This window comes from Kitasatospora sp. NPDC101108 (assembly GCF_055584725.1).
In genome coordinates this window covers 111,204-153,574 of the sequence record NZ_JBVJLM010000006.1, presented here as the reverse complement: position 1 = coordinate 153,574, position 42,371 = coordinate 111,204, and the positions used below count along the sequence as shown (strand labels likewise).

36 protein-coding genes (1 of these 36 only partly in view) are annotated in these 42,371 nt (G+C 74.6%); 19 read left to right on the top strand and 17 right to left on the bottom strand.

The window, feature by feature from the left end:
- Positions 1–927, bottom strand: a 927-nt coding sequence (locus tag ACZ6Z8_RS16010; protein WP_465610094.1) for an ATP-binding cassette domain-containing protein, incomplete at its 3' end; no start/stop codon positions are given.
- A 190-nt stretch (positions 928–1,117) separates the two neighbouring features.
- On the opposite strand from ACZ6Z8_RS16010, the gene ACZ6Z8_RS16005 reads away from it, so the two are divergent.
- Positions 1,118–2,398, top strand: a complete 1,281-nt coding sequence (locus tag ACZ6Z8_RS16005; RefSeq protein WP_465610546.1) for a sensor histidine kinase — start codon at positions 1,118–1,120, stop codon at positions 2,396–2,398.
- 92 nt (positions 2,399–2,490) lie between these two features.
- Positions 2,491–3,102, top strand: coding sequence for a response regulator (locus ACZ6Z8_RS16000; RefSeq protein WP_465610544.1), 612 nt, complete (start codon positions 2,491–2,493; stop codon positions 3,100–3,102).
- 146 nt (positions 3,103–3,248) lie between these two features.
- On the opposite strand, the gene ACZ6Z8_RS15995 is transcribed toward ACZ6Z8_RS16000, so the two are convergent.
- The 3 genes from ACZ6Z8_RS15995 to modA all read right to left on the bottom strand — a co-directional run bounded on the left by ACZ6Z8_RS15995 (position 3,249) and on the right by modA (position 6,326).
- On the bottom strand, positions 3,249–4,397 hold the full coding sequence (locus ACZ6Z8_RS15995; RefSeq protein ID WP_465610092.1) for an ABC transporter ATP-binding protein: 1,149 nt from the start codon (positions 4,395–4,397) through the stop codon (positions 3,249–3,251).
- Positions 4,398–4,455: 58 nt separating this feature from the next.
- The gene (locus ACZ6Z8_RS15990; protein WP_465610542.1) at positions 4,456–5,304 is read right to left on the bottom strand and encodes an ABC transporter permease; all 849 of its coding nucleotides are present in this window, start codon (positions 5,302–5,304) and stop codon (positions 4,456–4,458) included.
- Positions 5,305–5,468: 164 nt separating this feature from the next.
- Positions 5,469–6,326 carry a molybdate ABC transporter substrate-binding protein gene (gene modA / locus ACZ6Z8_RS15985; RefSeq protein WP_465610090.1) on the bottom strand — a complete coding sequence of 286 codons (858 nt, stop codon included), beginning with the start codon at positions 6,324–6,326 and terminating at the stop codon, positions 5,469–5,471.
- A 431-nt stretch (positions 6,327–6,757) separates the two neighbouring features.
- On the opposite strand from modA, the gene ACZ6Z8_RS15980 reads away from it, so the two are divergent.
- From ACZ6Z8_RS15980 to ACZ6Z8_RS15950, 7 genes are all read left to right on the top strand, one after another.
- A complete protein-coding gene (locus tag ACZ6Z8_RS15980; protein ID WP_465610088.1) occupies positions 6,758–7,825 on the top strand; it encodes an RNA ligase (ATP) in 1,068 nt (355 codons plus the stop codon).
- A gap of 99 nt (positions 7,826–7,924) precedes the next feature.
- A complete protein-coding gene (locus tag ACZ6Z8_RS15975; RefSeq protein ID WP_465610087.1) occupies positions 7,925–9,289 on the top strand; it encodes a cytochrome P450 in 1,365 nt (454 codons plus the stop codon).
- Between the two features lie 276 nt (positions 9,290–9,565).
- Positions 9,566–10,459: an MHYT domain-containing protein gene (locus ACZ6Z8_RS15970; RefSeq protein ID WP_465610085.1), complete on the top strand. Its 894-nt coding sequence runs from the start codon at positions 9,566–9,568 to the stop codon at positions 10,457–10,459.
- A gap of 183 nt (positions 10,460–10,642) precedes the next feature.
- Positions 10,643–13,579, top strand: a complete 2,937-nt coding sequence (locus ACZ6Z8_RS15965) for a sensor histidine kinase (protein WP_465610083.1) — start codon at positions 10,643–10,645, stop codon at positions 13,577–13,579.
- Entirely contained in the window at positions 13,576–13,986 is a 411-nt protein-coding gene (locus ACZ6Z8_RS15960) for a roadblock/LC7 domain-containing protein (protein WP_465610081.1), read from the top strand. Before ACZ6Z8_RS15965 ends, ACZ6Z8_RS15960 begins: the two co-directional genes overlap by 4 nt.
- Before the next feature lie 161 nt (positions 13,987–14,147).
- Positions 14,148–14,495, top strand: coding sequence for a DUF742 domain-containing protein (locus tag ACZ6Z8_RS15955; RefSeq protein WP_402815756.1), 348 nt, complete (start codon positions 14,148–14,150; stop codon positions 14,493–14,495).
- Positions 14,476–15,117: a GTP-binding protein gene (locus tag ACZ6Z8_RS15950; protein ID WP_465610079.1), complete on the top strand. Its 642-nt coding sequence runs from the start codon at positions 14,476–14,478 to the stop codon at positions 15,115–15,117. The genes ACZ6Z8_RS15955 and ACZ6Z8_RS15950 overlap by 20 nt, the downstream gene beginning before the upstream one ends.
- Before the next feature lie 133 nt (positions 15,118–15,250).
- Here the strand turns inward: ACZ6Z8_RS15950 and ACZ6Z8_RS15945 are convergent, their stop codons facing one another.
- The gene (locus ACZ6Z8_RS15945) at positions 15,251–15,622 is read right to left on the bottom strand and encodes a hypothetical protein (protein WP_465610077.1); all 372 of its coding nucleotides are present in this window, start codon (positions 15,620–15,622) and stop codon (positions 15,251–15,253) included.
- 326 nt (positions 15,623–15,948) lie between these two features.
- Here ACZ6Z8_RS15945 and ACZ6Z8_RS15940 point away from each other — a divergent pair, with 326 nt between their 5' ends.
- Both ACZ6Z8_RS15940 and ACZ6Z8_RS15935 read left to right on the top strand, forming a co-directional pair.
- Positions 15,949–16,452 carry an RNA polymerase sigma factor gene (locus ACZ6Z8_RS15940; RefSeq protein ID WP_465610075.1) on the top strand — a complete coding sequence of 168 codons (504 nt, stop codon included), beginning with the start codon at positions 15,949–15,951 and terminating at the stop codon, positions 16,450–16,452.
- Between the two features lie 102 nt (positions 16,453–16,554).
- Positions 16,555–17,520, top strand: coding sequence for a hypothetical protein (locus tag ACZ6Z8_RS15935; protein ID WP_465610073.1), 966 nt, complete (start codon positions 16,555–16,557; stop codon positions 17,518–17,520).
- Positions 17,521–17,684: 164 nt separating this feature from the next.
- Here ACZ6Z8_RS15935 and ACZ6Z8_RS15930 read toward each other — a convergent pair whose 3' ends face one another.
- The gene (locus ACZ6Z8_RS15930; RefSeq protein WP_465610071.1) at positions 17,685–19,097 is read right to left on the bottom strand and encodes a cation:dicarboxylate symporter family transporter; all 1,413 of its coding nucleotides are present in this window, start codon (positions 19,095–19,097) and stop codon (positions 17,685–17,687) included.
- A gap of 226 nt (positions 19,098–19,323) precedes the next feature.
- On the opposite strand from ACZ6Z8_RS15930, the gene ACZ6Z8_RS15925 reads away from it, so the two are divergent.
- The 4 genes from ACZ6Z8_RS15925 to ACZ6Z8_RS15910 all read left to right on the top strand — a co-directional run bounded on the left by ACZ6Z8_RS15925 (position 19,324) and on the right by ACZ6Z8_RS15910 (position 24,993).
- Positions 19,324–21,114: an ATP-binding protein gene (locus ACZ6Z8_RS15925; RefSeq protein ID WP_465610069.1), complete on the top strand. Its 1,791-nt coding sequence runs from the start codon at positions 19,324–19,326 to the stop codon at positions 21,112–21,114.
- On the top strand, positions 21,111–21,833 hold the full coding sequence (locus ACZ6Z8_RS15920; RefSeq protein ID WP_465610067.1) for a response regulator: 723 nt from the start codon (positions 21,111–21,113) through the stop codon (positions 21,831–21,833). Before ACZ6Z8_RS15925 ends, ACZ6Z8_RS15920 begins: the two co-directional genes overlap by 4 nt.
- Before the next feature lie 242 nt (positions 21,834–22,075).
- Entirely contained in the window at positions 22,076–23,479 is a 1,404-nt protein-coding gene (locus ACZ6Z8_RS15915; RefSeq protein ID WP_465610065.1) for a diaminobutyrate--2-oxoglutarate transaminase, read from the top strand.
- Positions 23,476–24,993: a pyridoxal phosphate-dependent decarboxylase family protein gene (locus ACZ6Z8_RS15910; RefSeq protein ID WP_465610063.1), complete on the top strand. Its 1,518-nt coding sequence runs from the start codon at positions 23,476–23,478 to the stop codon at positions 24,991–24,993. Before ACZ6Z8_RS15915 ends, ACZ6Z8_RS15910 begins: the two co-directional genes overlap by 4 nt.
- A gap of 81 nt (positions 24,994–25,074) precedes the next feature.
- Here ACZ6Z8_RS15910 and ACZ6Z8_RS15905 read toward each other — a convergent pair whose 3' ends face one another.
- The 10 genes from ACZ6Z8_RS15905 to ACZ6Z8_RS15860 all read right to left on the bottom strand — a co-directional run bounded on the left by ACZ6Z8_RS15905 (position 25,075) and on the right by ACZ6Z8_RS15860 (position 37,218).
- Complete coding sequence (locus ACZ6Z8_RS15905; RefSeq protein ID WP_465610540.1) at positions 25,075–25,872, bottom strand: inositol monophosphatase family protein; 798 nt, start codon at positions 25,870–25,872, stop codon at positions 25,075–25,077.
- A gap of 182 nt (positions 25,873–26,054) precedes the next feature.
- Positions 26,055–27,317, bottom strand: coding sequence for a type III PLP-dependent enzyme (locus ACZ6Z8_RS15900; protein WP_465610061.1), 1,263 nt, complete (start codon positions 27,315–27,317; stop codon positions 26,055–26,057).
- A complete protein-coding gene (locus tag ACZ6Z8_RS15895; protein WP_465610059.1) occupies positions 27,314–29,065 on the bottom strand; it encodes an IucA/IucC family protein in 1,752 nt (583 codons plus the stop codon). The genes ACZ6Z8_RS15900 and ACZ6Z8_RS15895 overlap by 4 nt, the downstream gene beginning before the upstream one ends.
- Positions 29,062–30,249 (bottom strand): MFS transporter, encoded by a 1,188-nt coding sequence (locus ACZ6Z8_RS15890; protein ID WP_465610057.1) that lies wholly within the window; start codon positions 30,247–30,249, stop codon positions 29,062–29,064. The genes ACZ6Z8_RS15895 and ACZ6Z8_RS15890 overlap by 4 nt, the downstream gene beginning before the upstream one ends.
- On the bottom strand, positions 30,246–31,952 hold the full coding sequence (locus ACZ6Z8_RS15885) for an IucA/IucC family protein (RefSeq protein ID WP_465610055.1): 1,707 nt from the start codon (positions 31,950–31,952) through the stop codon (positions 30,246–30,248). Before ACZ6Z8_RS15885 ends, ACZ6Z8_RS15890 begins: the two co-directional genes overlap by 4 nt.
- Entirely contained in the window at positions 31,949–33,148 is a 1,200-nt protein-coding gene (locus ACZ6Z8_RS15880; RefSeq protein ID WP_465610053.1) for an ATP-grasp domain-containing protein, read from the bottom strand. Before ACZ6Z8_RS15880 ends, ACZ6Z8_RS15885 begins: the two co-directional genes overlap by 4 nt.
- A gap of 132 nt (positions 33,149–33,280) precedes the next feature.
- Entirely contained in the window at positions 33,281–34,279 is a 999-nt protein-coding gene (locus ACZ6Z8_RS15875) for an ABC transporter substrate-binding protein (RefSeq protein ID WP_465610051.1), read from the bottom strand.
- A gap of 46 nt (positions 34,280–34,325) precedes the next feature.
- The gene (locus ACZ6Z8_RS15870; protein WP_465610049.1) at positions 34,326–35,168 is read right to left on the bottom strand and encodes an ABC transporter ATP-binding protein; all 843 of its coding nucleotides are present in this window, start codon (positions 35,166–35,168) and stop codon (positions 34,326–34,328) included.
- A complete protein-coding gene (locus ACZ6Z8_RS15865) occupies positions 35,168–36,181 on the bottom strand; it encodes a FecCD family ABC transporter permease (RefSeq protein WP_465610538.1) in 1,014 nt (337 codons plus the stop codon). Before ACZ6Z8_RS15865 ends, ACZ6Z8_RS15870 begins: the two co-directional genes overlap by 1 nt.
- A gap of 71 nt (positions 36,182–36,252) precedes the next feature.
- Positions 36,253–37,218: a FecCD family ABC transporter permease gene (locus ACZ6Z8_RS15860; protein ID WP_465610536.1), complete on the bottom strand. Its 966-nt coding sequence runs from the start codon at positions 37,216–37,218 to the stop codon at positions 36,253–36,255.
- Positions 37,219–37,449: 231 nt separating this feature from the next.
- On the opposite strand from ACZ6Z8_RS15860, the gene ACZ6Z8_RS15855 reads away from it, so the two are divergent.
- Entirely contained in the window at positions 37,450–38,334 is an 885-nt protein-coding gene (locus ACZ6Z8_RS15855; RefSeq protein WP_465610047.1) for an iron-sulfur protein, read from the top strand.
- A 45-nt stretch (positions 38,335–38,379) separates the two neighbouring features.
- On the opposite strand, the gene ACZ6Z8_RS15850 is transcribed toward ACZ6Z8_RS15855, so the two are convergent.
- Entirely contained in the window at positions 38,380–38,763 is a 384-nt protein-coding gene (locus ACZ6Z8_RS15850; protein WP_465610045.1) for a DUF6191 domain-containing protein, read from the bottom strand.
- 93 nt (positions 38,764–38,856) lie between these two features.
- On the opposite strand from ACZ6Z8_RS15850, the gene ACZ6Z8_RS15845 reads away from it, so the two are divergent.
- From ACZ6Z8_RS15845 to ACZ6Z8_RS15835, 3 genes are all read left to right on the top strand, one after another.
- Positions 38,857–39,618 carry a dienelactone hydrolase family protein gene (locus ACZ6Z8_RS15845; protein WP_465610043.1) on the top strand — a complete coding sequence of 254 codons (762 nt, stop codon included), beginning with the start codon at positions 38,857–38,859 and terminating at the stop codon, positions 39,616–39,618.
- Between the two features lie 244 nt (positions 39,619–39,862).
- Complete coding sequence (locus ACZ6Z8_RS15840; protein WP_465610041.1) at positions 39,863–40,786, top strand: alpha/beta fold hydrolase; 924 nt, start codon at positions 39,863–39,865, stop codon at positions 40,784–40,786.
- A gap of 84 nt (positions 40,787–40,870) precedes the next feature.
- Positions 40,871–42,371, top strand: the 5' portion of a protein-coding gene (locus ACZ6Z8_RS15835; RefSeq protein ID WP_465610039.1) for a serine/threonine-protein kinase. The gene runs 476 nt beyond the window's last position; the window shows 1,501 of its 1,977 coding nt (coding positions 1–1,501); its start codon is at positions 40,871–40,873; its stop codon lies beyond the right edge, outside the window.

Below are 42,371 nucleotides of genomic sequence, written 5' to 3'. Positions count from 1 at the left end.
GCTGCGCTCGCCGGGGGCGGCCTCCGCGCGGTACTCGACGCTGTCCGCCGTCATCCGCATGAACGCCTCCTCCAGTGAGTCCTGTTGGACCGCTATCTCGTACAGCACCACGCCGTGCTCGGCGGCCAGCGCGGCGATCCGCTCGGGTTCGGCGCCGGTCACCTCCCAGGCACCGCCCTCCGCCTCGACGGCGTCGAAGCCGTGGCCGGTCCCGCCGAGCAGCGCGGCCAACTTGCCGGCGTCCACCGCCCGGACCCGGATCCTGGTGCGGCCGTGGCGGTCGATGAACTCGGAGGTGGCGGCGTCCGCGAGCAGGCGGCCGCGGCCGATCACCACCAAGTGGTCTGCGGTGAGCGACATTTCGGTCATCAGGTGGGAGGAGACCAGTACCGCCCTTCCCTCGGCGGCCAGTTCGCGCAGCAGGGTGCGGATCCAGCGGATGCCCTCCGGGTCGAGGCCGTTGACCGGTTCGTCCAGCAGCAGTACCGGCGGGTCGCCGAGCAGTGCGGCGGCCACGCCGAGGCGCTGGCGCATCCCGAGGGAGAAGCCCCGGATCCGTCGCCCGGCGGCCTCCGCCAGTCCGACCTGGGCGAGCACCTCGCCGACCCGCCGCGCGGGCAGGCCGTTGCTCGCGGCGAGCCAGCGCAGATGGCCCTGGGCCGTCCGGCCGCCGTGCAGGGCCTGGGCGTCCAGCAGCGCGCCCACCTGCCGCAGCGGGTCGGCGAGTTTGCCGTACGGGCGTCCGTTGACCAGGGCGTGCCCGGCGGTGGGGCGGTCCAGGCCGAGGACCAGTCGCATGGTGGTGCTCTTCCCGGCGCCGTTCGGCCCCAGGAAGCCGGTCACCACGCCGGGCCGGACCTCGAACGACAGGTCGTCGACGACCCGCCGGCCGTCGTACTCCTTGGTCAGGCCCTGGATCTCGATCACGGTCGCCTTCCCCTCCTGGTAGCTGGTCGCCGTCCGTGCTCCGGGCGGCGGTTCCATTCGACCGGAGCGGACCGGGTGGGCGGATCCCGCCGCAGCGGGGACCGGCCTCCCTCCCGGGAGGGAGACGACGGCGACCCCGCGGGGGAGCCGGAGTCGCCCGCTGAGCTGGCAGGATGGGGCGGTGCCAAGAATGACCGCGCTCCGGATCCGGAGCCGAGCGACCACGATCCTCGCGCCACTGGTGGCCGGTGCCAGTTACGCCCGGCTGCTGCACCTGCTGGTCGGGTGGATCTTCGCGGGCGTCATCCTGATGATCTACCCGGGGACGTACCAGGCCAGCCTCGGTTCGATCCTGACGCGGGCCGTCTCGCTGGACGTCGTGCTGCTCGCACTGGTCGCCCTCGTCCCGGCGGTGCGGCGCGCGGAGGGTGTGCAGGCCCGGCTGCTGCTGGTGCCCGACCGCGAGGAGGACATCGGCGTCGAGCCCTCCGGCACCTGGGCCGATCGGTGCCGCACGGCGGCCTGGTTGATCGGGCGGGTGGTGCTCGGTTCGGCGGTCGGCTTCGCGACGGTCTTCGGCCTCGCCCCGGTCTTCGACCTGCTGACCGGCCCGCACGCCCTCCGGTACCTCCCGCTCGTGCCGGTTCTGGCACTCGGCTACGGCTGGCTGGTGGTATGGGCTGGACGCCTCCAACTCGCAATGGCCATGCGGATGTTGGGGCCGTCCCAGGCGGAGCGGCTGGCGGAGGCGGAGCTGCGGGCCGAACGGCTGCTGGAGCGGAACCGGTTGGCCCGGGAACTGCACGACTCCATCGGCCACGCGCTGACGGTGACGGTCCTTCAGGCCGGAGCGGCGCGCGAGGTCGGTGACCCGGCCTTCGTCGCCAAGGCGCTGCAGGTGATCGAGGAGACCGGGCGGCAGGCGATGGAGGACCTCGAACGTACCCTCGTCCTGCTGCGCGAGACCCCGGCGGGTGGGTCCTCGGCGGGCGGCGCCTCGGCGGGTGGCGCGCCGAGGAACGTGGTGGCCACCGAGCAGCCCGGCATCGACCAGCTGCCCGCGCTGTTCGAAACGGCCCGCGCGGCCGGCAGCCCGGTCGAGGCGAGCATCGAGGTGCCGCCCGGAGTTCTGCCCGGGGTGCTCTCGCGCGAGTCCTACCGGATCGTCCAGGAGGGCGTCACCAACGCGCTCAAGTACGCGCCCGGTCAGCCGGTCGACGTCCAGGTCACTGTCCGGGACGGGCAGTTGGAGCTGCGCTGCGCCAACCGCCTGGTGACGGCGCCGGGTCGGGGCGGCGCCGGACGCAAGGGCGGCAAGGGGCTGCGCGGGATCCGCGAGCGCGCCGTGCTGCTCGGCGGCGCGGCCTCGGCCGGGCCGGCCGACCCCGTCGGGCCGTCGACGGGGTCGCCCGCCGACGGGGCCGGGGAGTGGGTGCTCGACGTCCGGCTGCCCCTACGCTTGGGCTCGTGACGAACGATCTTGCAGGCGGCGGCCGGACGGTGGGCGGCACGGGCGTGACCGACATCCTGCTCGCCGACGACGAGGAACTGGTCCGGGCCGGGATGCGGGCCGTCCTGGAGGCCCAGGGCGATCTGCGGGTGGTCGGTGAGGCGTCCGACGGCGCGGAGGCGGTGGCTCTGGCCCGCGCGCTGCGCCCGCACGTGGTGCTGATGGACGTCCGGATGCCCGTCCTGGACGGCCTGGCCGCCACCCGCGAACTGCTGCGCCCCGGCGCGCCGGGGGAGCGGCCGCCGCGGATCCTGGTCGTCACCACCTTCGAGAACGACGACTACGTCTACCAGGCGCTGCGCGCGGGCGCCGACGGCTTCCTGCTCAAGCGCTCCCGCCCGGCCGAGATCGCCCACGCCGTACGGCTGGCGGCGGCCGGTGAGTCGCTGCTGTTCCCGTCCGCGATCCGCCGCCTGGCCGCCGGGCACGGCAATCCCGCCGCCCGCGCGGCCCTGGACCGGGCGGCCCTGACCGGTCGGGAGGCCGAGGTGCTGCGGCTGATGGCGCGCGGGCTCAGCAACGGGGAGATCGCCGGACAACTGGTCCTCGGCGTGCAGACGGTGAAGACGCACGTCAGCAGTGTGCTGGCGAAGCTCGGCGCGCGGGACCGCACCCAGGCGGTGATCGCCGCGTACGAGTCGGGGTTCGTCGAGCCGTCGGAGTAGCGGCCGGAGCGGTCGTCGGAGCGCCCGTCGGAGTAGCCGCCGGAGCAGGCGGGCGCATCGGGCGGTCCGGGCGGTCCGGGTGGTCCGGGCGCGTCGGGCGGTGTGGTGCGGTTTGCGGCGTGGCGCGGTGAGGGCCGGTCGGCGGGTCAGGCCGGGTAGGCGTGGGTCTGGGTGGCCTTGACCGAGGCCCAGACCGCCGAGCCCGGTGCCAGCCCCAGTTCGGCGACGGCGGCCGGGGTGAGGTCGGCGGCCATCGGCAGGGCGCCGGAGAGTTCGGCGCGCACCTGGTCGCCGTGCAGGTCGAGGCCGGTGACCTCGGCCTGCCACAGGTTGCGGGCGCTGGACTGCGGCCGCTCCCGGTACAGGGTGACGGCGGAGGGCGGGAAGGCCACGAACGCCGGACCGGACAGTTCCTCGGCGGTGGTCAGCACGGTCCCGTCCGGCAGGGTCACCCGGGTGCCCTCGGCCCGGCCCCGGTACAGGTTGAGGCCGACCAGCCGGGCGATGTAGTCGGTGCGCGGGCGGCGCGCGACCTCCGCCGGGCTGCCGGTCTGCACCTCGTGGCCGTCCTCGATCACCACCAGCCGGTCGGCCAGCACCATCGCGTCCAGCGGGTCGTGCGTCACCAGCACCGCCACGGCCTCGAACTCGGCCAGGTGGCGCCGCAGTTGGGCCCGTACGTCGAGCCGGGTGCGGGCGTCCAGGGCGGCCAGCGGCTCGTCCAGCAGGAGCAGCCGGGGGCGGACGGCCAGCGCCCGGGCGAGCGCCACCCGCTGGGCCTGGCCACCGGAGAGCCGGCCCGGGCGCACCGAGGCGTGCTCGGCCATGCCCATCCGTTCCAGCCACGCCGCCGCCTCTGCCCTGGCCTCGCGCCTGGGGCGGCCCTGGCAGCGCGGGCCGAAGGCGACGTTGTCGAGCGCGCTGAGGTGCGGGAAGAGCAGGTAGTCCTGGAACACCACGCCGACCGGCCGCTGTTCGGCGGGGGTGTGGAGGCGCCGGGCCGGGTCCTCCAGGACCTGGCCGTCCAGCCGGAGGTGGCCGCCGGTGAGCGGGAGCAGTCCGGCCAGGGCGCGCAGGGCGGTGGACTTGCCGGCGCCGTTCGGGCCGAGCAGCGCGACCACCTCGCCGGGGGCGGCGGTGAGTGCCAGGTCGAGGGCGAAGGCGGCGCGGTCGATCCGGAGGTGGGCGTCGAGGGCGGGGCCGGCGGTGGCGCCCGGGGGCGTGCTGCCGGGGGTCGCGGCGCCCGAGGTCGCGGGGCCCGGGGTCGCGGGGCTCGTACGGTGCGGGGGGTTCATCGGCTCGGCATCCTGGGGCACGGGTTCCGGATCAGGGGGTCCGGGGCAGGGGTCCGGGTCACGGGGTCGACATCCAGCGGTCGCGCAGTCCGACGAGGACGGCGACGGAGACCAGCAGCAGGACCAGCGACAGCGCGATCGCGGCCTCCGGGTCGGACTCCATGGCGAGGTAGACGGCCAGCGGCATGGTCTGGGTGCGGCCCGGGAAGTTGCCCGCGAAGGTGATCGTCGCACCGAACTCGCCGAGCGCCCGGGCCCAGGCCAGGACGGCCCCGGCGGCGATCCCCGGGGCGATCATCGGCAGGGTGACCCGGCGGAAGGCGGTCAGGCGGGAGGCGCCCAGGGTCGCGGCGGCCTCCTCGTAGCGGGGGTCGGCGGCCCGCAGCGCGCCCTCGACGCTGATCACCAGGAAGGGCATCGCCACGAAGGTTTCGGCGACCACCACCCCGGTGGTGGTGAAGGGCAGGGTGATGCCGAAGGCCGAGTCCAGCCAGGAGCCGACGATCCCGCGCCGCCCGAGCACCAGCAGCAGCGCCACGCCGCCCACCACCGGCGGCAGCACCAGCGGCAGGGTGACCAGTGCCCGGACCAGCCGGCGTCCGGGCAGTTCGGTACGGGCGAGCAGCCAGGCCAGCGGGACGCCGAGGACCAGCGAGACCGCGGTGGCGGCCGTCGCGCAGATCAGCGACAGCCGCAGGGCGTCCCAGACGGCGCTGCTGGTGAGCTGTTCGGACAGGCTGCTCCAGGGCGCCCGGACCAGGAGCCCGACCATCGGGAGGATCAGGAACGCGAGCCCGAGCAGTGCCGGGAGCAGCAGAGTGACCGGGACGCGCCGCGAGGCCGGGTGGCGGCGCGCGCCGAAGGGGCGGCGCCTGCCCGGGCGGCCTGTGTCCCGGTGGTGCGGCAGGGCCTTCTCGGGTCCGGACGACGGTGCCTCGGTGGCAGCGGCAGCGGCAGCGACGGCGGCGCCGTCCGGGCCGGGCCCGGCGGCGTCGTCCCGGCCGGGGCCGGTGGTACGGCTCCGGTCGGGTTCGTCGCCGCCGTCCCCGCCGGGTGCGGTGGTGCGGTCCTTCACGGCGCCTGGAAGCCCGCCGCGGTCAGCACCTGCTTGGCCTCGGGCGACTGGACGTAGGCGACGAAGGCGGCCGCGCCGTCCTTGTTCGGCGCCTTGGCGAGGGCGGCGATCGGGTAGTCGTTCACGGCCTTGTCGGCCTCGGGGAAGTCCACGCCGTCGATCTTCGCAGCATCGGCCTTCACATCGGTCCTGTACACCAGCGAGGCGTCGACCTCGCCGAGCTCGACCTTGGTCAGTGCGCCCTTGACGTCCTGCTCCAGGGTGACCGGGGTCAGGTTGAGTCCGGCGGCCTTCAGCGCGGTGAGGGCGGCGGCGCCGCAGGGCACCTCCTTCGCGCACAGCGCGACCTTCACGCCGGAGCCGGTGAGGTCCTTCAGGCCCGCGATGTGCTTGGGGTTGCCCTTGGGTACGGCGATGGTGAGGGTGTTCTTGACGAAGGTCTTCGGCTCGCCGCTCGCACCGCTCGCGTCGGTGACGGTCTTCATGGTGGCCGGGCTGGCGGCGGCGAACACGTCCGCCGGGGCACCGGAGTTGATGCTGGTGGCGAGCGCGGAGCTGCCGCCGAAGTTGAACGTGACCTTGGTGCCGGGGTTGGCGGCCTCGAACTTCTTGCCGAGCTCGGTGAAGGTCTCCTTGAGCGAGGCGGCGGCGAACACGGTGACGGCGCCCTTGGCCTTCGGGGCGTTCCCGGTGCCGGCGTCGCCGCTCGCGGTGGTGGCGGCGGTCGCCGTGGAGGAGCCGGAGCCGGAGGACTTGCCGCCGTCGCTGCCGCAGGCGGTGACCCCGAGGCTGAGGGCGAGGGCCGCCGCGGCGGCGACGGCGAGTCTGCGGGTGGCGGTGCTGCGGGCGTTCATCGGAGCTTCCCCTCCAGGGATCGCGCCGGAAGGGGCGCGGAGGTGTGGCCGCAGGTGCGGCCATTACGGCGATCATAGTGCCGCAGATGCGAGCCATAAATCCTCTGTCGCTTCGCACAGGCGGGGCGGGGCGGGGGCCTCGGAACCGCTGTGCGAAGGCTCAACCGTGCACGGACGGTTCCGGTTCCGGTTCGGGCGGTGGCTGGGTGGGTGAGGTGGTAGCGGTGGGAGGCCGGGGCGACGCGAAGGCGTGCGGGGCGCGCGAGGGCGGCGCGAGGGCAGGGCGAGGGCTGCGGCCGGGGCCGGCGGAAAATCCGTCGCACCAGGGAGGGAGGAGAGGTCAGAGTGGTCGCAGCCCGGAGGCGCGGCCGATCGTCGGCCGCCCGGGCCCAACGGTCGATCCATACGGATCCACGGGGAGGAGTCCGTCCATGTCCACGCTGCGAGTCACCGCCGAGAGACTGGTCATCCTGGAGCACCCGAACGCCGACGCCCTGGAGCTGGCACAGGTCGGGCTCTACCGGGCGGTGGTCGCGAAGGGCGTGTACCGGACCGGTGACCATGCCGTCTACATCCCCGAACAGGCCGTCCTGCCGGACGAGTTGATCGGTGAGCTCGGACTGACCGGCAAGCTGGCCGGTGGCGCGGCGAACCGGGTGAAGGCGGTACGGCTGCGCGGAGAGCTGTCGCAGGGCATCGTCTGCCGGCCCGCGGCGCTCTCGGAGACCGACCTGGCCGGGGCCGCCGAGCGGGGCGAGGACTTCGCCGAGCTGCTCGGGATCGTCAAGTGGCAGCCTCCGGTGCCGACTTCGATGAGCGGCGAGGTGGTCGGCGCGCCGGACCTGCTGCCCTGGGTGGACATCGAGAACCTCAAGCGCCACCCCGACGTCTTCGAGCCCGGCGAGCCCGTGGTGCTGACCGAGAAGCTGCACGGCAGCTGCTGCCTGGTCACCTACACCGCCGCCACCGGTGAGGTGCAGGTCTCGTCCAAGGGGATCGGCGCGCAGGGCCTGGCGCTGGTGGAGGACGAGCGCAACCTGTACTGGCGGGCAGTGCGCGCGTACGACCTCCCGGCGGTGGCGGCCCGGCTGGCCGAACGGCTGGGCGCCGATCGGGTCGGCATCTTCGGCGAGGTGTTCGGCGAGGGCGTGCAGGACCTCACGTACGGGGCCTCCGCGCGCACCGACCGCCCCGGGTACGCCGCGTTCGACGTGTCGGCCGTGGTGGACGGGCAGCTGAGCTGGCTGCCGGCCGCCGAACTCCTCGACGGCGAACTGCCGTTGGTGCCCGAACTGTGGCGCGGACCGTTCGACACCGCCACGGTGCTGGCGTACGCGCAGGGCAGGGAGACCCACTCCGGGCGCGAACTCCACCTGCGCGAGGGCGTGGTGGTCCGGCCGGTGGTGGAGCGGTGGAGTCCGCTGCTCGGCGGGCGGGCGATCGCCAAGGTGGTCAGCGACGCCTATCTGACCCGCAAGGGCGGCACCGAGTACGAGTGAGCGGCTTCCTCGGCTGAATACCCGTCAGTAAGGTTGGAGGGTCACCAAGCGCAGCCGGCGCCGATCCGACAAACGCCGGAAAGTCCAGAAGGAGTGCCGATGGCCACCGCACCCGCCATACCCGGACCGGTCGGGAACCCCCTGGTCGGCTCGCTCTTCGACCTCACCCGACGCCCGCTGCGCACCTACCTGGCGGCCCGGCGCGACCACGGGGACGTGGTGCGCTTCCTGGTCGGGCCGCCCGGCCTGCGCGTCGAGTTCTACGGGGTGTTCTCGCCGGAGGGCGTCCACCAGGTGCTGGGCAGCGAGGCGGCGAACTTCCGCAAGGAGAACAACTTCTACGACGAGCTGCGGACCAGCGTCGGCAACGGGCTGCTGACCAGCCAGGACGAGGTCTACCAGCGGCAGCGGCGACTCGTCCAGCCGCTGTTCACCAGGCGCCGGGTGGACGGCTACGCGGACGCGCTCGCCCAGGAGGCGCAGGCGCTCACCGAGCGGTGGCGGGCGGTGCCGGACGGGGTCGTGGACGCGGCGGAGGAGATGTCGCGGTTCGCGCTGCGCGCGGTCGCGCGGATCCTCTTCGGCGCCGACGTGGACGAGGCGGTGGAGGTGGTGAACCGCAGTTTCCCGGTGCTCGGCGCGTACATCATGGATCGCGGTTTCACGCCGGTCCGGCTCCCGCGCACCTGGCCGACGCCGAGCAACCGGCGCGGCCTGGCGGCGCAGCGGGCGCTGTACGAGGTCTGCGACCGGATCATCGCCGAGCGGGCCGCCCGCGGGGGCGGCGACGAGGACGCCGACGACCTGCTGACCCTGCTCGGGCGGGCGCGCGGCGAGGACGGCGAGCGGCTGGATCCGGACGAACTCCGGGACCAGGTCCTGGTGTTCCTGCTCGCCGGGCACGAGACCACGGCGACCTCGCTGGCCTTCGCACTGCACCTGCTGGCCAAGCACCCGGAGCAGCGCAAGCTCGCCCAGGAGGAGGCGCGGACCGTCCTGGCCGGGCGGGCGCCGACGGCGGCGGACCTGGAGCGGCTGCCCTACATCACCCGGGTGCTCAAGGAGGCGATGCGGCTCTTCCCGGCGGCGTCGCTGGTCGGGCGGCGGGCGGTCGAGGAGACGGTCATCGACGGCTACCTCATCCCGGCGGGGGCGCAGCTCGTGGTCGCGCCGCTGGTGACCCACCGGCACCCGGACCACTGGGTGGAGCCGGAGCGCTTCGACCCGGACCGGTTCCTGCCGGAGGCGGAGAAGGCGCGCCACCGGTACGCCTGGTTCCCGTTCGGGGGCGGGCCGCGGGCGTGCATCGGGCAGCACTTCTCGATGCTGGAGGCGGTGCTGACCCTCGGGTTGCTGCTGCGGGACTTCGAGCTGGAGGTGGTGGACCGACGGGTGGCACTCGCGCAGGGGGTCACCCTCCGGGCGGCCGGCGCCATGCGGGTGCGGGTCTCGCCGGTGGGGTGACGGGCGGCGGAGGGCGGGCCCCGCTGTTCGTCGTTCGCCGACGGACGGCCGGCCCTCCGGGCACACGACCGGTTCATTCGAACACATCGCCCCGGCCGCGTGTGCAGCTTTTCAGATCTTCGTCTGAGCGATTCCAGCCGCTCGATAGCGTCCCACGCACCCCAGGTCGGAAGCGCACATGTGGCTGGCATATGCCTCCACGTGCAGTCCGCCCGACCGGGGGTGCCCGGGCGCACCGCTGACCGCCCCGGGCCCGACCGGTCGACCGGAGGTCCCATGGGCACCCTCAACCACTTCAGCTTCGGCTGGCTGACACCCGTCCTCTCGTACGCCATGGCCTGTGCCGGTGCCGCCCTAGGCCTGCGCTGCACCCTGCGCGGACTGGCCGCCACCGGCGACACCCGCCGGAACTGGCTGCTCACCGCCGCCGCCGCGATCGGCTCCGGGACCTGGACGATGCACTTCGTCGCCATGTTCGGCTTCGCCGTCGACGGCACCGAGCTGCGCTACAACGTGCTGCTGACCGTGCTGAGCCTGCTGGTCGCGGTGGTGGTCACCGGTCTCGGCCTGACCGTGGTCTGCTACGGCCGGCACCGCGGCCTCGCCCTGCTGGGCGGTGGCGTCACCACCGGCGTCGGCGTCGCCGCGATGCACTACCTGGGCATGGCCGCCGTCCGGATGCACGGCGGAATGGGCTACGACGCGGGGACCGTCGCCCTGTCCGTACTGGTCGCGATCGGCGCCGCCACCGCCGCGCTCTGGGCCGCCGTCACCATCCGCAACGTGTACGCGGCCGGCGCCGCCTCGCTCGGCATGGGGCTCGCCGTCAGCTGCATGCACTACATCGGCATGGCCGCCGTCCACGTCCAGCTGGACCCCGCCCGTACCGACCTCGGCGGCGTCAGCCCGATGGAGTTCGTCTTCCCGCTCGCCGTCGGCCTCGGCTCGTTCCTCTTCCTCGCCTCCGCGTTCGTCGCGCTCTCCCCGACCGCCCGGGAGCGGGCAGGTGACCTGACCGCGGGGGAGCCGGTCGTCGAGGAGTTCCCCGGGCCGGCCGACGGCCCGGAGGCCGACCTCCCGGACGCGGCGCCCGGCGACCCGTACGGCCGGGACCCGCACCGCGTCGGCGCGTACGGCGTCGGCCCGTACGGCCGGGACCGCGCCGCCTGAGCGCTGTGCCGCCTGAGCCCTGTGCGGCCTCGGCCCCATTCGGTCTGCCCGAGCCCGGCCGAGCCCCGTCCTGCCGGAGCCCCGTCCAGTCCGAACCCCGTCCAGTCCGAACCCCGTCCAGCCCGAGCCCCGTCCAGCACGAACCCTGCCTCCGCACGCCCCGCCCGAAAGGCCCCCACACCCATGCGAGAAGACCGTGGTACCGCCCCCGGCACCCGCCGGGGTGCCCATGCCGGGCCGCCCGCCCGTGCGCCGCGCCCCGGCCCCTGGCTGCGCGGGCTGCGCCCCCGGACCGTCCGCGCCCGGATCATCGCCCTGCTGATGGTGCCGGTCGTCTCCGTCATCGCCCTCTGGGGCTTCGCCACCGTCACCACCGCCCAGGGCGTCTGGGACCTGCTGCGCCTGCGCGACGCCCAGCGCACCCTGCTCACCCCCGTCGCGGACACGGTCGCCGGCCTGCAGGCCGAGCGCGCGGCCGCCGGTCAGCTGCTGGCCGGGCCGGGTCTCGTCCCGGGCACCGTGCCCGCCGCCGGCCGGGAGAGCGCCCTGCGCGAGGCCGCCGCCGCCACCGACCGGGCGCTCGCCCCGCTGTTCCCCGACCCCCGCCACCCCGATGAGCGCTACAACCGTGCCGACGCCCAGGGCCTGGGCGCCGACGCCGCTGCCCGGCTGGACGCCCTCGGCGACTCCCTCGCCGCCCTGCCCGAGCTGCGCGGCAGGGTGCTGGCCCGGAGCGTCGGCTGGCCCGAGGCGTACGCCGCGTACGGCGAGGCGGTGGACCGGGCGCTGGCCGTGTCCGGTGCCGTGGCGCCGCTCCAGGACGGTCACGCCGGTACCGACACCCGGACGCTGCTGGACCTGGCCCGTTCCCGTGAACTCCTCACCCGCGAGGACGCGTTGCTGCGCTCCGCCCAGCTCTCCGGCGAGCTCGGCGACGACCAGCTGCGCGAGTTCTCCGGGGTGGCCTTCGCCCGGCGCACGTTCGAGCAGGGCGCGGCCGCCGATCTGGGCTCCGCCGACCGGGACCTGTTGCTCGCCCTGGCCGCCGGGCCGGACCACCGCGAACTGGTCGGCTACGAGGAGAAGGTCCGTACCGCCGCCGACGGCCGGGCTGCCGTCGCCGCGGTGCCACCGGACCGGTGGGCGGTGGTGGCCGGGAGTGTCACCGACGGGCTGCGCGGCATCGAGGACCGGGCCGGGCGACTCGCCGCCGAGCGCCAGAACCCCTACGCCCTGGGCCTGTTCACCCCGGCCGGGATGGCCGTGCTGCTCGGTCTGCTCGGGGTGGTCGCCTCGCTGGTGATCTCGGTGCAGATCGGCCGTGGCCTGGTCACCGAGCTGACCGGCCTGCGCAACTCGGCACTTGACCTGGCAGGTCGCAAACTCCCGGCCACCATGCGGAAGTTGCGCGCCGGCGAGGAGGTGGACATCGAGACCGAGGCGCCGTGTCCGGTGGGCCGCGACGACGAGATCGGCCAGGTGCACCGGGCGCTCGGCACCGTGCAGCGGGCGGCCGTCACGGCGGCGGTGGAACGGGCCGAGGTGCTCTCCGGGGTGTCGGGGGTGTTCGTCAACCTCGCGCGCCGCAGCCAGGTCCTGGTGCACCGCCAACTCACCCTGCTGGACGCCATGGAGCGGCGCACCGAGGACCCGTCCGAGCTCGCCGACCTGTTCCGGCTGGACCACCTCACCACCCGCATGCGCCGCCACGCCGAGGGGCTGATCATCCTCTCCGGGGCCGCCCCCGGCCGGGCCTGGCGCCGGCCCGTCCCGCTGGTGGACGTGGTCCGGGCGGCCGTCTCGGAGGTCGAGGAGTACGCCCGGGTGGAGGTGCACCCGCTGCCGCGCGCCGCCGTGGTCGGCCACGCCGTCGCCGACCTGACCCACCTGGTGGCCGAACTGGTGGAGAACGCCACCGGCTTCTCCCCACCGCACACTCGGGTGCACATCCGCGGCGAACAGGTCGGCAACGGCTACGCGTTGGAGATCGAGGACCGCGGCCTCGGGATGGGCCCGACCGCGCTCGCGGCCGCCAACCGGCGGATCGCCGCCGCCGAGCAGGCCGACCTGTTCGACAGCGACCGGCTCGGCCTGTTCGTGGTCAGCCGGCTCGCCCGCCGGCACGACGTGCGGGTCTCGCTGGTGACCTCGGCGTACGGCGGAACCACCGCGGTGGTCCTGCTGCCCACCGAACTGCTGGCCGACGGGCGGGAGGAGAGGGGGCAAAGCTTCGACGTGATACCGGAGTTGGACGCCGCGTACGTGCCGGACGGACCGGCCCTGGCCACCGCTCCGACCTCGGCACCCGCTGTGACCCCGGCTCCGGCGCCGGCTCCCGCTGTGACCTCGGCTCCGGCGCCGGCTCCCGCTGTGACCTCGGCTCCGGCGCCGGCTGTGACTCCGGCGCCGGCTCCGGTCGCGGCGCCCGGTCCGGGCGGCCCTGCGGCGTGGCCTCAGCCCGGACCGGCCCCGGCCTTCCGGGGCGGCGGGGGGACGGAGATCGAGCTTCCGGCGGCGGGTGGGCCGTCGCCGGAGGGCGGGGCGCTGCTGCCCTTCGGCGTCCGGGGCGGAGACCCCGGGCCGGTGCGCCGCACCCCCGCCCGGGCCCCCGGCGCCCGGGCGGCCGGACCGGCTGCGGACGGGGACCCGGGTGCCGCCTCCCGTCCGCAGCCCGGTTCGCCGCCGCCGCACCGCACGGCGACCGCGCGGCCACCGGGCGAGCGCCAATCAGTCGACGGTGCCGAGGAGTTGCCGCGCCGGGTACGCCAGGCGAGCCTCGTGCCGCAGCTGCGGGAGACCCCGGCCGACGCCGCCCCGCGCCGTCGCCGTACGGCCACCACCGGGGCGGGCGCGGGGCCCGAGAGCCGCAGTCCGGAGGCGGCGCGGGCGGCGATGTCCGCCTTCCAGAGCGGCTGGGCGCGCGGCCTGCGACCTGACCGGCGGTTCGATGAGCGAACCTCCGCCCGAACCGAGGGCCTTGTCGACCGCCGACCCGGCCACGGATTCGACCACCGGCCCGACCACTGGCCCGACCACCGATCCGACCACCGCCCGGATATCCGATCCGACCACCGACCCGACGCCCACCCCGAAGTCCGACCCGAAGGAGACCGGCCGTGATCGGCACCACCCAGCGCACGGGGGAACTGAACTGGCTCCTCGACGAGTTGGTCCAGCGTTCTCCCGAGGTCCGCTTCGCCGTGATGCTCTCCGCCGACGGCCTGGCCATGGGCACCTCGGCCGGTCTGGAACGCGAGGACGGCGAGCACCTGGCCGCCGTCGCCTCTGGCTTCCACAGCCTCGCCAAGGGCGCCGGCCGGCACTTCGGCGCGGGTGAAGTCCGCCAGACACTGGTCGAGTTGGAGGGCGGCTACCTGCTGGTCGCCGCGGCCGGAGAGGGCACCTGCCTCGCCGTCTTCGCCAGCGCCCGGGCCGATCTCGGGCTGATCGCGTACGAGATGGCCAGACTGGTCCGCCGGGTCGGCGAGCACCTGAGCGCCCCGCCCCGTACGGTGCACGGCGGGTGAGGACGGTGTCCCACCCGGACCGCCCGTACCGGTCGGAGCCCGCGTTCCATCCGTACCACCAGCGACACCCGGAGCATCCGCGGGCCGACCCCGGTCGGCCGCCCCGCAATCCGCTCGCGGCCGCTCACCGGGCCCGCTGGTACGACGACGAGGCCGGGCCGCTGGTCCGCCCGTACACCGTGACCGGCGGCCGGACCGGTGCCGGTGAGCAGCAGTTCGACCTGATCGCCGTGGTGGTGTCCGACCTCCCGGACCCGGCGCTCGGACCGGGAGCGCCCGAGCCGCCGGTCGGCCCGGAGCAGGCGCGCATCCTCGGCCTCTGCCGGGGCACTCCGCTCTCCGTGGCCGAACTGGCCGCCGACCTCGACCTGCCGGTGGGGGTCGTGCGGGTGCTGCTCGGCGACCTGCTGGCGGCCGGGCTCATCCGGGTCAGCCGCCCCGTCCCGCCCGCCCTGCTCCCCGACGAGCGCATCCTCCAGGAGGTCCTCCATGGGCTCCGTGCACTCTGACCACCCGTCCGACCGCCGGCCGTCCGACCCGGTGGACCCGGCCGACTCCGTGCTCGCGCTCAAGATCCTGGTGGCGGGCGGTTTCGGGGTCGGCAAGACGACGCTGGTCGGCGCCGTCAGCGAGATCCGCCCGCTGCGCACCGAGGAACGGCTGACCGAGGCCGGGCGCGGGGTGGACGACCTGGACGGAGTGGAACGCAAGACCACCACCACCGTGGCGATGGACTTCGGCCGCATCACCATCCGCGAGGGGCTGGCGCTCTACCTGTTCGGCACCCCGGGCCAGGACCGGTTCTGGTTCCTCTGGGACGAACTGGCGCAGGGCGCGCTCGGTGCGGTGGTGCTGGCGGACACCCGCCGGCTGACCGACTGCTTCCCGGCCGTGGACTTCTTCGAGCACCGCGGCATTCCGTTCGTCGTCGCGGTGAACCGTTTCGCCGGGACGCGCGAGTACGGTCCCCAGGAGGTCGCCCGCGCACTGGACCTGGACCCCGGTACGCCGGTGGTGCCGTGCGACGCCCGGCAGCGCGCCTCCGGCAAGGAGGTGCTGATCAAATTGGTCGAGCACGCCGGCCGGATGCACGCGGCCCGGCTGCTGGCGGAGGTCTCGCCGGTCCGCTGACGGATCCCGGAAGGCGCGTGACGGATAACAGGTGACAGATAACAGATGACAGCGGACAGCTGACAGATTTCGAAATCTGTCAGCTGTCCGCTGTCATCTGTTCGTCGTCGCCGCTCCAGCGGCCGCTACCTGCTCAGCTGTGCCACTGGAACACGATCTTCGTCCAGGTCGACCCCGGGCAGTTGCCCCAGACCGCCCAGGCCTCCGGCCGGGCGCCGATCCACAGGCCGACGGAGTAGCTGCCGTTGGCGCAGTAGGTGATGGTGCGCAGCTGGCCGGAGTAGACGTTGCAGTAACCCTCCCAGCGCCACCCGTAGTTGGCCGTGATCACGCAGTGGTAGGGGGAGGCCGCGACGTGCGGCGAGGCCGCGGCCGCGCCCGGGGTGATGCTCTGGTCGTCGGCCGGCGCCGCGGCGGCCGGCAGGCTGGCAGTCCCGAGCATGCCCAGGGCGGCCGCGGCGGCCATCCCGAACGTGGCGATCTTCCTGGCGATGCAGCCTCGCATGACGGTTCTCCTCGCTCAACGTCTTCCATCGGGCGGAACGCCCCCGGTGTCCCCGGCCGGGCGACGGTCTGCGGAGGTGAATTCCCGCCTCCCGTCCGGCCGATGACCAATTGCACACGAATGACTGCGCACGGTGAGAGGACGGCCTATGATGTGACCTGTGTCACAACCTGTCCGGTCGGGCTGGGGCCAGCCCCGACTGGGCGTTCGGAATGCCGATTTCCGGGGAGAACGGCATGGCGGAATGCAGCGGACGGTACGCGGGCGGACGGCGCAAGGATTTCGGCCCTGAGCCCACGGAACGCCAATCCACCGATTTCAACCGGGTGTTCACGGATCTTCTGCCCAGACTCCACCAGGCCGCGGCGATGCTCACCGGCAGTCCGCTCGCCGCCGGCGACATCGTCCACGACGCGTACCTGCGGATCGCCCGCCGCCCCGAGCGCTTCCTCAGCCATCCGCAGCCGTACGCCTACGTGTTCACCACCATGGCCAACATCCTGCGCGACCAGTGGCGCCGGGAGCGCCGCCGGGTGGTCCTGCCCGAGGTGCCCGAGCCGGCCGAGGCGGTGGAGCTCGGCCGCGCCGCGCTCGATCCGCCGCACGGCGGGATGGCCGAGCTGCAGGCGCGCTGGGAGGTGGTCCGGCTGCTCGGTTTCCTGACCGTCAAGCAGGCCCGCGTCGTGGTGCTGGTGGACCTCGACGGCTACTCCGTCGACGAGGCCGCCGAACTGCTCGGCCTGCACCGCAGCACCCTGGCCGTCACCCGCCGCCGCGCCCATCGCCGGCTGCGCGCCGTCCTGGAGCACGAGCGACGGCACGACCCCTGACGACCGGCGGCCGCCCGGAGGCCGCCCGGAGGCCGCGCCCCCGACGCACCGAGCCGACGGCAAGTCGGCTGATGCGCGGCCCCGGCCCGTACATTGAAAATCGTGATCACGTACGAGGACCACAGCCTCCGCGCCCTGGCCGAGGACGGCCGCTGGCCCGAGCTGCTCGCCGCCTACCGGCAGGGCCGGGCGGCCGCCGTCGCGCAGGCCGGGGAGGAGGCCGCGGTGGCCCTGACCGCGCCGCTCGGCCATCTGATCGCCTACGCGGCGCCGCCCGAACTGGCCGTCCGGCTGTTCGACGCGGACGGTGGCGAGGGGACGGTCGCCGGGGTGGCCGACCACGACGCCGGTCCGCTCTGGGAGGTGCTGGCGACCCGCCACTCCTGGCTGCGGCTGGCGCCGCTGCTCGGTCCGGCGCCGGTGCGCCGCCTGGTCGCCCACACCCGGGTGCTGCTCGGGGAGGACCTCTCGTACGGGGCGGAGCCCGACCCGGAGGGTGTGCCGCTGAGCCTGGAGCCCTGGGAGAAGGCGGGTTGGGACGAGGCCTCGCGGGTGCGCGAGTACTTGCCGGGCGGGGGTGCGCGCAGTGCGGTGCTGACCCTGCCGGCCAGCCGGGAGGGCCTGGGCGAGGTCGGACTTCCGCAGACCGCCGCCCGGCCGGGCGGGCAGCGGGTCACCCGGGGCCTCGCCGAGCTTGCCGCGCTGGTGCCCTGGGCCGAGGTGGTCTGTGTGCGCGGCCCGGCTCCGCAGGCGGCCGCCGTACTGGCCCGGGGCCGGCGGGTGCTCGGCGGGTTCCTGCCGTTCGCGCTCGTCTACCCGGCGCTGGTGCAGGCCGCCGCGGTGGGCCGGACGCACGGTTGCGCCCACGGGCGGGTGCGCCTCTGGCGTGCGCTGGGCGCGATGGCCGGCGTGAACGGCCAGGACCGCTCCGAGGTGGACGCCCTGGTGGCCCGGATGCGCTGCTTCACCTGGCATGAGCCGGCCGCCGGGCTGCGCCATCTCCACGTTGCACTGGAGGATCCGGCCAGCGGGGTGGCCTGGGCGGTCAGCGGCTCGCAGGAACTGTGAACCGCGGTCGGACGGGCGCGGGGCCGGACGAGGGCTCCACGGCGAACGGTGCTCCCCCGGCCGAACGCCCCGGCCGAACGGGAACCCCCGGTCCGGCGCCTTTCCGGGGTTGGTGACGGCGCCGGACCGGGGGAGTGGGCGGTGGTCGCTCAGCTCGTGGTCGCTCAGCCGGTGGTCGTCGCCGCGGCCGGGACGGCCTCCGGCGCGGGGCCGTTCCCCGGCGCGGGATCGGCTTCCGGCGCGGGGCGGGCGGGGCCGTGGCTGTCGACCAGCGTCAGCTCGTCGAACGGCAGCGCGCCGCTCAGCACCCGGCCGGCCCGCTCGGCGTCCAGTTCGCCGGTCCAGTGCCCGATCAGCACGGTCGCGACCGCGTTGCCCGCGAAGTTGGTGAGCGCGCGGGCCTCCGACATGAACCGGTCGATGCCGACGATCAGGCCGACCCCGTCCACCAGTGCCGGCTTGTGCGACTGCAGCCCGCCCGCGAGGGTGGCCAGCCCGGCGCCGGTGACCCCGGCCGCGCCCTTGCTCGCGATCACCATGAACACCAGCAGCGAGACCTGCTCGCCGATCGACATCGGCTTGTCCATCGCCTCGGAGATGAAGATCGAGGACATGGTGAGGTAGATCGCGGTGCCGTCCAGGTTGAAGCTGTAGCCGGTCGGCACGGTGATGCCGACGACCGGGCGGCTGACGCCGAGGTGCTCCATCTTGGCGATCAGGCGGGGCAGCGCGCTCTCGGAGGAGGAGGTCGAGAGGATCAGCAGGAACTCGCGTCCGAGGTACTTGAGCAGCGCGAACACGTTGATCCCGGCGACCAGGCGCAGCAGCGCGCCGAGCACCACGACGACGAAGAGCGCGCAGGTCACGTAGAAGCCGATCATGATCACGGCGAGGCTCTTCAGCGCGTCGACGCCGGTCGCCCCGACCACCGCCGCCATCGCCCCGAAGGCGCCGACCGGCGCGACCCACATGATCATCGACATGATCCGGAACACCAGCCGCTGGAGGTGCTCGATCCCGCGCAGCACCGGGGCGCCGACCGGGCCCATCGCCTGCAGTGCGAAGCCGGCCAGCAGCGCGACCAGCAGGGTCTGCAGCACCTTGCCCTGGGTGAGGGCCGAGAACAGGGTGTCGGGGATCATCCCGAGCAGGAAGTCGGTGGTCGACTGGGCGCCGCCGGCGGCCGCCTGGGCGTGGCCGGACTTGGCGAGCGCGGCGGTCAGGTGCAGGCCGCCGCCGGGCTCCAGCAGATTGCCGACGACCATGCCGATGGCCAGCGCGATGGTCGACATGACGAGGAAGTAGCCGATCGCGAGGCCGCCGACCTTGCCGACCTTCGCGGCCTTGGTGACCGAGCCGATGCCCAGCACGATGGTGCAGAAGATCACCGGGCTGATCATCATCTTGATCAGATTGACGAACCCGGTGCCGATCGGCTTCAGCTCCACGGCGAAGCCGGGGGCGGTCAACCCGACCACCACGCCCGCGATCACCGCGGCGATCACCGCCAGGTAGAGGTAGTGGGTCCGATCCTTGCGTCTGGGTCCCCCCGCCGTGGCGGTCTCGGTGATCGACATCTGCGGCTCCTTCGCCCTGCAGTCCTGGTGGCCCCGGGTGGTGGGCCGCTCCGACTATGGGCTTCGGGCGTGACGGAGGTCACGTTTGCGTTCATAGAGTTCACGGTGCGACGGGAACGGCCAGGGGCCCTGCGGACGCGGGTCGCCCCCGGCGGGCGCGGTCCGGCCCATGCGCACGCGGTCCGACCCCTGGGGGTGGCCCGGGCCGTGGTGCACACTGGCAGGCATGTCCGTGAGCACCGCCCCCACCCGCTCGCGTCACCGGTGGTTCCCCCTGCCGCACCGGCTGGTCCGCAGCCTGGCCGGGCAGCTGTTCGTCGTCCAGGTGGTCATCGTCGCCGCCGTGGTCGCGGGCGGCGCGGTGCTCGCGTACCTGTTCACCGCCGACCGCACCGAGGACGCGGCCCGCCGCGAGGTCACCTCGGTCGCCCACGCCGTCGCCGACTCGCCGACCGTGCGCTCGGCCGTCGGCGGACCCGACCCGACCGCGGTGCTCCAGCCGTACGTCGAGCAGGTGCGCCAGGACGCCGGGGTCTCCTTCATCACCGTCATGGACACCGACGGGGTGCGCTGGACCCACCCGCTGCCCGAGCAGATCGGCAAGCCGTACCGCGGGCACATCGACTGGGCGCTGGCCGGCCGGACCCGCAGCGAGACGTACACCGGCACCCTCGGCCCGTCCGTGCGGGTGGTCACGCCGGTGTGGGACGACCGGCACCGGGTGGTCGCGCTGGTCAGCGTGGGGCTGACCCTGGAGTCGATCTCCGCCCAGCTGAGCGGGCCGCTGCTCGCCCTGGTCGGGGTCGCGGTGGGTGCCCTGGCGCTCGGCGGGGCGGGCACCTACCTCGCCAACTCCCGGCTGCGCCGGCACACCCACGGCATGGGGCCGGACGAGCTCAGCCACCTCTACGAGTACCACCAGGCGACCCTGCACTCGGTGCGCGAGGGGCTGATCCTGCTCGACCGGGCACACCGGGTGGTGCTGTGCAACGACGCCGCCCGCGAACTGCTCGGGCTGGAGGGGGAGTTGGACGGACGCCCGGTGGGCGCTCTGGGGCTGCCGGAGGCGCTGGTCGCGGCCGTGCTCGGCGAGGTGCCGGTACGGGACGAGGTCCACCTGACCGCCGAGCGGGTCGTGGTGGTCAACACCTCCACCATCGGTACCGGCCTCGGTCGGGTGGTGACCCTTCGCGACCACACCGAACTGCAGTCGCTCAGCGGCGAGTTGGACTCGGTGCGCGGCTTCACCGAGGCGCTCGGCGCTCAGGCGCACGAGGCCGCCAACCGGCTGCACGCCGTCGTCTCGCTGATCGAACTCGGACGCCACGAGCAGGCGGTGGAGTTCGCCACCGCCGAACTCGCCCTCGCCCAGCAGCTCACCGACCGGGTGGTCGCCGCGGTCAGCGAGCCGGTGCTGGCCGCGCTGCTGCTCGGCAAGGCGGCCCAGGCCGCCGAGCGGGGCGTGGAGCTGACCCTCACCGAGGACAGCCGGATCGACGACGGCGTGCTGCCGCCCGGGCTCGCCCCCCGCGACCTGATCACCGTCCTCGGCAACCTGATCGACAACGCGGTGGACGCCGCGATCGCCGGGTCCGCGCAGAGCCCGGTCGCCCCGGAGGTCACCGTCACCGCGCGGATCGAGGACCCGCGGGACGGCGGCGGCGACGGTGCCGGCAGTGCCGGCGGTGGCGGTGGCGGTGCCGTCGGCGGCGATGGCGGTGACAGCGGTGACGGTGGTGACGGCGGAGGAGGCGGCGGCTGGGACGGCGCCTGCCTGCTGCTGCGGGTCGCCGACACCGGGGCGGGCATCGACCCCTCCGCCGTCGAGGACGTGTTCCGGCGCGGCTGGAGCACCAAGCAGGACGGCCGCGGGCACGGCCTCGGGCTGGCGCTGGTCGCCCAGGCCGCCCGGCGCAACGGCGGCACCGTCGAGGTCGGGCGCGAGCGCGGCGCGGTGCTCACCGTACGGCTGCCGCTGGCCGGACGGGTGCGGGAGCGCGAAGGGGCCCCGGCGTGACCGGCGCCGCCGAAGGGGCCCGCAGCGGGATCTCCGTCCTGGTCGTGGAGGACGACCCGGTGGCCGCCGCCGCGCACACCCTGTACGTCGAGCGCGAGCCCGGCTTCCACGCCGTCGGCACCGTCCACAGCTGCGCGGACGCGCTGCGCTTCCTGGAGCGGGCGCGCGGCGCCGGAGCGCCCGTCGACCTCACCCTGCTCGACCTCTACCTGCCGGACGGTCACGGCCTCCAGCTGTGCCGCACGCTGCGCGCCGCCGGGCACGGTACCGACGTCATCGCGGTGACCTCGGCGCGTGACCTCGCCATGGTCCGGCAGGCGGTCTCGGCGGGGGTCGTCCAGTACCTGCTGAAACCGTTCAGCGCGGCGGCCCTGCACGACCGGCTGGAGCGCTACGCCCGCTACCGGGACAGCCTCGGGCGCACCGGGGAGGCGACCGGACAGGACGAGGTCGACCAGGCGCTGGCCCTGCTCCGCACGCCCGAGCGCAGTTCGCTGCCCAAGGGACTGAGCGCGCCCACCCTGGACACCGTCGCCTCGGTGCTGCGGGAGGCTTCGACCGGGCTGTCGGCGGCGGCCGCCGGTGCCGCCGCCGGGGTGTCCCGGATCACCGCGCGGCGCTACCTGGAACACCTGGTGGACACCGGACGGGCGGTGCGCGAGCCGCAGTACGGGAGCGTGGGGCGGCCGGAGCTCTGCTACCGGTGGAAGGGGCGGTGACGTCCCGGCCCACCCCGGCGGATCCGGTCGGAAGTAGTCGGCAGTGGCCGGTGGTGGTCGGGGGCAGTCGAGGGCGGTCGGGCGCGTGACTTTTCGACGGGTCGGTCGTTGGGCTGGCCGGGGCGGCGCAGGCGGCACCGGGGGAGGTTCACTCGCTCGGGTGGTTCTGGGTGCCCCGAGAACGTTCCGCCAGGTCAAGGGCGATAAAGTTAGGCTTACCTAACTTCTTTTGGGGGTTCGCCTTGTCGCTCGCCGCCGTACCCTCCCCGGCCGCCTCCGGGGCCACCGCCAGCGCGGCCCCGCCCTCCCGTGACGCCATCCTGCGCCGACAACGCGTCCGCGAGTCCGCCGCCCGGACGTACGCCCGCTCCTTCCCGATCGTCCCGGTCCGGGCCCACGGCATGACCGTCGAGGGCGCCGACGGGCGCCGCTACCTGGACTGCCTCTCCGGCGCCGGGACGCTCGCCCTCGGCCACAACCACCCCGTCGTGCTGGAGGCGATCCGCCGCACCCTCGACAGCGGCGCCCCGCTGCACCTGCTCGACCTCGCCACCGCCGAGAAGGACGACTTCACCAGCGCGCTGTTCGAGAGCCTGCCCGCCGAGTTCGCCGCCCGCGCCCGGGTGCACTTCTGCGGACCGGCCGGCACGGACGCCGTCGAGGCCGCGCTCAAACTGATGCAGACCGCCACCGGACGGTCCGGTGCGCTCGCGTTCACCGGCGCCTACCACGGCATGACCGCGGGCGCCCTCGCGCTCACCGGCAACGTCGCCGTCAAGGAGCCGCTGCCCGGCGGCGGCGAGGTGGTCCGGCTGCCCTACCCGTACGGCTACCGCTGCCCGTTCGGTGTCGGCGGCGAGACGGGCGCCGAACTCGGCGCGACCTACGTGGAACGGCTGCTGGACGACCCCTCGGGCGGTGTGGTGCCGCCCGCCGCGATGATTCTGGAGGCCGTCCAGGGCGAGGGCGGCGTCGTCCCTGCACCGGACGGCTGGCTGCGCGAGATGCGCCGGATCACCGCCGAACGCGGCATCCCGCTGATCGTGGACGAGGTGCAGACCGGCGTCGGGCGCACCGGCGCGATGTGGGCCGTCGAGCACAGCGGGATCGTCCCGGACGCGATGGTGCTCTCCAAGGCCATCGGCGGCAGCCTTCCGCTCGCCGTCGTCGTCTACCGCGAGGACTACGACGGCTGGCGGCCCGGTGCCCACACCGGCACCTTCCGCGGCAACACCCTCGCCATGGCCGCCGGTGCCGCCACCCTGCGGTACGTCGCCGCGCACGGACTGGCCGAGCGGGCCGCCGTGGCGGGCGCCCGGATGACCGCCCGGCTGCGCGAACTCGCCGCGGAACTGCCGGCGATCGGCGACGTCCGCGGGCGGGGGCTGATGATCGGCGTCGAACTGGTGGACCCGGCCGCCGAAGCCGATGCCTGCGGCGCCCGGCCGGCCGATCCGGCGCTCGCCGTACGGGTCCGGGAAGCCTGCCTGGCGCGCGGGCTGATCGTCGAACTCGGCGGGCGGCACGATGCGGTACTGCGGCTGCTGCCGCCGCTCACCATCACCGACGAGCAGGTCACCGCGGTGCTGGAGCGGCTGGCGGACGCGATCGCGGCGGCCTCGGCGTCCGCCCGGGGTGGCGCATGACCGCCGACGTGTCCGGGCCGCTGCCCGAACTACCGGGAGAGGAAGTCCCGTTGGACGCGCTCGCGGGCGGCGCCGACGGCCCCGGGGCGCTCGGACCGCTGCTGGCCACCGTCCTCGACGCGCTGGAGACCGGCACCGCGCTGCGCTCCGGACCGCTGCCCGCCGGGAGCCCGGCCGAGATCGCCGCCCTGGTCGCGGACGGGCTGTCCGGAACCAGCGGGCGCGGCGCGCTGGCCCGGCTCACCGAACTGCTCGCCTACGGCGCGGCCGACCCGGCCGACCCGGCCTGTGCCGCCCACCTGCACTGCCCGCCCCTCGCCGTCGCGGCCGCCGCCGACCTCGCCGTCAGCGCGCTCAACCCCTCCCAGGACTCCTGGGACCAGGCCCCCGCCGCGACGGCCCTGGAGACGGCGCTGATCGCCGAACTCGCCGCACTGGTCGGCTACGACCCGGCCCGCGCGGCCGGGGTGCTCACCTCCGGCGGTACCGAGTCCAACCTGATGGGCCTGATGCTGGCGCGGGACCAGAAGCTCGACGGCATCGTGGAACTGGACGGGATCCCGCCGGGCGTACGGCCGTGCGTCCTCGCCTCGGAGGCCGCGCACTTCTCCGTCCAACGTTCGGCCGCCCTGCTCGGCCTCGGCGAACGAGCCGTGGTCGCCGTCCCCGTCGACCGCCAACTCCGGATGCGGCCCGAGGAGTTGGAGCGATCACTGGCCGAGGTCAGCTGGGCCGGGCGGACCCCGGTCGCCGTCGTCGCCACCGCCGGGACCACCGACACCGGCGCGATCGACCCGCTGGACGCCGCCGCCGACCTGGCCGGACGCTACGGCGCCTGGCTGCACGTCGACGCCGCGTACGGCGGCGGCGCACTGCTCTCCGACCGGCTCGCCCCGCTGCTCGACGGCATCGCCCGCGCCGACTCGGTCTCCCTCGACTGGCACAAGCTCGGCTGGCAGCCGTCGGCCGCCGGAGTCTTCCTGGTCCGCCGGACGGAGACGTACGTCTCGCTCGCCCGGCGCGCCGAGTACCTCAACCCGGTCGACGACGAGCAGGCCGGCTACCCCAGCCTGCTCGGCCGCTCGCTGCGCACCACCCGGCGGGCCGACGCGTTCAAACTCGCCGTCACCCTGCGCACCCTCGGCCGGGAGGGGCTCGGCCGGCTGGTGGACACCTGCCACGAACTGGCGCTGGCCGCGGCCGCCGGCGTCCGCGCCGAACCCTCGCTGGAACTGCACGCCGAGCCGGTCCTCACCGCACTGCTGTTCCGCTACCGGCCGCCCGGGCTGACGGACGAGGCCGCCGTGGACGAGCTCAACGGGCAGTTGCGCCGACTGCTGCTGCGCACCGGGCGCGCGGTGGTCGGGCGTACCGAGCTGCCGGGGGAGGGGCCGGGGCGGGTGCGGCTGAAGCTCACGCTGCTCAATCCGCACACGACGGTGGGAGAGGTGGGCGCGCTGCTGCGGGAGGTGGTCGGGGCGGGGCGCAAGGTCGCCGGGGAGCGGGCGGGGTAGGGGCGCGCGGCCTCAGGGCGCGGGGCGGGGTGCGGGCCTCAGGGCGCGGGGCGTGGGCAGGGGCGCGGCCGCGGGGAGGGATCAGGCGTTCAGCAGGATGCCTCGGGTGCGTTCCCAGGTGTCGGCGTCGGCTGCGACCAGCAGGCCGTCCTCGCAGCCGGGGGCCTCGGGCTGGTAGGGGGTGCCGTCCAGGCGGGCCGCGACGCCGCCGGCCTCGGTGAGCAGCAGCGATCCCGGGGCGTGGTCCCAGGGGAGGGTGCGCCAGTAGAAGATGAAGTCGGTCCGGCCCTCGACGACGTCCGGGTACTCGATCCCGGCGGCGCTGCGGCCGGGGGAGATCTCGCCGAAGGCGGAGCAGCCGGACTCCAGACGGCGGCGGTCGTCCGGGGCGAGGAAGCGGCTCTTCAGGATGCCGGTGAGCTTCCCGGCGTCGGCCGGTGCCGGCGGGCGGGAGAGGCGTTCGCCGTCGCGCCAGGCCCCGGAGCCCAGTTCGGCGCGGTAGCCGATCGCGGTCGCGGGCTGCCAGATCCACGAGGCGACCGTCCGGCCGGTGCGGACCAGGGAGCACATCACGGCGTAGTCGGGCCGGCCGGCGACGAAGTTGGAGGTGCCGTCCACCGGGTCGACCAGCCAGACGGCGGGCTCGTCGTGGATGGCCTCGGCGAGCGACGGCTCGGCGGCCACCGCCTCCTCGCCGACCACCGGGACGGGGAGCAGTTCGTGCAGGCGGCGGGCGATGATCGCCTCGGCCTCGCGGTCGGCGATGGTCACGACCTCGCCGGGCGCCTTCTCCATCACTTCGCCGGCGGCCAACGCCCGGAAACGCGGCTCCACCGCCTGGGCCGAAGCCTCGGCGAGTATCTCCGCCACCTTGTCCATCAGCACGTTCGCGCTCCCTTCGCCGGTTACCACTTTCGCACGAGTGCGCGAACGGGGTGTCGGCGGACAGGGGGTCGTTGGACGGGCGACGGAAAACAGGTTTTAGATGACAGCTGACAGATGACGAATTCTGTCAGCTGAAATCTGTTTGTTGTCATCTGAAACCTGTCAGCTGTTCGCCGTCAGCCGCCCAGGTAGTGGAATCCCGGGCGGGGGTGCATCAGGAACTCGTGGTGCGAGATGTTCCACGCGTACGCGCCCGCCATCGCGAACAGCACCCGGTCCGCCGCCCGCAGGCCGGCCGCATTGCTCGCCGCCCGGGCGAGCACGTCCTTCGGGGTGCACAGCTGCCCGGCCAGGGTGGCCCGGCCGGTGCCGACGGCGGGGCGGGCCCAGGGGTGCGGCCAGGCGTCCACCGGGAGCACCGCGAAGGGCTGGGAGTGCCCGCGGGTCGCGGGGGTGCGCAGGTGGTGGGTGCCGCCGCGGACCACCGCGAAGTCCTCGCCGTGGCTCCGCTTCACGTCCAGCACCTCGGTGGCGTACCAGCCGCAGTACGCGGTCAGGGCGCGGCCCGGCTCGATCCTCAGGGTGAGCCCGGGGCGGGCGTCGAGGAGCTCGGCGAGGCCCTTGCCGAAGGCCGTCCAGTCGAAGCGCCGCGCCGGGTCGTCGTAGTCCACCGCCATGCCGCCGCCGATGTTGACCTCGGCGAGCGGGAAGCCGGTCCGCTCGGCGAGCTCGGCCGACCAGGTGACGATCTGCTCGGCGACCGCCAGCTGCTCCGCCGCCGCCAGCCCGCTGGCCAGGTGGGCGTGCACCCCGCGCAGGCGCAGTCGCCGGCCGAGCGGGCCGCCGCCGGTGAGCAGCCGGACGCACTCCTCGGCCTGCTCCGGGTCGAGCCCGAACGGGGTCGGCCGTCCGCCCATGGCCAGCGGCACCGCGTCCAGGGCGTCGGTCGCCACCGGCAGGTTGACCCGCAGCAGCACGTCCACCACAGCCCCCGGCCGCTCCGCCAGTACGGCGGCCAGCCGGTGCAGCTCCTGCTCGCTCTCGACGTGCCATCGGTGCACCCCCGCGTCCACGGCGGCGGCGATCTCGGCCGGGGTCTTGCCCGGCCCGCCGAAGGCCAGCGGCGCGTCCGGAACGGCGGCCCGCACGTGCGCCAACTCCCCGCCGCTGGACACCTCGTAGCCGTCGACGGCGTCGCGCAACGCGGTCAGCAGCGGCGCCTCCGGATTGGCCTTGGCGGCGTAGTACAGCTCGACCCGCTCGGGCAGTGCGGCCCGTACGGCGGTGGCGTGCTCCCGCAGTGCGGCCAAGTCATAGACATAGGCGGGAAGTTCCTCGGCAGCGAGCGAGGCGACATGGCGGTGGACGGGGCTGTCGAGGGTGCTGTCGGCGGTGCTGTTCTCGGTGCTCTTCACGGTGCTCTTCACGGTGGTGGTCATCGGGTGGTGCTCCCGGCGGGACGGTGGGCGGTCATGCGGGCGGCCTCGGCGAGCACCGAGCCGGCCAGCGGGGACGGCAGTCGGACGTAGCCGGCCTCGCGGTCGGCCCTGCGCTCCCAGCGGGTCAGCAGGTTGGCCTTGGCCGGCAGCGGGACGCCGGCCAGCAGCGCCCGCAGGCGGGGCGGGCGGCCGTGCGCGGCGGCGTACTCCTCCAGGACGTCCCGGACGGTCTGCCAGAGCGCGCACTCCAGGTCGGGGTGGCGGTCGGCGAGGGCGGCGAGCAGTTCGGCGACGTGGTTGACCAGCAGGCAGTAGACCACCCGGTCCCAGCCGCGCTCGGCGTCGTACGTCATCGGGCCGGCCACCTCGGGCGGCAGGGCGGCCAGGATGTCGGCGTTCCGCTCCGGGACGAGCTTGGTGCCTTCGAGGTCGCGGAAGAGCACCTGCGCCGGACGGCCCTCGGCGTCCACACCGATCAGCACGTTCTGCAGGTGCGGCTCCAGCACCACACCGTGGTCGAAGTAGGCGGCCAGCACGGGCGGGAGGAGCAGTCGCAGGTACTGGCGCCACCAGTCGAGCGCCGCCGTGCCGTCCGAACCCCCGGCCAGCAGACGGGAGATGTGCGCAGAACTGGTCGGGTGCTCGTCGGCGACGGCAGCGGCGAGCAGCGGGGTCACGCCGGGCCGCAGCAGGCCGCCGAACCCCTCGCGCAGGATCAGGCCGAAGCCCTCGTACAGCGCCCGGTCGGGGTGGCCGTCGGGGCCGGGCAGGGCGAGGGTGCGGAAGGCGGGCTCGCGCAGCATCGCCGCCCCGGGGAAGCGCCGGGCGAGGTCGGTGAGCGCGGGGTCGAGCAGCCGGGTGAGCGCGACGGCCCCGGTGAGTTCGTAGGCGGCGTTCTTGCGCAGGCAGTTGGTGATGCGGACGTTGAGGCTGAACTTGAGGAAGGCGTCCGCGCCGTACAGGGTGCGCACCGAGGCGGTGGCAGTGAAGTCCTCGCCGCGCGGGCCGAGGTCGAGGACGTCGCCGCGGGCCAGAGCGGCGCGCAACAGCGGGTGGTCGCCGATGAGTTGGTACTGCCAGGGGTGGGCGGGCAGCAGCCGGTAGCCGTCCGGCACGTCGCCGAGGCCGTCGAGTACGGTACCGGCGGCCCCGTCCACGGACTCCTCGGCCAGCAGCTCGGCGCGGACGGCGAGGTGGCGCAGCGGGAAGGCCGCACGGGACTCGGGCGCGTAGTCGCGCCAGTCACCACGGGCGGCGGAGCGGGACTTGGGGGCCGGGTGGAAGCGGTGCCCGAACAGCAGGGCCTGCTCGGACTCCAGGTAGCGGTCCGGCCCGGCGGCCGGACGTTCGGCCAGGCCCGCGCCGACGCCGTGGTGGCTGGAGGCCACCTGGTCGAGGAATTCCTCGTTCACCGTACCGGTGCGCAGCTCCAGTTCGTCCTGGGCGTACCCGGCCAGTTCGCGCCAGCCCAACTCACGCCAGCCGTCCGGGGTTTCCTCGTGCACCGGGCCGGTGAAACGGTGTGCGCCGAGCAGTGAGGTGCGGCGCAGGGCGACCCGCAGCAGGGTGCCGCGGCGCGGCAGGCGCAGCAGCAGCCGGCCGTCGTCGACGGCGGTCTGGTGCTCGGGTGCGGAGACTTCGCGCAGCAGGCAGTTGAGCAGGGTGTGGGCCACCGCCTCGTCGGCGCCGGGAAGTTCGGCGTTCGTGTCGGGCGCGGCGGCGGGGAGGGTGGCGGGCCGGGCGGTCATCGGGGGCTCCTACGGGTCAGGAGGGCGAGCAGGGCGGCGGCCAGTGCGGCGACGGTGCCGGTGACCACCGGGGCGGCCGGGCCGCCGCTGCCGTTGGCGAGTGCGGCGGCGAGTCCGGCGGCGACGGCACCGCACTTGGAGACGGTTTCGCGGGTGCCGAACATCCGGCCGGGTGCGCGGCCGCGGGCGGCTTCGGCGGCGAGGACGGCGAGGCAGACCAGGCCGAGGGTCATGCCAAGTCCGAGCACCGCCCGGGTGAGGGCGAAGGTGAGCAGGGAGTGGGCCGGGGCGTGGCCGGCCAGTCCGACGGCGACCAGGACGAAGCCCACGGCCAGTCCGGTCCGGGGGCGCGCCTCGACGGCGGTGTGCACCCGCCCGGCGCCCACCAGGTAGACCAGGTGCGGCAGCGCGAACAGCAGGCCCGCGACGGTGCCGTTGACGCCCGGCAGCCGCTGCTGGACCAGGGTGATCAGGTACGGGAAGGAGATGATGGTGGCGAAGACGAAGGCGAACTCGAAGGTGTAGAGCAGCCTGAGCGGGCCCGGCGGCGCGGCCTCGGGGGTGTCACCGTCGGTTCGGGCGGTGGCCGGACGGTCCGGCTCCGGCAGGAAGGTGAGCAGCACGGCGGCGGTCAGCGGCAGCACGGCCAGCACCAGGTACTGCCGGTGCGGGTCGATCCACGGCGACAACGCGCCGACCATGATCGGTGCCGCGACCAGGGCGGCCCGGGCGCTGCCCTGCATCAGCGTCAGCGCCCTGGACAGTTGGGAGCCGTCCAGGGCCGCCGCGAGGTAGCCGTTGGTGGCGGAGAAGGTGCCGCCGAGGAAGCCCTGGAGGACCAGCGCGACGGTGAAGGCGGGCAGGCTGTCGGCGGCCCCGGCGAGCAGGAAGGAGACGGTGAGGCCGAGTTGGGCGCGCAGCAGCAGCCGCTTCTGGCCGAAGCGGTCGGCCAGCCGGCCCCACAGCGGCGCGCCGAGGGCGGTGAAGACGGTCGGCACGATGTAGAGCAGGCCGGCCCAGTGCCCGTCGTGGTCGCCGAGGCCGGGGAGGATCTCGGTCAGGTAGGGCGGCAGGCCGAGGGCGGCGAAGGAGGCGACGAAGTAGCAGGCCGCCACCGCGTGCACCTGGCGCCGGTCCAGTCCGACCGCTTCGGCCGGGCGCGCCACTGGCTCCACTGTCGTCATGAACGGTCCCCCGGCAGCAGGTAGTTGGGGCCGTCGGTGTAGTGCTTGTTGATGTCGGCGGCGCCGCTGCGCTCCTTGCTCAGCAGGGTGCCGGCGCTCACCATGGCCTTGACCGGCAGCCGTTCGGCGTCCAGCAGGTCGGTGCGCAGCGGCCGCCCGGCCTCGCCGAGGCGGTCGATGGCCTCGGCGAGGGTGCTGCGCAGCAGCTCCAGGCTCCGCTCCAGCGGTACCCGGCCATGCGCGGCGAGGCCGAAGGCGAGCGAGGCGGTGCACAGGTGGCCGGTGATGGTGGTGAACAGGTCGGTGAGCGCGCGGTCCCGGTCGCCGAGGATCCGCGGGTCGCGGAACTCGGCCGCCAGTGGAGCCAGTTCGCCGATCCTGGCGGTGTTGATCCGCGGGCCGTCGTTGTCCTTGTAGAGCAGCCGCAGGCCGGAGCCGTCGAGGACGAGCGAGGTGTTCTGCTGGTGCGACTCCAGGGCGATGCCGTGGCCGAACAGGGTGGTCTGCCAGTCGACCAGCAGCCGCAGCAGATCCTCGTACAGGGCGAGGACGGAGCCGCGGTGGAAGCGGTCGGCCAGGTGGTCGATCACCAGCCGCCCGTCGGGGGCCTCGGCGAGCAGGGCCGCCAGCGGCACGGTGACGGCGCCGTCCAGGCCGGCCGGGTAGCGGCGCAGCAGGACGGCGAGCAGCTCGTCACCGGCGTGGGCGTAACGCTGCTCGTCGGCGTGCAGCACCCGGCCGGTGAAGCGCGGTTCGCGGGCGACCACGGCCTCCACCAGGCGCTGTCCGACCGCTCCGTTGACGAGCGTGACCGGCTTGATGGTGCGCCGGTTGCGCAGGCCCAGGGTCGCGGTGGCCAGGGGCAGTTTGAGGTGGCAGGCCGGGTCCTCGGCGACGGCGACGGTGCGCATGGACAGCGTCGGCAGCACGTCGAGGTACGGCTCGGGGGCGAGCACCGCGCCGGGGGCGATCCGGTCGAAGTCCTCCGCCGCGGTGAGCGGATGGACCGGAACGGTCAGGAACTCGCCGGGTACGCCGAGCCGTTCGGCGCTCGGCCACCAGGCCGGCAGCGGGCCGTCGCCGCGTACGGTCAGGAGCCCGGCCGGGACTGCGAGCCAGCGCAGCTTGAAGGTGGGGTGGAACTCCGGCGCGTAGGAGCGCAGTTGCGCCTCGGTGAGGCCGGAGCGGCCGCGGGCGGTCGGGTACACCGGGTGGTCCAGGAAGGCGGCCAGCGCCTCGAAGCCGAGGGAGGCGCGCGGACCGGTCCAGTCGGCCACGTCCTTGCCGTAGCGCTCGGCGAGTTCGGTGTGCACCTCGGGCAGCACCCGGTCGTGGAGCTCCATGGTGGCGAGGGTCTGCCGGCACTCCTCGGCGAAGGCCAGGTGGCCCGGGCGGTCCAGCGGATCGGCGCGGTCGGCCAGGTGGGCGAGGACGGCGGGCAGGTCGGTGAGGCGGGTGCCGTTCACCTCCAACTCCGGTAGCCGGGCGGCGTGGTCGGCCTGGAAGCCCTCGGGGGTGACGGGGAGGGCGAGGGTGCCGTCGCTCAGCCAGGGGCCGTCGGGCCGCTGCTCCAGGACGCCGTTGGCCCGCAGGCCCAGCACGTCCTCGCGCAGCAGTGCGGACAGGACCCGCAGGGTCAGTCGGTCGGCGGCGGTTCCGTCGACGGGCGCGTTGCCGGGGGCGGCGGCCTTGATCGGGGTCATGAGGCGATCTCCCAGCGGTTGGCGGCGATGAACTCGGCCACGGCGGAGTCCACCGCGCCCTGGTCCGGGCCGACCGCCCAGACGATGCCCAGGTAGTCGCGGTTGGTGCGGTAGAGCTCGTGGCGGGCGCCGAGTTCGCGCACCGGGCGGTAGGAGAGCACGACGCCGTCGGGCCGCCGCTCGAAGCGGGGCTCGGGGGCGGCGGTCAGGGTGCCGGCCTTTTCGGCGCAGACGCGCTCGTGGCGGGCCCGCTGGTCGGCGCGTGCGCCGAGGTCGGCGGGCAGCGGCTCGCCGAGGTGGGTGCGCAGCACCAGCTCGAAGTAGGGGATCCGGAGGATCTCGGCGAGCATCAGGTCGCACTGGTCGCCGATGGCGCGGTAGTTGACCTCGATGATGCGGGCGCGGCCGTCCGGCTGGAGGACGAACTCGGTGTGGCAGGCGCCGAGTCCGACGCCGAGGGCGTCGAGCTGGTCGAGCACCTGGTCGACCACCGGCCGCGGGTGTGCCGGGACGAAGGTCAGCACTTCCTCGATGAAGTCCGGGGGCGGGGAGAGCCGGGTGCGGAAGCCGCCGAGGACGTGCCGGTCGCGGCCGTCGCCGAGGGTCTCCAGGGTGCACAGCTCGCCGTCCAGGAACTCCTCGACCACCAGGGTGGCGCCGGGGCGTCGGCGCTGGATCTCCTCCACCCGCCGGGCGAGTTCGGCGGCGTCGGCGACCAGGGTGACGTCCTCGCTGGCGACGCCCTCGCGGGGCTTGACGATGCACGGGTACGGCGGGGTGAGGCCGGTCGGGTCCTGCCCGGGGGCCAGTTCGGCGGACCAGACCCGGTCCAGCCCGCACTCGGCGAGGTGGCGGCGCAGCTCGCCCTTGTTCTTCGCCCGCAGGGCGGCCTTCCAGTCCTTGCCTGGCAGGCCGAAGTACTCGGCGACCAGCGCGGTCTGGGTCTGCAGGTGGTCGCTGTTGCTGAACACCGCGTCGGGTGTCCGGCGTTGGGATATCAGCCCGATCACCTCGCGGAAGTCCTGGACGTCGCACTCCACCACCTCGCACGCCAACCCAGCTTCGGCATAGGCGCGTTGGTGGGCTTCGACGTGGTCGGTGAGGACGGTGACGTCGAGCCCGAGCCGGGCGGCGGCGGGCAGGAAACCGAGGGTGACCGAGTCGGTGGGGTTGAGGGCGAGCAGGTAGAGCCGCATGGGAGTGTCCTTGGGGGCGGGGTTGACGGACGAAGGACGGCGAACAGATGACAGAAGACGGATGACAGATTTCGAAATCTGTTATCTGTCATCTGTTCGCCGTCGGTTGTCAGGTGTCAGTCGTTCGTCGTGCTACTTGGGCGCGTCCACGCCCGTGGCCTTCGCGATGTCGACGAGCATCGCGTCCGCGGCCTGGACGCCGATGCCGGACATCCAGGTCTCGTCCGGCACGGTGAAGACCTTGTTCTCCTTGACGGCGTTCAGGCCCTGCCAGACCGGGGTCTGCTGGACCTCGCTCTCCTTGGTCTTGGACGGGTCGTCGGCCGTGGTGACGAACACCAGGTCGGCGTCGGCCTGGTTGATCTGCTCCGCGCTGACCTCGACGATGTTCTTGTCCACGTCCTGCGAGGCCGGGCGGGCCAGGCCCACGTCCTTGAGCACCACGCCGCTGTAGGAGGCCTTGGCGTACAGGCGGGTCGGGCCGGCCACGAAGCGGACCACCGAGGCGGTCGGCATCTTCCCGGCGTACTTCGCCTTGATCTCCTCGCCCAGCTTGTGCGCCCGCTCCTCGTAGTCGGCCAGCGCCTTCTTCGCCTCGTCCTCCTTGCCGAGCGCCTGGGCGTACAGCGCCAGGTTCTCCTTCCACGGGAAGCCGGTGGTCTCGGCCAGCACGGTCGGCGCGATCGCGTTCAGCTGGTCGTACACCTTGGCGTGCCGGACCTTGGAGGACAGGATCAGGTCGGGCTTGAGGGAGGCGATCAGCTCCAGGTTCGGCTCGTTCATCGGGCCGACGTCCTTGGTGTCCTTGATCTTGTCCTTGAGGTAGTTCGGGAACCCGCCCTCGGTCTTCATGTGCGGTGACACCGCGCCGACCGGCGTGATGCCGAGCAGCGTGACGTCGTCCAGCTCACCGCTGTCCAGCACCACCACGCGCTTGGGCTGCGACTTGATCTGGGCCGTCCCGGCGGCGTGCTTGACGCTTCGCGGGAACCCGGCGGCGGTGCCCGCCGAGGCGCCGGAGGACGCGGAGTCGCCGCCCGACGCGGTGGTGTCCCCGTTGCTGCCGCAGGCGGCGAGGAGCGTGGCGGAGAGGGTGACGGCGAGGACGGCGACGGGGAGTCGGCGGTTCATCGGGGTTCCTTGGATCTGGGTCGAACGGGGGGACGGGGGAGGAAGTTCAGGCGGGAACGGCGGTCGAGGAGGGAGAGGCCCCCGCGGTGCGGACGCGCGCTCGCGGCACGACCAGCGGCGTCCCGGTCTCCGGGTCGGGCACCACCCGGCACGGCACACCGAACACGGACTCCACCAGATCGGCCGTCAGCACCTCGGCGGGCGGACCGGCCGCGGCGAGCCGCCCGTCCTTGAGCACGACCAGGTGGTCGGCGTACCGGGCGGCCTGCCCGAGGTCGTGCAGCACCATGACGACGGTGCGCCCGGCCTCGGCGTGCAGGTCGGCGACCAGGTCGAGCACGTCGAGCTGGTGCCGCAGGTCGAGGAAGGTGGTCGGTTCGTCGAGCAGCAGCAGGTCGGTCTCCTGGGCGAGCGCGAGCGCGATCCACACCCGCTGGCGCTGCCCGCCGGACAGCCGGTCGACCTGCCGGTCGCGCAGTTCGGCGGTGCCGGTCCGGGCCAGTGCCTCCTCGACCGCCGCCTGGTCGGCCCTGGACCACGGGCTGAGCATCCGCTGGTGCGGGTAACGCCCGAGTCGCACCAGCGCCTCGACGGTGACGGCCTCGGGCGTGACCGGCTGCTGCGGCAGCAGGCCCATCCGCTTGGCGAGCGTTCGGGCGGGCATCCGGTGGATGTCGGCGCCGTCCAGGGTGACGGTGCCGGCGGCCGGGTCGAGCAGCCGGACGAGGCCGCGCAGCAGGGTCGACTTGCCGCAGGCGTTCGGTCCCACGATCGCGGTGACGGCGCCGCCGGGCAGTTCGAGGTCGAGCCCTTCGACGATGGTGCGGTCGCCGTAGCGCAGCCCGAGGCCGCGGGCGGCGAGCCGGTTGACGTCGGTGGCGCTGGTCATCAGTTGCTCCTCTGGGGAAGCCGGCCCTGGCGGATCATCAGCACCAGGAGCCAGGGCGCGCCGAGGGTGGCGGTGACGGCACCGACCGGCAGGCCGTGGACGGGGATCACGTGGAGCACGAGGAGGTCGGCCGAGAGCAGCAGCACGGCGCCGGTGAGCGCGGTGAGCCCGAGCGTGCCGAGGGTGGGCGGCCCGGCGAGGAGCCGGACCAGGTGGGGGACGGCGAGCGCGACGAAGGCGACCGGCCCGGTGAGGGCGGCGGCCAGCGAGGCGAGCGTGATGGTGAGCAGCAGCAGCCGGAGCCGGTCCCGGGCGGGGTCGAGGCCGAGGCCGCCGGCCGAGTCGTCGCCGAGGTCGAGGACGGCGAGCCGCCGCTGGCAGAGCAGCAGGGCCGCGGCGGTCAGCGCGATGGCGGTGCCGCCGATCCACACCTCGGTCCAGTTGCGTCCGTACAGCGAGCCGGTGGTCCACTGCATCGCGGAGGAGGCCAGCTCGGCGGGGAACCGTACGATCATCAGGTTGACGGCGGCGGCCAGGCCCTGCTGGACCGCCAGGCCGACCAGCACCAGCCGGGTGACGGCCATCTTCGAGCGCCAGGCGAAGCCGCCGAGCAGCAGCGCGGCGAGCAGCCCGCCGCCGACCGCGGCGAGCGGGATCAGCTGCTGCGAGGCGCCGGTGGCGAGCATCAGCACCGCGCCGAACGAGGCGCCGCCGGTGATGCCGATGGTGTCGGGGGCGGCCAGCGGGTTGCGGAAGAGCCGCTGCAGCATCGACCCGGCCATCGCCAGTCCGGCGCCCGCGATCAGCGCGGACACCACGCGCGGCGCCCGGAACTGCTGCACCACCAGGACGTGGCCGGGCTCGCCCTGGCCGAACAGGGCGCGCAGCGCGTCCCAGGCGGAGATGCTCACCTGGCCGGTGCCGAGGGCGACGCCGGTGAGCAGCACCAGCAGTGCGAGGGCGAGCAGCGACCAGGCGGCGGTCCGGGCCCGGCGGCGGGCGATCGCGCCCATCGGCGCGGTCGGGGCGGCCGGTGCGGTGGGCGTCGTCGGGGTCGTCGGGGTGGTCGGGGTGGTCGGCGCGGTCACTTGGCCACCTTCCGGGCCAGCACGGCGAGCAGCGGAGCGCCGAGGAAGGCGGTCACGATGCCGACCTCGATCTCGGAGGGCTGCACCACGAGCCGGCCGAGCACGTCGGCGGCGAGCAGCAGCAGCGGCCCGGTGATCAGACAGCCGGGCAGCAGCCAGCGGTGGTCGTTGCCGAGCAGCGGACGGACCAGGTGGGGCGCCGCCAGTCCGATGAACGCCACAGGTCCGGAGACGGCGACCGCGCTGCCCGCGAGCAGGACCACGGCCAGTCCGCCGACCACCCGGATCCGGGCCACCGGTACGCCCAGGGCCTGGGCGGTCTCGTCGCCCAGCGCCAGCGCGTTGAGCGCGGGGGAGATCGTGAAGGCGGCCACCAGGCCGAGCGCCAGGAACGGCAGCACCGGGGTGAGGGTGTCCAGGTGCCGCCCCGCGATCGAGCCGGCCAGCCAGAACCGGGCCTCGTCCAGGGTGCGGTGACTGGCCAGCATCAGCGCGGAGGTCCAGGAGGTGAGCACCACGGTGAGCACGGTGCCGCCGAGCGCGAGCCGGACCGGGTCGAGGTCACCGCCGCGCCGGGACATCGCGTACGCGGCGACCGCGGCGACGGCGGCTCCGGCGAGGGCGAACCAGATGTACTCGGCGGGGCGGGAGAGGCCCAGCGTGTAGATCGCGGCGACCACGGCGAGGCTCGCGCCGGAGTTGATGCCGAGGGTGATCGGTGACGCCAGCGGGTTGCGGGTGACGCCCTGGGCGACCGCCCCGGCGACGCCGAGCGCGGCCCCGACGGCCAGCCCGATGAGTGTGCGCGGGACCCGAAGGCCCGTCACCACGTCGGCGTCGCCGCCGTGGACGGTGCCGGTGAGGGCGTCGACGACGGTGGACAGCGGGACGGATCGGGAGCCCAGCGCCAGGCTCAGGGCGGCGCACAGCACGAGCACGCCGGCACCGGCGACCAGCAGCAGGGGCCGCTGGACCGCCGAGGAACGAGGCGTGGCCGGAGCGGTGGTGGCCGGCGGATCGGTTCTCAACACGAGTCGATATCTTAGGTTAGGTTTACCTAAGTTCGTCAAGGCGGGTCCGGCGGCCGAGCGAGGTGGCCCGTTCGCGCGGAAGGGTGGTTGGTGCACCCCTTGGGGCATTGTAAGGTGAGCCTCACCTTAATCGATCACTCGGAGTCGATCTCGGGAGCGCCGATGGTCCCCGGAACACCCCTGCCCGTCCTCTCCCGGAGGCGGTCCGTCGCTCTGGCCGGCGACTACGAGCGGCTGCGCGGGCTCTGTCCGGCGCTCCGACTGCGGCTGCTCGACCCCGCCGAACCCGACCCGTCGACCGCCGACGACTGGTGGTCCGGAGCCCAACTCGCCACCGACGAAAGGGCCCTGGCCGCTGCCCTGGCCGGCGAGGAGTCCCGGATCGCCGCCGAGCACGGCCGCGCGCCGCGCCCCCACGTCACCGCCTCCCGACTGCTCCACCACTACGTCTGGTCCGTCTGCCTGCTCATCGCCGGCCCCTGGCACCTCAACCGGCGGGTCCCCGCCCTGGACCCCGGCGACCTCTGGCTGCACGCCCCCACCGGCGAACTGGCGCTGCGTCCGCGCGGCCACGTCACCCGCCCCGGCGACGACGAGCTGCGCGCCGAACTCCGGGCCGCCCTGGTCGCCCACCTCGAACCGGTGCTCGCCGCCTTCGCGGGGCCGACCCGGCGCCGCGACCGGGCGCTCTGGGGCATGGTGACCGACGACCTCGCCTCCGCCGTCTGGTACCTCGGCCGGATGCTCGACGCCCGGGGCGGCGCGTCCGTCGGGGCAGGGGACGGCACAGTCGCCGAGGGCCGGGCCGTTGAGGGGCAGGCCGTCGAGGAGGACGCCGCCGTCAGCGCCGCAGGGGCCCTGCTGCCCGGGGGCACCCAGCCGCTGCCCGGCGCCGCCGACTTCCGCCGGCTGCGCACCCCGGACGGCCGCGACCACCACACCCGCACCCGGCTCGGCTGCTGCCTCTACTACGCCGTCAAGCCCGAGGCCCTCGCCTGCCTGACCTGCCCGCGCACCGGCGACGAGGAGCGGCTGCGGAGGCTCTGACGAGCGGTCATGTTCTGGCGGGCGCTCCCTTCCTGGGCCCGCTTCCTAGGCCCGCGCGTTCCCACTGCCCCCGGCGCCCCCCTCGCCCCCGCTGTTCCCCTCGCTCCCGCTGTTCCCCTCGCCCCCGCCGGCCCCGTCGCGCCGCAGCACCGCCACGCCCCGCTCCAGGTCCACCCCGAAGTGCGGCGGCGCCCCGGCCCGGGTGTCGTCCCGGCGCGCCGCCTGTTCCCGTCGCTGCTCCACCTGGATCCGCTTGCCCGGGCTGAACAGCGCATGCAGTTCGTCCAGTCCACCGCCGCCGCCCACTCCGACCCCGGGCGCGCGTTCGCGACGGCGCGGCGAGGACTCCGACCGGACCTGCCAACTCGCCAGCACCACCAGCCCGATCACCGCCGCGACCACGCACCCGACACCCACGATGAACCCCATGTCCAGTCCAACGCCGAACGGTCGCACGGGCGTTCCCCGGTGTTCGGGCCCACCGGCTAGGCTGCCCACGGACGCTAAGGAGAGCTCTCACCCATGACCGTGCGTGGAACCCTCGTGGACATCCCGACGGCGGACGGCACCGCCGACGCCTACCTCGCCCACCCCGACGACGGCCGCCCCCACCCCGGCGTGCTGCTGTACCAGGACGCCTTCGGCCTCCGGCCCCACCTGAAGGCCATGGCCGACCGGATCGCCGAGGCCGGGTACACCGTCCTCGTTCCCAACGCCTACTACCGCAAGGGCCGCGCGCCACTGGTCGAACTGCCCGAGCTGATCGACGTCGAGCAGTGCGCCGAGATCTACGCCCAGCTCGGCCCGCTGCTCGCCACCGCCGCCGCGCCGGACGTGGCCGCCCGCGACGCGGACGCGTACCTGGCCTGGTTCGACGGCTCCCCGCTGGTCCAGGACGGCCCGATCGGCGTCACCGGCTACTGCCTCGGCGCCTTCCTCGGCCTGCGCACCGCCATCAGCCACCCGGACCGGGTCGCCGCCGTGGCCTGCTTCCACGGCGGCCACCTCGCCACGGACCGTCCGGACAGTCCGCACCTGGACGCCCGACGGATCACCGCCGAGGTGTACTTCGGCCACGCCGACCAGGACGACGCGATGCCGCCCGAGCAGGTCGCCCGGCTGAACGAGGCCCTGACCGCGGCCGGGGTCCGCCACAGGGCCGAGGTGTACGAGGGCGCCGCGCACGGCTTCACCCAGGCCGACACCACCCGCTACGACGCGGTCGGCGACGCCCGGCACTGGGCGGCCCTGTTCGACCTGCTGAAGCGCACCCTCTCCGCGTAACCCCGGCCGCAGCAAGGGATGTTGGACCCCGATCCACCGGCCGTAGAGTGGGGCCGGGCCCGCGGGCGCCGTCCCGGGGGTGCCGGGAGGGCGACGCGCTCGCCCGGTTGCCCGGTCGCCCGGTCGCCCGGTCGCCCGGTCGCCCGGTCGTCCGGGCGCCGGAACGACCGGGCGCCGGAACGACCGGGTGTCCGGTCGCACCGGAGCGACGGGCCCGTCGACGCGGCCACGGGGGGAGCAGCACATGCCGGACAAGGAGAACAGCCGGACCGGCCGCGCGCCCGGCGGCGTACGGGCGCTCATCGCCGAGGCACTGGCCGAGCGCACTCCCGGTGGGGTGCGGCCGGGTGAACTCCACCGCGACGGAAGGCCGTTGCGCTGGGTGGAGACGGGCCCGAGCGTGGGACTGCCGATCGTCCTGGTCGCGGGCTGCGGCGAGTGCTCGCTCACCTGGGCCCCGCTGCTGCCCGAACTCGCCGAGTTCGGCCGGGCCGTGGCGTACGACCGGGCCGGGCTCGGCGCCAGCGCACCCGGCCGCGCCCCGCGCCCGACACTGGACGCGCAGGTCGAGGACCTGGCCGCCCTGGTCCGGTACCTGGACGCCGGACCGGCCGTACTGGTGGGGCACAGCTGGGGCGGTCAGCTGGTCCAACTCCTCGCCCGGCAACGGCCGGAGCTGGTGGCCGGACTGGTTCTGGTGGACCCGGCGCACGAGGAGTTCCGCCCGCGCGCCATCGCGCTCGCCGAGGCCGCGCTGCTCCGGCTCTCGCTGCTCCGGACGGCACTGGCTCCCGCCGCCCCCGATCCGGGCGACGCCCTGGCCCGGGCCAGGGCGGCCGCCGTCGCCCGTCCCCACCAGCGGCGGGCCGTGCTCGCCGAGCACCGGCTGACCGCTCTCTCGGGCCCGGTGCTGCGCCGTCGGCGCGCCGCCGCCCCGCTGCCCGGAGTGCCGGTCACCGTGCTGAGTGCGACCGAGGGCCTGCCCCGCGCCCTGCGCGCCCGGTTCACCGCCGCGCAGGCGAGGATCGCGGCCGGTGCCGCCGGGGCCGTCCACACCGTGGTGCCCGGCGCCGGCCACTACATCCACGCCGACCGGCCGGACGTGGTCGCCGCGGCCGTCCGGGAGGTGTCCGACCCCGCCCGAATCGCCCGGAACGCCGGAGATTGAGGCCCAACCCCCGTCCGTACAGCACCTGCTGGACCCGCGGCACGCTCTGGCACACTGTGTGCCGACGACCCGGCGGGGAGGGTCATGACACCTGGGGGCGGGCGGATGAGCAGCGCGGGCACTGTGCTCGGCGGACGGTACACGCTGGTCGAGAAGATCGGCGGCGGGGGGATGGGCGCGGTCTGGCGGGCCGATGACGAGGTGCTGGCGCGACCGGTCGCCGTCAAGATCCTGCGTGCGGACCTGTTCGAGGACGACACCTCCGTCCAGCGCTTCCGTCGTGAGGCCCAGCTGGTCGCCGCGATCGACCACCCCGGCATCGTGGACGTGCACGACTACGGCGAGAGCGGCGGCGGGAGCGGAAGCGGCGGCGACGCCGGCGGTGACGGCGGCGGTGACGGCGACGAGCGCTGCGCGTACATCGTGATGGACCTGATCGAGGGCCGTCCGCTGGACCGGGTGCTCAAGGAGGACGGCCCGATGAGCGCCGAGCGCGCCCTCGGCCTGCTCGCCGACGCCCTGGACGCCCTGCACGCCGCCCACCGGCGCGGGATCGTGCACCGCGACATCAAGCCCTCCAACCTGATGGTGCGCGAGGACGGCGGGGTGGTCATCACCGATTTCGGCATCGCCCGGGCCGTCGCCAGCACCAAGCTCACCGCGCCGTACGCGATCATCGGCACCGCGGCCTACATGTCCCCCGAGCAGGCCTCGGGGGAGACCACCGGCCCGGCCTCCGACCTCTACTCGATCGGGGTGGTCTGCTACGAGCTGCTGGCCGGCCAGGTCCCGTACCTGGGGGAGGGGCCGCTGCAGGTCGCGCTCAAGCACGTCAACCAGCCGGTGCCCGAACTGCCGGAGACCTTCCCGGCGGCGGTGCGTGCGCTGGTCGCCACCGCGCTGGCCAAGCGGCCCGAGGACCGCTTCGAGAGCGCCGCCGGGATGGCGGCGGCGGCCCGCGTGGCGATCGGCCTGCCGGGGGCGCCGCGGCGGGCGGCGGACAGCGGGACGATCGACCTGCGGCCGGGGGCGGGCGCGGCGGCCGGGGCCCCGGGGGCTCCGGGCACGCCCGAACAGCTCGTGAAGGTGGACCCGCAGGCGGACACCGAGCCGGGCGGACGCCGCTCGCGCCGCACCCTGCTGCTGCCGGTCGTCGTCCCGGTCGTCATCTCCCTGGGCACGGCGACCGCGCTGCTGATCGACCGCAGCCCCGGCGACTCCGGCGCGGCGGCGCCGCCCGCCGCCCAGCCGACCGTGGTGGTGACCGTTCCGGCGACCCCGGGCGCCACCAGCCCGGCCGCCACCACCCCCGCGTCCGCACAGCCGACGGACACCCCGTCGGGCACCCCGGCCGCCGACCAGCCGTCAGGCGGCCAATCGCCCGTACCGGTAGTACCGGCCCAGGGCGGAAACAGCGGGAATGGCGGGAACGGCGGGAACGGCGCGGTCCAGGGCCACGGCGGCGGGGGCTCGAACGGCGGGTCCTCGGGCGGCTCGAACGGTGGCCCCTCGGGTGGGCAGGCCAACCAGCCCGCGGGCGGGGGCGGCGCGGCGAACCAGCCGCCGGCCAAGCCCGGCAACTCCA

Excerpts from the sequence above, each read along its gene's own strand:
- ACZ6Z8_RS15975 (WP_465610087.1), top strand. The coding sequence starts at position 7,925 with ATGGCCACCGCACCCGCCATACCCGGACCGGTCGGGAACCCCCTGGTC.
- ACZ6Z8_RS15845 (WP_465610043.1), top strand. The coding sequence starts at position 38,857 with ATGACCGTGCGTGGAACCCTCGTGGACATCCCGACGGCGGACGGCACC.
- ACZ6Z8_RS15945 (WP_465610077.1), bottom strand. The coding sequence starts at position 15,622 with ATGCGAGGCTGCATCGCCAGGAAGATCGCCACGTTCGGGATGGCCGCC.
- ACZ6Z8_RS15905 (WP_465610540.1), bottom strand. The coding sequence starts at position 25,872 with ATGGACAAGGTGGCGGAGATACTCGCCGAGGCTTCGGCCCAGGCGGTG.
- ACZ6Z8_RS15890 (WP_465610057.1), bottom strand. The coding sequence starts at position 30,249 with ATGACGACAGTGGAGCCAGTGGCGCGCCCGGCCGAAGCGGTCGGACTG.
- ACZ6Z8_RS15875 (WP_465610051.1), bottom strand. The coding sequence starts at position 34,279 with ATGAACCGCCGACTCCCCGTCGCCGTCCTCGCCGTCACCCTCTCCGCC.
- ACZ6Z8_RS15885 (WP_465610055.1), bottom strand. The coding sequence starts at position 31,952 with ATGACCCCGATCAAGGCCGCCGCCCCCGGCAACGCGCCCGTCGACGGA.
- ACZ6Z8_RS15840 (WP_465610041.1), top strand. The coding sequence starts at position 39,863 with ATGCCGGACAAGGAGAACAGCCGGACCGGCCGCGCGCCCGGCGGCGTA.
- ACZ6Z8_RS15895 (WP_465610059.1), bottom strand. The coding sequence starts at position 29,065 with ATGACCGCCCGGCCCGCCACCCTCCCCGCCGCCGCGCCCGACACGAAC.
- ACZ6Z8_RS15925 (WP_465610069.1), top strand. The coding sequence starts at position 19,324 with ATGTCCGTGAGCACCGCCCCCACCCGCTCGCGTCACCGGTGGTTCCCC.
- ACZ6Z8_RS15930 (WP_465610071.1), bottom strand. The coding sequence starts at position 19,097 with ATGTCGATCACCGAGACCGCCACGGCGGGGGGACCCAGACGCAAGGAT.
- ACZ6Z8_RS15855 (WP_465610047.1), top strand. The coding sequence starts at position 37,450 with ATGGTCCCCGGAACACCCCTGCCCGTCCTCTCCCGGAGGCGGTCCGTC.
- ACZ6Z8_RS15880 (WP_465610053.1), bottom strand. The coding sequence starts at position 33,148 with ATGCGGCTCTACCTGCTCGCCCTCAACCCCACCGACTCGGTCACCCTC.
- ACZ6Z8_RS15950 (WP_465610079.1), top strand. The coding sequence starts at position 14,476 with ATGGGCTCCGTGCACTCTGACCACCCGTCCGACCGCCGGCCGTCCGAC.
- ACZ6Z8_RS15865 (WP_465610538.1), bottom strand. The coding sequence starts at position 36,181 with ATGGGCGCGATCGCCCGCCGCCGGGCCCGGACCGCCGCCTGGTCGCTG.
- ACZ6Z8_RS15995 (WP_465610092.1), bottom strand. The coding sequence starts at position 4,397 with ATGAACCCCCCGCACCGTACGAGCCCCGCGACCCCGGGCCCCGCGACC.
- ACZ6Z8_RS16005 (WP_465610546.1), top strand. The coding sequence starts at position 1,118 with ATGACCGCGCTCCGGATCCGGAGCCGAGCGACCACGATCCTCGCGCCA.
- ACZ6Z8_RS16000 (WP_465610544.1), top strand. The coding sequence starts at position 2,491 with ATGCGGGCCGTCCTGGAGGCCCAGGGCGATCTGCGGGTGGTCGGTGAG.
- ACZ6Z8_RS15910 (WP_465610063.1), top strand. The coding sequence starts at position 23,476 with ATGACCGCCGACGTGTCCGGGCCGCTGCCCGAACTACCGGGAGAGGAA.
- ACZ6Z8_RS15870 (WP_465610049.1), bottom strand. The coding sequence starts at position 35,168 with ATGACCAGCGCCACCGACGTCAACCGGCTCGCCGCCCGCGGCCTCGGG.
- modA (WP_465610090.1), bottom strand. The coding sequence starts at position 6,326 with ATGAACGCCCGCAGCACCGCCACCCGCAGACTCGCCGTCGCCGCCGCG.
- ACZ6Z8_RS15970 (WP_465610085.1), top strand. The coding sequence starts at position 9,566 with ATGGGCACCCTCAACCACTTCAGCTTCGGCTGGCTGACACCCGTCCTC.
- ACZ6Z8_RS15965 (WP_465610083.1), top strand. The coding sequence starts at position 10,643 with ATGCGAGAAGACCGTGGTACCGCCCCCGGCACCCGCCGGGGTGCCCAT.
- ACZ6Z8_RS15980 (WP_465610088.1), top strand. The coding sequence starts at position 6,758 with ATGTCCACGCTGCGAGTCACCGCCGAGAGACTGGTCATCCTGGAGCAC.
- ACZ6Z8_RS15900 (WP_465610061.1), bottom strand. The coding sequence starts at position 27,317 with ATGACCACCACCGTGAAGAGCACCGTGAAGAGCACCGAGAACAGCACC.
- ACZ6Z8_RS15850 (WP_465610045.1), bottom strand. The coding sequence starts at position 38,763 with ATGGGGTTCATCGTGGGTGTCGGGTGCGTGGTCGCGGCGGTGATCGGG.